The 57,671-nt window shown below is 71.0% G+C and carries 46 protein-coding genes (1 of these 46 running past the window's edge); 22 read left to right on the top strand and 24 right to left on the bottom strand.

Features of this window, described 5'->3' with window-relative positions; all coding sequences use genetic code 11:
• On the top strand, nucleotides 1-1,732 hold the 3' portion of the coding sequence (locus tag P5G46_RS06935) for a choice-of-anchor Q domain-containing protein (RefSeq protein WP_239276434.1). 110 nt of this gene lie to the left of the window's left edge; 1,732 of the gene's 1,842 nt are visible here — the last part of the coding sequence; the start codon falls outside the window, past its left edge; it ends in the stop codon at nucleotides 1,730-1,732.
• A gap of 92 nt (nucleotides 1,733-1,824) precedes the next feature.
• On the opposite strand, the gene P5G46_RS06930 is transcribed toward P5G46_RS06935, so the two are convergent.
• The 4 genes from P5G46_RS06930 to P5G46_RS06915 form a co-directional block, all read right to left on the bottom strand.
• Nucleotides 1,825-2,085: a DUF6510 family protein gene (locus P5G46_RS06930; protein ID WP_239276435.1), complete on the bottom strand. Its 261-nt coding sequence runs from the start codon at nucleotides 2,083-2,085 to the stop codon at nucleotides 1,825-1,827.
• Nucleotides 2,085-2,822, bottom strand: coding sequence for a ferredoxin reductase (locus P5G46_RS06925; RefSeq protein WP_239276448.1), 738 nt, complete (start codon nucleotides 2,820-2,822; stop codon nucleotides 2,085-2,087). The genes P5G46_RS06930 and P5G46_RS06925 overlap by 1 nt, the downstream gene beginning before the upstream one ends.
• On the bottom strand, nucleotides 2,822-3,412 hold the full coding sequence (locus P5G46_RS06920; RefSeq protein ID WP_408905312.1) for a molybdopterin-dependent oxidoreductase: 591 nt from the start codon (nucleotides 3,410-3,412) through the stop codon (nucleotides 2,822-2,824). The genes P5G46_RS06925 and P5G46_RS06920 overlap by 1 nt, the downstream gene beginning before the upstream one ends.
• A gap of 98 nt (nucleotides 3,413-3,510) precedes the next feature.
• Nucleotides 3,511-4,488 (bottom strand): MauE/DoxX family redox-associated membrane protein, encoded by a 978-nt coding sequence (locus P5G46_RS06915; RefSeq protein WP_239276437.1) that lies wholly within the window; start codon nucleotides 4,486-4,488, stop codon nucleotides 3,511-3,513.
• A 170-nt stretch (nucleotides 4,489-4,658) separates the two neighbouring features.
• Between P5G46_RS06915 and P5G46_RS06910 the strand changes: the two genes are divergently transcribed.
• A complete protein-coding gene (locus tag P5G46_RS06910; RefSeq protein WP_239276438.1) occupies nucleotides 4,659-5,552 on the top strand; it encodes a DUF808 domain-containing protein in 894 nt (297 codons plus the stop codon).
• Nucleotides 5,553-5,643: 91 nt separating this feature from the next.
• Here P5G46_RS06910 and P5G46_RS06905 read toward each other — a convergent pair whose 3' ends face one another.
• Nucleotides 5,644-6,204 (bottom strand): flavin reductase family protein, encoded by a 561-nt coding sequence (locus tag P5G46_RS06905; RefSeq protein ID WP_408905311.1) that lies wholly within the window; start codon nucleotides 6,202-6,204, stop codon nucleotides 5,644-5,646.
• 238 nt (nucleotides 6,205-6,442) lie between these two features.
• Between P5G46_RS06905 and P5G46_RS06900 the strand changes: the two genes are divergently transcribed.
• The 7 genes from P5G46_RS06900 to P5G46_RS06870 all read left to right on the top strand — a co-directional run bounded on the left by P5G46_RS06900 (nucleotide 6,443) and on the right by P5G46_RS06870 (nucleotide 18,680).
• Nucleotides 6,443-7,420 carry an ABC transporter substrate-binding protein gene (locus tag P5G46_RS06900; protein WP_239276440.1) on the top strand — a complete coding sequence of 326 codons (978 nt, stop codon included), beginning with the start codon at nucleotides 6,443-6,445 and terminating at the stop codon, nucleotides 7,418-7,420.
• 99 nt (nucleotides 7,421-7,519) lie between these two features.
• Nucleotides 7,520-9,070, top strand: a complete 1,551-nt coding sequence (locus P5G46_RS06895) for a sugar ABC transporter ATP-binding protein (protein WP_408905310.1) — start codon at nucleotides 7,520-7,522, stop codon at nucleotides 9,068-9,070.
• Nucleotides 9,067-10,110: an ABC transporter permease gene (locus P5G46_RS06890; RefSeq protein ID WP_408905309.1), complete on the top strand. Its 1,044-nt coding sequence runs from the start codon at nucleotides 9,067-9,069 to the stop codon at nucleotides 10,108-10,110. Before P5G46_RS06895 ends, P5G46_RS06890 begins: the two co-directional genes overlap by 4 nt.
• A complete protein-coding gene (locus tag P5G46_RS06885) occupies nucleotides 10,110-11,123 on the top strand; it encodes an ABC transporter permease subunit (protein ID WP_239276444.1) in 1,014 nt (337 codons plus the stop codon). Before P5G46_RS06890 ends, P5G46_RS06885 begins: the two co-directional genes overlap by 1 nt.
• A gap of 54 nt (nucleotides 11,124-11,177) precedes the next feature.
• Entirely contained in the window at nucleotides 11,178-12,710 is a 1,533-nt protein-coding gene (locus tag P5G46_RS06880; protein WP_375095224.1) for a sugar ABC transporter ATP-binding protein, read from the top strand.
• The gene (locus tag P5G46_RS06875) at nucleotides 12,703-13,716 is read left to right on the top strand and encodes a LacI family DNA-binding transcriptional regulator (protein ID WP_239276446.1); all 1,014 of its coding nucleotides are present in this window, start codon (nucleotides 12,703-12,705) and stop codon (nucleotides 13,714-13,716) included. Before P5G46_RS06880 ends, P5G46_RS06875 begins: the two co-directional genes overlap by 8 nt.
• A gap of 302 nt (nucleotides 13,717-14,018) precedes the next feature.
• Nucleotides 14,019-18,680: a family 43 glycosylhydrolase gene (locus tag P5G46_RS06870; protein ID WP_408905308.1), complete on the top strand. Its 4,662-nt coding sequence runs from the start codon at nucleotides 14,019-14,021 to the stop codon at nucleotides 18,678-18,680.
• Nucleotides 18,681-18,786: 106 nt separating this feature from the next.
• On the opposite strand, the gene P5G46_RS06865 is transcribed toward P5G46_RS06870, so the two are convergent.
• Both P5G46_RS06865 and P5G46_RS06860 read right to left on the bottom strand, forming a co-directional pair.
• Nucleotides 18,787-20,076, bottom strand: a complete 1,290-nt coding sequence (locus tag P5G46_RS06865; RefSeq protein WP_408905307.1) for an alpha-amylase family glycosyl hydrolase — start codon at nucleotides 20,074-20,076, stop codon at nucleotides 18,787-18,789.
• A gap of 229 nt (nucleotides 20,077-20,305) precedes the next feature.
• Nucleotides 20,306-21,541 carry an ROK family protein gene (locus P5G46_RS06860; protein ID WP_239277579.1) on the bottom strand — a complete coding sequence of 412 codons (1,236 nt, stop codon included), beginning with the start codon at nucleotides 21,539-21,541 and terminating at the stop codon, nucleotides 20,306-20,308.
• A gap of 106 nt (nucleotides 21,542-21,647) precedes the next feature.
• Here P5G46_RS06860 and P5G46_RS06855 point away from each other — a divergent pair, with 106 nt between their 5' ends.
• Genes P5G46_RS06855 through P5G46_RS06840 form a run of 4 tightly spaced genes read left to right on the top strand, consistent with a single transcriptional unit; the run spans nucleotide 21,648 to nucleotide 26,498 of the window.
• On the top strand, nucleotides 21,648-22,961 hold the full coding sequence (locus P5G46_RS06855) for an ABC transporter substrate-binding protein (RefSeq protein WP_408905306.1): 1,314 nt from the start codon (nucleotides 21,648-21,650) through the stop codon (nucleotides 22,959-22,961).
• Entirely contained in the window at nucleotides 22,958-23,872 is a 915-nt protein-coding gene (locus P5G46_RS06850) for a carbohydrate ABC transporter permease (RefSeq protein ID WP_375095229.1), read from the top strand. The genes P5G46_RS06855 and P5G46_RS06850 overlap by 4 nt, the downstream gene beginning before the upstream one ends.
• The gene (locus tag P5G46_RS06845) at nucleotides 23,869-24,786 is read left to right on the top strand and encodes a carbohydrate ABC transporter permease (RefSeq protein WP_408905305.1); all 918 of its coding nucleotides are present in this window, start codon (nucleotides 23,869-23,871) and stop codon (nucleotides 24,784-24,786) included. Before P5G46_RS06850 ends, P5G46_RS06845 begins: the two co-directional genes overlap by 4 nt.
• Nucleotides 24,787-24,815: 29 nt before the next feature.
• Complete coding sequence (locus P5G46_RS06840; RefSeq protein ID WP_408905304.1) at nucleotides 24,816-26,498, top strand: glycoside hydrolase family 13 protein; 1,683 nt, start codon at nucleotides 24,816-24,818, stop codon at nucleotides 26,496-26,498.
• Nucleotides 26,499-26,573: 75 nt separating this feature from the next.
• Here P5G46_RS06840 and P5G46_RS06835 read toward each other — a convergent pair whose 3' ends face one another.
• From P5G46_RS06835 to P5G46_RS06820, 4 genes are read right to left on the bottom strand one after another with little or no spacing between them, the layout of a single operon-like run.
• Entirely contained in the window at nucleotides 26,574-27,389 is an 816-nt protein-coding gene (locus P5G46_RS06835) for a glycosyltransferase family 2 protein (RefSeq protein ID WP_408905303.1), read from the bottom strand.
• Nucleotides 27,386-28,387: a hypothetical protein gene (locus P5G46_RS06830; RefSeq protein WP_408905302.1), complete on the bottom strand. Its 1,002-nt coding sequence runs from the start codon at nucleotides 28,385-28,387 to the stop codon at nucleotides 27,386-27,388. Before P5G46_RS06830 ends, P5G46_RS06835 begins: the two co-directional genes overlap by 4 nt.
• A complete protein-coding gene (locus P5G46_RS06825; protein WP_375095233.1) occupies nucleotides 28,381-29,517 on the bottom strand; it encodes a glycosyltransferase in 1,137 nt (378 codons plus the stop codon). The genes P5G46_RS06830 and P5G46_RS06825 overlap by 7 nt, the downstream gene beginning before the upstream one ends.
• Complete coding sequence (locus P5G46_RS06820; protein ID WP_375095234.1) at nucleotides 29,514-30,566, bottom strand: glycosyltransferase; 1,053 nt, start codon at nucleotides 30,564-30,566, stop codon at nucleotides 29,514-29,516. The genes P5G46_RS06825 and P5G46_RS06820 overlap by 4 nt, the downstream gene beginning before the upstream one ends.
• Before the next feature lie 145 nt (nucleotides 30,567-30,711).
• Here P5G46_RS06820 and P5G46_RS06815 point away from each other — a divergent pair, with 145 nt between their 5' ends.
• The 4 genes from P5G46_RS06815 to P5G46_RS06800 all read left to right on the top strand — a co-directional run bounded on the left by P5G46_RS06815 (nucleotide 30,712) and on the right by P5G46_RS06800 (nucleotide 36,731).
• Nucleotides 30,712-31,650, top strand: a complete 939-nt coding sequence (locus tag P5G46_RS06815) for a WcbI family polysaccharide biosynthesis putative acetyltransferase (RefSeq protein WP_408905301.1) — start codon at nucleotides 30,712-30,714, stop codon at nucleotides 31,648-31,650.
• Nucleotides 31,647-33,914, top strand: coding sequence for a glycosyltransferase family 2 protein (locus P5G46_RS06810; protein ID WP_408905300.1), 2,268 nt, complete (start codon nucleotides 31,647-31,649; stop codon nucleotides 33,912-33,914). The genes P5G46_RS06815 and P5G46_RS06810 overlap by 4 nt, the downstream gene beginning before the upstream one ends.
• Before the next feature lie 93 nt (nucleotides 33,915-34,007).
• Complete coding sequence (locus P5G46_RS06805; RefSeq protein WP_408905299.1) at nucleotides 34,008-35,045, top strand: hypothetical protein; 1,038 nt, start codon at nucleotides 34,008-34,010, stop codon at nucleotides 35,043-35,045.
• A 45-nt stretch (nucleotides 35,046-35,090) separates the two neighbouring features.
• Nucleotides 35,091-36,731, top strand: coding sequence for an ABC-F family ATP-binding cassette domain-containing protein (locus P5G46_RS06800; RefSeq protein ID WP_408905298.1), 1,641 nt, complete (start codon nucleotides 35,091-35,093; stop codon nucleotides 36,729-36,731).
• 168 nt (nucleotides 36,732-36,899) lie between these two features.
• On the opposite strand, the gene P5G46_RS06795 is transcribed toward P5G46_RS06800, so the two are convergent.
• The 8 genes from P5G46_RS06795 to P5G46_RS06760 all read right to left on the bottom strand — a co-directional run bounded on the left by P5G46_RS06795 (nucleotide 36,900) and on the right by P5G46_RS06760 (nucleotide 46,034).
• Nucleotides 36,900-37,244, bottom strand: a complete 345-nt coding sequence (locus P5G46_RS06795) for a LysR family transcriptional regulator (protein ID WP_408905297.1) — start codon at nucleotides 37,242-37,244, stop codon at nucleotides 36,900-36,902.
• An 89-nt stretch (nucleotides 37,245-37,333) separates the two neighbouring features.
• Nucleotides 37,334-38,878 carry a GMC family oxidoreductase gene (locus P5G46_RS06790; protein ID WP_408905296.1) on the bottom strand — a complete coding sequence of 515 codons (1,545 nt, stop codon included), beginning with the start codon at nucleotides 38,876-38,878 and terminating at the stop codon, nucleotides 37,334-37,336.
• Nucleotides 38,875-40,254 (bottom strand): alpha/beta fold hydrolase, encoded by a 1,380-nt coding sequence (locus tag P5G46_RS06785; protein WP_408905295.1) that lies wholly within the window; start codon nucleotides 40,252-40,254, stop codon nucleotides 38,875-38,877. Before P5G46_RS06785 ends, P5G46_RS06790 begins: the two co-directional genes overlap by 4 nt.
• A gap of 167 nt (nucleotides 40,255-40,421) precedes the next feature.
• Nucleotides 40,422-41,324, bottom strand: a complete 903-nt coding sequence (locus P5G46_RS06780; RefSeq protein WP_239276880.1) for an SDR family oxidoreductase — start codon at nucleotides 41,322-41,324, stop codon at nucleotides 40,422-40,424.
• A gap of 84 nt (nucleotides 41,325-41,408) precedes the next feature.
• Nucleotides 41,409-42,503 carry a glycosyltransferase family 4 protein gene (locus P5G46_RS06775; protein WP_375095243.1) on the bottom strand — a complete coding sequence of 365 codons (1,095 nt, stop codon included), beginning with the start codon at nucleotides 42,501-42,503 and terminating at the stop codon, nucleotides 41,409-41,411.
• Complete coding sequence (locus P5G46_RS06770; protein WP_375095244.1) at nucleotides 42,500-43,603, bottom strand: glycosyltransferase; 1,104 nt, start codon at nucleotides 43,601-43,603, stop codon at nucleotides 42,500-42,502. Before P5G46_RS06770 ends, P5G46_RS06775 begins: the two co-directional genes overlap by 4 nt.
• Nucleotides 43,600-44,520, bottom strand: coding sequence for an NAD-dependent epimerase/dehydratase family protein (locus tag P5G46_RS06765; RefSeq protein ID WP_239276877.1), 921 nt, complete (start codon nucleotides 44,518-44,520; stop codon nucleotides 43,600-43,602). Before P5G46_RS06765 ends, P5G46_RS06770 begins: the two co-directional genes overlap by 4 nt.
• A 74-nt stretch (nucleotides 44,521-44,594) precedes the next feature.
• Nucleotides 44,595-46,034, bottom strand: a complete 1,440-nt coding sequence (locus P5G46_RS06760) for an oligosaccharide flippase family protein (protein ID WP_408905294.1) — start codon at nucleotides 46,032-46,034, stop codon at nucleotides 44,595-44,597.
• Between the two features lie 31 nt (nucleotides 46,035-46,065).
• On the opposite strand from P5G46_RS06760, the gene P5G46_RS06755 reads away from it, so the two are divergent.
• Complete coding sequence (locus P5G46_RS06755) at nucleotides 46,066-47,388, top strand: O-antigen ligase family protein (RefSeq protein ID WP_239276875.1); 1,323 nt, start codon at nucleotides 46,066-46,068, stop codon at nucleotides 47,386-47,388.
• 12 nt (nucleotides 47,389-47,400) lie between these two features.
• On the opposite strand, the gene P5G46_RS06750 is transcribed toward P5G46_RS06755, so the two are convergent.
• The 3 genes from P5G46_RS06750 to P5G46_RS06740 form a co-directional block, all read right to left on the bottom strand.
• Entirely contained in the window at nucleotides 47,401-48,549 is a 1,149-nt protein-coding gene (locus P5G46_RS06750) for a nucleotidyltransferase family protein (protein WP_408905293.1), read from the bottom strand.
• A 193-nt stretch (nucleotides 48,550-48,742) separates the two neighbouring features.
• Nucleotides 48,743-49,996 (bottom strand): D-arabinono-1,4-lactone oxidase, encoded by a 1,254-nt coding sequence (locus tag P5G46_RS06745; RefSeq protein WP_408905292.1) that lies wholly within the window; start codon nucleotides 49,994-49,996, stop codon nucleotides 48,743-48,745.
• Between the two features lie 57 nt (nucleotides 49,997-50,053).
• A complete protein-coding gene (locus P5G46_RS06740) occupies nucleotides 50,054-51,211 on the bottom strand; it encodes an ROK family transcriptional regulator (protein ID WP_408905291.1) in 1,158 nt (385 codons plus the stop codon).
• A 184-nt stretch (nucleotides 51,212-51,395) separates the two neighbouring features.
• On the opposite strand from P5G46_RS06740, the gene P5G46_RS06735 reads away from it, so the two are divergent.
• From P5G46_RS06735 to xylB, 4 genes are all read left to right on the top strand, one after another.
• Complete coding sequence (locus tag P5G46_RS06735) at nucleotides 51,396-51,881, top strand: glutathione peroxidase (RefSeq protein WP_408905290.1); 486 nt, start codon at nucleotides 51,396-51,398, stop codon at nucleotides 51,879-51,881.
• A gap of 445 nt (nucleotides 51,882-52,326) precedes the next feature.
• Entirely contained in the window at nucleotides 52,327-53,223 is an 897-nt protein-coding gene (locus P5G46_RS06730) for an esterase/lipase family protein (protein ID WP_408905289.1), read from the top strand.
• Between the two features lie 101 nt (nucleotides 53,224-53,324).
• On the top strand, nucleotides 53,325-54,512 hold the full coding sequence (gene xylA / locus P5G46_RS06725) for a xylose isomerase (RefSeq protein ID WP_239276869.1): 1,188 nt from the start codon (nucleotides 53,325-53,327) through the stop codon (nucleotides 54,510-54,512).
• Between the two features lie 205 nt (nucleotides 54,513-54,717).
• Nucleotides 54,718-56,109, top strand: a complete 1,392-nt coding sequence (gene xylB / locus P5G46_RS06720) for a xylulokinase (RefSeq protein WP_408905288.1) — start codon at nucleotides 54,718-54,720, stop codon at nucleotides 56,107-56,109.
• Here the strand turns inward: xylB and P5G46_RS06715 are convergent.
• Both P5G46_RS06715 and P5G46_RS06710 read right to left on the bottom strand, forming a co-directional pair.
• Nucleotides 56,073-56,852, bottom strand: a complete 780-nt coding sequence (locus P5G46_RS06715) for a hypothetical protein (protein ID WP_408905287.1) — start codon at nucleotides 56,850-56,852, stop codon at nucleotides 56,073-56,075. The two genes, xylB and P5G46_RS06715, sit on opposite strands and share 37 nt — an antisense overlap.
• A 52-nt stretch (nucleotides 56,853-56,904) precedes the next feature.
• The coding region (locus P5G46_RS06710) for an FAD-dependent oxidoreductase (RefSeq protein ID WP_408905286.1) at nucleotides 56,905-57,671 on the bottom strand (767 nt) is incomplete at its 5' end.

The raw sequence follows: 57,671 nt of genomic DNA, 5'->3' as shown, positions 1-57,671 counted from the left end.
GGCCCGGCCGTCGACGTCCGGAAACCCCACGGCCGGGCCCGGGGGAGTGGTCTACTTCGTCGATGCGACGGGCGGGAACGATTCCAACGCGGGAACCTCGCCCGCAGCCGCGTGGCGGACCCTCGCCAAGGTGAGCAGTCAGACCCTCGCCCCCGGAGATGTCGTGGCCTTCGAGAGAGGCGACACCTTCACCGGCTCGGCGACGATCTCGGGTGGCGGTACGAGCACCAACCCGGTCACCGTGACGGCGTACGGCTCCGGTGCACAGCCTCTTCTGACCAACCCGGGGGGCTGGAACATGCTGCTCGTCGACGCTCCCTACGTCGCCGTCGAAGACCTGTCCTTCACCAACGGGGCAGTGTTCGACAATGCCGACGGCGTCGGAATCCGGGGCCCGAAATACGAGCGGAGCGGTGCCGTCGCCATCACGGGCAACGGGACCGGCGTCCTGGTGCAGGACAGCACCTTCACCGACGTCGGCGTCGGGGTGAAGACCTACGGGGCCGAATCGAAAGTGCTGCACAACACCTTCCAGAACCTCCGCATCGCGTACCGCGGACCGGACTCCGGCATCCAGACCTCGTACGGAGCGATCGGCGTCTCGGTCAACAACAGCGGCGTGGAACTCGCCTACAACGACTTCCTCGGTTGCCGATCGACGAACAGCCCCTACGGCGCTGACGGCGGGGCGGTGGAGATCGAGGGGTTCCTCTACTCCAAGGACGACATCACCATCCACCACAACTATTCGCGCGGGTCGCAGGGGTTCCTGGAGGTCACCGAGACCACGACGTCCGACGTGACCGTGAGCGAGAACGTCAGCGACGACTATCAGCAGTTCATCGCGTGGAACACCACGACGACGCCGAGCGGGTACGTGGTGCAGAACAACACGGTGATCCGTTCGCTCGACTCGGCGACCCTGTTCGACTGGTACTACTACCGCGAGGCCGGGCCGTCGCCGAGCGCGAGTTGGGCCACGATTCAGAACAACGTCTTCCAGACATCGGGCAGGTTCGGCGTCTTCAACTTCCCCCACGACCACAACTTGTTCGCCCCGTCGGTGAGGCTGAACTACGCGCTCGGGTCGGGCGACATCATCGCGCCGCCCGCCTTCGTGGACCCCGCAGCCCGCGACTACCGACCGGTGCAGACCAGCCCTGCGGTCGACAACGGAACGACCACGCCCTCGGCGACGGATCTGGCCGGCAATCCACGGGGTGTCGGCCTGGGAACGGACATGGGGGCGCACGAGCTGCAGGCTTCCCCCTCGACGCTCGGCATCGACCTGGTCACCGACGGAGGATTCGAGACGCAGACGGCGATCTCCGCCGGTACGACACCGTGGTGGAGTCAAGGCGGCCTCACCTATGGGGTCGACGTGAATGCCGGTAAGGCGCACTCCGGGCTCGACAACGGGTGGATCGCGACGTCCGGCACGGGGTGGGGAGCACTGCGTCAGACCGTCGCCGTCAGCCCGAACACCACCTACCGGCTGATCGTCTGGGTGCGCAGCTCGGGCAACGTGAACAATGCCTGGGTCGGGGCCAAGACGACGACGGAGACCGTCATCGGCGAACTCCGACATGGCCAGGCCGCCGTGGGGTACACCCGGTACGTCGTCTCCTTCAACAGTGGCGCGAACACGACGATCCGACTGCACGCGGGCCTGTATGGCGCGGGCGGCGGGACGTGGGAGCAGATCGACGACGTCTGGCTGCAGCAACTCTGAGGCGTGAACCCAAGGTCGGGGCCGCCGCCGCATACCCCGGTCGGCGGGCCCGACCCGGGTCCCCGGCCGGGGCATTCCCCGGCACGCTCGCCCTACCCCCGCTGCACCTCGAGCGCGTCGATCCCCGGCATCCCGAACCACGAGCGCCCGGCGACGGCATCCACGATCGTCATCAGCACGGCGTCGCACGATCGGCAGCGGGCGACGGCCCCCATGGCGCTGGCGTACACGACGACCTCGGCGACGGCGCCCCCGTCCCCGCACGCTCGGCAGCGGACGCGCGAGTCGGTGGCGTCCCACCCGAGGAGGTCGGCCAGCCGGCCGGCGAGCGCATTGCCGTCGAGAACGTCCATCACGAGCCTCCGAATCGCTCGGTGCGGATATCGCCGGGCTTGTGTCCGGCGTCCAGGAGCCAGCGCGAGACCGCTTCGACGAACGGGGTCGGGCCGCATACGTACACGCGCGGGGAGTGCTCGGCCGGCACGACCGCGTCGCGCAGCCGCTCGGCCGTGAGCCGGGCGGGGGGAACGGATGCCTCCGGGGGAGCGGCGCGCGTGTAGACGATGTCGAGATGGAGCGACCCCGTGGAGGCGAGGGCCGTGAGTTCCTCGGCGAAGAACACGTCGCCCGGGGTCCGAACGGAGTAGAGAAGCCGGAACTCGCTCGCGTCGTCGCTCGCCGCGTGCGCCTGGGCCATCGCGTACAGCGGCACGACCCCCGAGCCGCCGGCGATGAGCTGCACCGGTCGCGGCGCGGCCTCGGTCGACGGTGTCCACACGAAGAACGCTCCGAGGGGGCCGTGCACCTCGATCTGGTCGCCGGCCCGGAGGTCGTGCACCAGGAACGGCGACACCTCGCCGTCGGGGACTTCGTCGATGGCGAGGACCACCCGCGTACCGTCGCCCGACGACGCGATCGAATACGACCGCGAGGCCTGGTAGCCGTCGGGAGCCGTGAGTCGCAGGTCGAGGTGCGCGCCGGCGTCGTTGCCCGGCCAGGTCGGTACGTCGAGTGCGAGGCGTTTCGCGGTCGGGGTCTCGGCCCGCACGTCGGCGACCGTCGCGGTGTGCCAGGCGGTCCGGCGCCGCATCACCAGTACCGCTCCTCCTGCCACGGGTCGCCGTGCAGGTGGTACCCGTTCTGCTCCCAGAACCCGGGGTCGTCGTCGGGCATCGTCACCAGACCCCGCACCCACTTGGCGCTCTTCCAGAAGTACAGGTGCGGCACGAGCAGACGCGCGGGCCCGCCGTGCTCGGGCGTCAGCGGCTCGCCGTCGGCCTCGAACGCGATCCAGCTCTTTCCGTCGAGCAAGTCGTCGAGGGGGACGTTCGTGGTGTACCCGCCGTAGGAGTGCGCCATGACGAAGTCGTGCGCCGTCTCGACCTCGTCGAAGATGCGGTCGAGCGAGACGCCGCGCCACGGCATGTCGAGCTTGGTCCAGTGCGTGACGCAGTGGATGTCGACGGTGATGTCCTCCATCCCGAGCGCCTGCAGCTGGGCGGTGTTCCATCGGTGCTCGCCGTTCTCGGTGCGGACGACGAACTCCCAGTCGTCCGGGTCGATCTCGGGCGTGGGTCCGGCCGAGAGAACCGGCCAATCGCCCACCAGGGTCTGACCGGGGGGAAGAGGCGGATCGCGCTCGGCCCGGCGTCCGGAGAACCCGCGAGTGATGAATGACATGGATGCCTCTTTCCTCCCGGAGCGGGACGAATTTCACCCTAGCCAGGTCGTTGGAGGCGCGGTAGGGACGAATGTCGAAACGCCGGGACCGTCGTTTCTCAGTGTGTCGAACGATCCTCGTCGGAACGCGGGGTTCGGGCCTCGGCCGCCGCCGCGAGCATCGTGTCGATGAAGGCGGCGGTCGCGTCTCCGCCCACGGCGAGGGGGTGCAGCAGCTCGCCGGACGTGGTGAGCAGCACCGCGGCCGGCCGTTCGTTCGGGATGCCGAGCGCTGCCGCGAACTCTCCCGACGGGTCGGCGTGCATTCCTTCCTCGGCGGCGGCCAGGGGGGAACCGTCGCCCACCGGCACGATGAGGCGCACGTCGACGAGCGTTTCGAGAAGCTCCCCGTCCCAGGTCATCCGGGCGATGATGTTCTCGCACGAGGCGCACCCCCGGCGCACGAAGAGCAGCAGCTGCGCGCGGCCTCGCAGCGCGCGCTGCCGCGGGACGACCACGTCCCCGTCGGGGGTGATGAGCGCGGCATCCGGTACGCCGTCGGCGGGGGGATCGGCCGGGGAGATACGCAGCGACGAGGCGATCATCGCGACGGCGACGGTGCCGAGCACGACCCCGGCCGTCGCGAGCGGCGACGAGATCAGGCGCACGGCGAGCGAGGGGAGCGTGGGCTCCACCACCGCGCCGGCGAGCGTGAGGCCGGCGAGCGCGCAGAGGCTCGCGTTGCGCGCGGTCATGGCGGGGCCGACACGCGTGGATGCCACCGGCCCGAAGCACCCGCACTCGTCGGTCGAGGCCATCGTCTGTGCGCGCATCCCCGTCGCGAGGAACAGCAGCGTGAGCGCCAGCGCGACGCACGATGCCGTGACGGCCGTCGGCCCCGTGCCCAGCAGCAGACCCGCGGAAGTGAGGAGTTCGAGGGTGGCGACCGCGGCCACGGTGGGCCGCGCCGGGAGCTGCGTGATCCGCAGTGCGCGCAGCGTCGACGGCGCGGCGCCGAGATCGAGGAGCTTGCCCGCGCCGCTGACGGCGAACACGGCGGCGAGGACGAGAGCGGGAAGCGTGGCCAGCGCGAGCATCGTTCCAGGATGCGCCCGTCGCGTGCCCGCGGGGTCTGGGCGAGGTGCGCACAGACGGCGGGTGAAACCGCTCTTCACCCGGGATCCGCGAGAGAGGGTTAGGGTCGCTCTGACGACTCCGTCACTGCACGCGGCTCCCGCGGCAGCCCTTCATCCAGGGAGAATCGCGTATGTCCGTGGGTCTGCTCGCCGTCGTCGACGACATCCTCAGCGCCGCCCTCAAGGCGAGCGCGAAGACGGCGGGCGTCGTCATCGACGACGCCGCCGTGACGCCGCAGTACGTGCAGGGCATCACCCCCGCGCGAGAGCTTCCGGTGGTGTGGAAGATCGCCCTCGGCAGCATCATCAACAAGTACGTCGTGATCATCCCGATCGCGCTGCTGCTGACCGCGTTCGCGCCCGCCGTGCTGCCGTTCCTGCTCATCGTGGGCGGCGGGTTCCTGTGCTTCGAGGGCGCCGAGAAGGTGCTCGAGTGGTTCGGGGTGTCTCACGAGCACGCCGACGACGGTCCCCGCGATGAACGCAAGCTCGTCCTCGGCGCCGTGCGCACCGACCTGATCCTGAGCACCGAGATCATGCTCATCGCGCTGTCGAGCCTCGACCCGGACTTCAGCATCTGGATGACACTCGGCGCCCTGGTGGTCATCGGCCTCGGGATGACGGTGCTGGTCTACGGCGCCGTCGCACTGCTGGTGAAGATCGACGACATCGGACTGCGCCTGATGAAGAGCCCGGCACGCGGGGTGCGCCGCTTCGGCGCGCGGGTCGTGGCATCCATGCCCGCCGTCTTCCGCGTCATCAGCGTGATCGGCACCGTCGCGATGCTGTGGGTGGGCGGACACCTGGTGGTCGCCAATCTCGCCGAGACCCTGTGGCACGGGCCCCTCGACCTCGTGCACGCCGTGACCCACCTCGTCGAGGCGGCGGGCCCCGTCGTCGTGTGGATCGTCGACACCGCGATCTCGGCGGTCTTCGGTCTCGTCCTGGGCCTCGTCATCGTCGGCGTGGTCACCGGCATCCGCCGCGTGTTCTCGCGGGGCGAGAAGGCGGATGCCGCGCACTGAGCGCGGCGATCGTACCGGTCCGATGTGGTCGAGATCAGGCGGCGGCCCGCGGTGACCGCGCACGGCCCTCGTCACCGACCGCCCGCGGGCGTCAGTCCAGCCGAGAGTGCTCGCCGAGGCGGTGCCAGGTGCGGTTGTGGTAGACGAGGGCGGCGCCGGGCTCGCCGGGCTCCAGGTCGCGCTCGACGTTGACCTGCAGGGCCTGTGCGGCGATGACCGTCGAGCCGCCGGCATCCATCCGGCTCACCACGGCGCACCGCAGCCAGGCGCGCACGCCGTGATACACGGGCTCGCCCGTGGACAGGCGCGTCCAGGTCGAGGTGTCGGCGAATCGGTCGAGGCCGCTGGTGGCACCCGCGCGGGCGAGCGAGATGTCCTCGGCGTCGAGCAGGTGCACGACGATCGTCGACGCGGCGACGATCGTGGGCGTAGCCGACGACAGGCTCGAGACCGAGAAGATCAGCAGCGGCGGGTCGGCCGAGACCGACGACACCGAGGACGCGGTGAGGGCCACGGGCCCGTGCTCCCCATACGCCGTGATGACGGCGATGCCGCCGGGATGCCCGCGGAAGGCGCGCTTGAAATCGTCGGCGGTGACCGTCGTGCCGATCGCCGGCGTGCTCTCGGGTCGCCCCTGCGGCAGTGAAGTCATACCTCGACGGTATCCCGCGTCCGCGAGGGAAGGGGTCGGGCGCGAAACGCGACGACACACGCCGTACGCGAGCGGCGCAGGAATGTGAGGCTTCACATGGCTCGCGCCGTGACATTCCCGTTGCAAATTGTTCTTGACACGGCGCGCAGTGTGAGCGCTAACATTCAGGGGTCAGCCCGCCCGAGGGGCTGCATCACATGAACCGGCGACGCAGCCGGCGAAACGAGGAGGTTTCAACATGAAGGCGAAGAAGACCCTCGCCGGACTCGCGCTCGTTGGCGCGATCGCACTGACCGCGACCGGCTGTGCGGGTGGCGGTTCGACCGCAGGTGGCGGCGGCGACGACGTCATCACCGTCGGCTTCGCGCAGACCGGCTCGGAGAGCGGGTGGCGCAGCGCGAACACCGAGTCGATGAAGGAGGCGTTCTCGGAAGAGAACGGCTTCAACCTCATCTTCAACGCGGCCGACAACAAGCCGGAGGCGCAGATCGCCGCCGTCCGCAGCTTCATCAACCAGGGCGTCGACGCCATCGTGCTCGCCCCGATCGTCACCGACGGCTGGGACGACGTGCTGCAGGAGGCCAAGGACGCCAACATCCCGGTGATCCTCGAAGACCGCACGGTCTCGGCATCCGAAGACCTCTACGCCAGCTGGATCGGCCTCGACTTCGAGAAGGAGGGCGAGACGGCCGGGACGTGGGTCGCCGAGAACTTCGGTTCCACGCCGACCAACCTCGTGATCCTCGAGGGCACGACGGGCTCGTCCGCCGCGACCGACCGTGCGACCGGCTTCGCCAAGGCCATCGAGGGCACCGACATCACCGTGCTCGACTCGCAGACGGGCAACTTCACCCGCGCCGAGGGCAAGACGGTCATGGAGGGCTTCCTGCAGAAGTACGGCTCGCAGATCAACCTGCTGTTCGCCCACAACGACGACATGGGTCTCGGCGCGCTCGACGCCATCAAGGCCGCGGGCCTGAAGCCCGGTACGGACATCAAGATCGTCACCATCGACGCGGTCAAGGACGGCATGACCGCCCTGGCCGAGGGCGAGTTCAACTACATCGTCGAGTGCAACCCGCTGCTCGGTGAGAAGACCGCCGAGGTCGTGAAGAAGGTCGTCGCCGGCGAGTCGGTCGACAAGCAGTACATCGTCGAAGACCAGGCGTTCGACCAGGAGCAGGCCAAGGCCGCTCTGCCCGACCGCAAGTACTGATCCCTCGCGGACGCACCCCGCGTCCGTCCCATCCCGGGTGTGCGGGGCCGGCTCCGGCCCCGCACACCCTCCGCTCACCCCCTGAGAAAGCGATCGAGCATGACATCCGAACGCGCTGCCGTCGTCGCGATGCGCGGTATCAGCATCTCCTTCCCCGGAGTGAAGGCGCTCGACGGCGTGGACTTCACCCTCTACCCCGGTGAGGTGCACTCCCTCATGGGAGAGAACGGCGCCGGCAAATCCACCCTCATCAAGGCGCTGACCGGCGTCTACGGGATCGACTCCGGCACGATCCGGGTCCAGGGCGAGGAACGTCTGTTCCGCTCGACCGCCGACGCCCAGTCCGCGGGCATCGCCACCGTCTATCAAGAGGTCAACCTCTGCCAGAACCTATCCGTCGGTGAGAACGTGATGCTCGGCAACGAGATCCGTCGCGCCGGGATGGTCGACTGGCGCGCGACCCACGCCGCGGCAGCGAAAGCGCTCGCCGAGCTCGGCCTGCACATCGACACCCGCTCGATCCTCGCCAGTCACTCCATCGCCGTGCAGCAGCTGGTCGCCATCAGCCGCGCGATGGTCGTGGACACCACGGTGCTCGTCCTCGACGAACCGACCTCGAGCCTCGACCGGGGCGAGGTGGAGCAGCTCTTCGCCGTCATCCGGAGCCTCCGCGACCGCGGCGTCGCGATCCTGTTCGTCTCGCACTTCCTCGACCAGATCTACGAGATCTCCGACCGCCTGACCGTCCTGCGCAACGGCACTCTCGTCGGCGAGTACCCGATTGCGGAGCTCGGCCGGGAGCAGCTGGTGGCGAAGATGATCGGCCGCGAGCTCGGAGAGCTGGATGCCATCTCCGCCAGCGCCGAGCGCGCCATCGACCGGTCCGGCACGCCCGTGCTCAAAGCCGTCTCCCTCGCGCGCAAGAACGCCCTCGAACCGATCGACCTCGAGGTGTACCCCGGTGAGGTGGTCGGCCTCGCGGGGCTGCTGGGGTCGGGACGCACCGAGCTCGCCCGCCTCATCGCGGGCGCCGATCGCGCCGACCAGGGGCAGGTCGAGGTCGACGGGAAACCGTCGCGTCTGGGGTCGCCCCGGCATGCGCTGGATCGCGGCATCGCGTTCTCGTCAGAGGACCGCCGCGCCGAGGGGATCGTCGGAGACCTCACGGTCGCCGAGAACATCATCCTCGGCGTGCAGGCCCGCCGCGGTGCGCTCCGCAAGCTCGGCTCCGCCGAGGTGCAGGCCATCGTCGACGAGTACATCACCGCGCTCGGCGTCCGCCCGGCCAATCCCAACGCTCTGATCCGCAACCTCTCCGGCGGCAACCAGCAGAAGGTGCTGCTGGCCCGGTGGCTCGCCACCGCGCCGGAGCTGCTCATCCTCGACGAGCCCACGCGCGGCATCGACGTCGGCGCGAAGGCCGACATCCAGCGCAAGGTCGCCGAACTGGCTGAGAAGGGCCTGTCGGTGGTGTTCATCTCCTCGGAGCTCGAAGAGGTGCTGCGCATCGCGCAGCGCGTGGCGGTGCTGCGCGACCGTCGTAAGATCGGCGAGCTGGCCACCCATGACGTCGACCTCGACGGCCTCGTGGCCTACATCGCCGAGGGGCAGCCCGAGACAACGTCGTCCGATCGGGAGAAGATCGCATGAAGAAGTTCCTTTCGCACCGCCTCGTGTGGCCGATCGCGGCGCTCGTGGCGCTCATCGCCGTCAACACGATCTCGCGGCCGTCGTTCCTCAGCATCACGGTGCAGAACGGCCAGCTCTACGGCTCGCTGATCGACATCCTGCGCAACAGTGCGCCGCTCATGCTCGTCGCCCTCGGCATGACCCTCGTCATCGCCACCCGCGGCATCGACCTGTCGGTCGGGGCGATCATGGCGGTCTCGGGTGCGGTGGCGCTGACGATCATCGAGGCCTCGCCCGACCCGGGCAACCTCGGAGTCGTCATGGTCGCCATTGCCGCCGCCGTGGGAAGCGCTCTTCTCCTCGGCGTCTGGAACGGCTTCCTCGTCTCGGTGCTCGGCATCCAGCCCATCATCGCCACCCTCGTGCTCATGCTCGCGGGCCGCGGCGTCGCGCTGCTGATCACCAAGGGCTTCATCACCACGATCAACAGCGACCCGTACCAGTTCATGGCGCAGGGGTACGTGCTCGGTCTGCCGTTCGCCTTCTACGTCTCGATCGTCGCGGTCATCGTCGTCGGCGTGCTCGAGCGGCGCACCGCGCTCGGCATGCTGACCGAGGCCGTCGGCATCAATCCCGAGGCCAGCCGTCTCGCCGGTGTGCGCTCGCGCGGCATCATCTGGGGCGCCTACATCGCCAGCGGAACGCTCGCCGGCATGGCCGGTGTCCTGTACAGCTCGAACATCATGGCCGCGGACGCCAACGCCGCGGGCCTGTACATCGAACTGGATGCCATCCTGGCCGTGGTCCTCGGCGGTACCTCGCTCGCGGGCGGCAAGTTCAGCCTCGCCGGCACCGTGGTGGGCGTCTTCACGATCCAGACGCTGAAGAGCACCATCACGTTCCTCGGTGTGCCGCCCGCCGTCAGCCCCGTCTTCATGGCCGCGGCCGTGCTGATCGTCGTGCTGCTGCAGTCGCGCCGGTTCCGCGCGTTCTTCCAGACCGCGGGCCGTGCGGCCCTGCGCCCCCTCACCCGACGACCCGACGCAAAGGTGCTGTCCTGATGGTCACTCTCACCGCCGAGCGCGGCCCCGCCGCCACGACCTCGTACCGCCGGTTCCTGAACCGTCACGTCTCCTGGATCCCGGTGTTCGCCGCGATCGCGATCCTGGTGATCATGATCGCCGGATCCATGGCGTACTTCCCCAACTTCCAGCTGCCGCGGATCCTCTCCTCGATCCTGCTCGACAACGCCTACCTGCTCGTCCTCGCCGTCGGCATGACCTTCGTCATCCTCACCGGGGGCATCGACCTCTCCGTGGGAGCGGTCATGGCCTTCACCGGCATCCTGTGCGCCAAGATGCTCTCCGACGGAGTTCCGGTCGCGGTGGCGGTGCCCGCCATGATCCTGATCGGCGCGGCGATCGGCCTGCTCATCGGCGTGCTCGTGCAGTTCTTCGACGTGCAGCCGTTCATCGCCTCGCTGATCGGGATGTTCCTCGCGCGCGGTCTCGCGTTCGTGGTGAGCCTGGAGTCCATCAAGGTCGACAACGAAGGGCTGCTGTGGCTGCAGTCCACACGGTTCGCTTTCGCCGGCTGGTACATCACGCCGACGGGGATCATCGCGCTCCTGACCGTTGCGCTCGCCGCCTTCGTGCTGCGCTTCACCCGGTTCGGCCGGACGGTGTACGCGGTCGGAGGGAACGAGCAGTCCGCGCGTCTCATGGGCCTGCCCGTCGTACGCGCAAAGCTCTCGGTCTACGTCATCAGCGGCGTGTGCGCGGGCCTCGCCGGCATCGTCCTGACGGCGTACTCCGGCGCCGGATACCCGCTCAACGGCGTGGGGACCGAGCTCGACACGATCGCGGCTGTCGTCATCGGCGGGACGTTGCTCACCGGCGGGAGCGGGTTCGTCCTCGGCTCCATGATCGGCGTATTCGTGTACGGCCTGATCCGCACGATCATCTCGTTCTCGGGTGCCGAGCAGTCCTGGACGCGCATCACGGTCGGGGCGCTGCTGCTGCTGTTCGTCGTGGTCCAGCGCATCATCGTGGCGCGCTCGGCGCTGAGCAAGTGACGCGCCCGCGAGGGATGTTCGCTCCACCGTCGACACGAGGGCATGATTGACCCCATGTCGACCGTCGCCCCGCCCCTCCTCGAGGTGCGCGGGGCGACGGTGCGTTTCGGCGTCGAGTCGGCGCTCGCCGACGTCGACTTCCGGCTGCGCCCCGGCGAGGTGCATTCGCTCATGGGCGAGAACGGCGCCGGCAAGTCGACCCTCATCAAGGCGATCACCGGGGCCCTGCGACTGGATCAGGGCGAGATCCTGCTCCAGGGTCGCCCCGTGCAGTTCACCGGCCCCGCCGACGCGCAGGCGGTCGGCATCTCGACCGTCTACCAGGAGATCGACCTCCTGCCGAACCTCACCGTCGCCGAGAACATCTCGCTCGGACGCGAGCCTCGCCGCTTCGGCGTGATCGACCACCGCGCGATGCGCGAGCGCGCCGCCGCGGCCCTGACGTCCCTGGGCGTCGACATCGACCCGTCGTCGGTCCTGTCGACCCATCCGCTCGCCGTCCAGCAGCTGGTCGCCATCGCCCGTGCAGTCTCGGTCGAGGTCAAGGTGCTGGTCCTGGACGAACCGACATCGAGCCTGGATGCCGACGAGGTCGCCGAACTGTTCCGCGTCATCCGCGATCTCAAGACGCAGGGGATCGCGATCCTGTTCGTCTCGCATTTCCTCGACCAGGTGTACGAGATCTGCGACCGTGTGACGGTGCTGCGCGGGGGACGCCTCGTGGGGGAGTACGGCACGCGGGAGCTGTTGCGCATCGACCTGGTCGAGAAGATGCTCGGCGCGGCCGCCGACGCGCTGGCGCCGCTCGGGCAGCGCTCGCCCGAGCCCGCGGACGGTCCCTCGATCATCAGCGCCCGGGGCTTGGCATCCGGATCCCGTTTGCGCGACGCCGACGTCGACATCGCCGAGGGCGAAGTGATCGGGGTCGCGGGGCTCCTCGGCTCGGGGCGCAGCGAATTGGCGCGCGCCCTCACCGGTGTCGACCACCCCGACGGCGGCGAACTACGTATCGACGGGGATCCGGTGCGACTGACGTCGCCGCGCGAAGCCATCCGTCGACGTGTGGCGTACTCATCCGAGAACCGGCGGACCGAAGGGATCATCGGCGACCTCAGCGTGCTGGACAACATCACCCTCGCCCTGCAGGCTCAGCGCGGGATCTTCCACCGCCTGAGCACGGCGCGCCGCCGCGAGCTCGCGGCCAGCTGGGTAGAGGCGCTGCACATCCGCCCCGCCGACATCGATCGCCCCGTCGCGACTCTCTCCGGAGGCAATCAGCAGAAGGTGCTGCTGGCGCGGTTGCTGGCGTTGTCGCCGCGCGTCATCGTGCTCGACGAGCCCACGCGGGGGATCGACGTGGGCGCGAAGGCCGAGATCCAGCGGCTCGTCGGCGAACTGTCCGACAACGGCCTGTCGATCGTCTACATCTCGGCCGAGCTCGACGAAGTGCTGCGCGTGGCGCATCTCGTCGCGGTGATGCGCGACGGTGTGCTCGCGCAGATCCTTCCCGCGTCCGAACTCACCTCCGACGCCCTCCTCGCGCTCGTGGCCAAGCCGGCCGCGGAGGAGGGGGCGTCCGATGGCTGACGACAAGGCATCCCGCACCGCGAACATCTTCGACGTCGCCCGGCTCGCCGGCGTTTCGCACCAGACCGTCTCGCGTGTCCTCAACAACATGCCCAACGTCCGTCCGGCCACGCGCGCGCGGGTCGAGCAGGCCATCGCCCAACTGCGCTACAGCCCGTCACCCGCCGCCCGGGCCCTGGTGACCCGCCGCACGCGCACGATCGGTCTGGTCACGCCCGGCACCGTCGATTACGGCCCCTCCTCGATCGCGACGAACTTCAACTTCGCCGCCCGCGCCGCCCGCTACAACGTCGACGCAATCAGCTCGCCGCAGAGCGACGTGGCCGCGGTGCGCGCGGCGATCGACGGGCTCTTGAAGCAGCGCGTGGATGCCATCGTGCTCATCGTCGTCGACGTCGAGGTGCTCGCGGCCGTGCAGGCGATCGAGATCGATGTGCCCATCGTGGCCGCGGCCACGACCAGCCGCCCGCACCCGCGCCTCGTCGCCATCGACCAGTATCGCGGTGCCCGGGCGGCCGTACGGCACCTGCTCGAGTCGGGGTACAGCACCGTCCGTCACATCGCCGGGCCCGCGCGCAACCCCGACGCGGTCGAGCGCCTCCGCGGCTGGCGCGAAGAGATCGCGTCGGCCCGCGCGCAGTCGACCCCGCCCGTGCACGGCGACTGGTCCGCCGCGAGCGGTTACCGGATCGCGACCGAGACCGACCTGGCTCCCGGCGAGGGCATCTTCGTCGCCAACGACCACATGGCCATCGGCGTTCTGTCGGCGCTGCGCGAACGGGGGCTGCGGGTTCCGGAAGACATCGGGGTGGTGGGATTCGACGACGTGCCCGAGGCCCCGTTCGTGTTCCCCTCCCTCACCACAGTGCGTCAGGACTTCGCGGCCCTGGGCGAGATCCTGATGCAGAAGGTGCTCCTCATGGTCGAGGAGCCCGACACCGTGAGCGAGAGCACCCCGCTGCCGACGCGACTCATCGTGCGTGACTCGGCGCCGTTGCGTCCCTGACGCGCACGTGCGGCCGCGGTCGGTGCCTGCAGCGGTTGAGTGTCCACGACACGCGGATTCCGCCTCGGCGTATCCGCGTGTTGTGGACACCGAAGCGAGATCGGGGCCTCGTACGGGCGGGATGGTCGCGGGGTGGGATGGTCGCGGGGCCGGATGCCGCTATGCAGGGGCCGTGGGATCGCTCACACGCGGGGATTATTGACAGATACTGGCGTGAGTCGACTGTGAGCGCTAACATCGCGAGCGTCGTCGCTGTGGACGACAGCATGCAATGCCGCATTCACGAGAGGACCCGCACCCCCGTGCCTACACTCCACCGAACGGCGCTCCCGCGCCGTCTCCCCTCCTGGGCGCTCGCCGTCCCGGTGGTCGCCGCGCTCGTCGCGGCGCCGATCGCCGCCCCCGCAACCGCAGATGCAGCCACCCCCACGACCGGACTGGTCGTCTCGTACCCGCTCGACGAGACCTCGGGCACCGTCGCGCGGGACGCGTCCGGCAACGGGCGGGATGCCACCTACGTCGGCGGGCCCGCCTTGACGGGCTCCAACGGCGCACGTCTCGACGGCACCGACGACTATGTGAGCGTTCCCAATGACATCCTCGCTGGCTTGACCTCGATCACCGTCAGTACCGATGTCCTGGTGCGCCCCGAACAGTCGGGCAACTACTTCGTCTGGGGGCTCGGCAACACGACGGACTGGTACGGGAACGGGTATCTGTTCGCCACCGGCAACCCGGCTCGCGCCGGCATCGCCAGTGGTAACTGGACGACGGAGCAGGAGACCCGCGGCTCGGCGAACCTCGAGCGCGGGGTGTGGAAGACGCTGACCTACAGCCTGGATGCCGGCTCGAAGACGGCGCGGCTGTACCTCGACGGCGTCCAGGTGGCCGAGAACACCAACACCACCACGACCCCCGGTGCCATCGGCGGCGGCAAGACCTCGGCGAACTACCTCGGCCGCTCGAACTACACACCGGACCGGCGTCTCGCCGGAAGCCTGCGCGACTTCCGCGTCTACGACCACGCCCTGACGGCGGACGAGGTGCAGAGCCTGGTTCCCACCGACCCGCAGCGGATCGCGCGCGACAAGGCCGCCCTCGACCTCGGTGACCTGAGCGCGGTGACCGGGAATGTGACCCTGCCCACCGCGGGGACGAACGGCTCGAGCATCTCGTGGTCGTCCTCGAACACGGCCGTCGTGTCCCCCACGGGCGTCGTCACACGACCCGCCCCCGGACAGCAGGATGCCACCGTCACTCTAACCGCCACCCTGACCCGGGGCTCCGCGACCGAGACGGACACCTTCACGGCGATCGTGCTCGCCCATCCGGACGACGCCGGCACCGCGGAGAAGGCGCTCGCCGGCATCAGCGTCGTCAACGCCGACGACGCGCGGGGGAATCTCACGCTGCCGACGACGGCGGACGGCCTCCCCGTGACCTGGACGAGCTCGAACCCCGGCGTGGTGTCGACCACCGGCGTGGTGTCGCGCCAAGACGCCGACACGACGGTGACCCTCACGGCATCCGTGACAAAGGGGGCGGAGACCCGCACGCGCGACATCGTCGTGACAGTCCGCAAGGCGGCGAAGCTGGCGGCCTTCGAGGGGTACGCGTTCGCGTACTTCACGGGGAACACCATCGAGGGCGAGAACATCTACTTCGCCGCGAGCAACGGCAACAACGCCCTGTCGTGGACCGAGTTGAACGGCGGCAAGCCGGTCCTCACCTCGAAGTACGGCGAGAAGGGTCTGCGTGATCCGTTCATCATCCGCTCGCCCGAGGGAGACACGTTCTACCTGATCGCCACCGACCTCTCGATCGGCGGCGGCACGTCCTGGGGCGACTCGCAGACGATCGGCTCCAAGTACATCGAGGTCTGGGAATCCCACGACCTCGTGAACTGGAGCGACCAGCGTCACGTGCGGGTGTCGCCCGACACGGCCGGCAACACGTGGGCGCCGGAGGCGTACTACGACGAGACGCTCGGTCAGTACGTCGTGTTCTGGGCTTCCAAGATCTACCCGGAGGACGACCCGAATCACACCGCGAACGTGCCGAACAGCATGATGTACGCCACCACGCGCGACTTCGTGACGTTCAGCGAGCCCCAGGTCTGGCAGGGCGGGATCTCCCGCATCGACTCGACCGTCATCAAGGCGGACGGCGTCTACCAGCGCTTCACGAAGGACGAGGGCGCCGGCACCACCGGCTGCAGCGACATCATCCAGGAGAGCTCGACGGTGCTGACCGCCCCACTCAAGGACTGGACGCAGGTCACGTCGTGCATCGGCAAGAACGCCGGCACGCAGGCGGTCGAAGGCCCGAGCATCTTCACGTCCAACCCGGGCGACGTCAACGGCGACAAGTACTACCTGTTCGTCGACGAGTACGGCGGGCGCGGGTACATTCCGCTCGCCACCACCGACATCGCCAACCCGAACTGGCAGGTTCCCGCGAACTACAAGCTCCCCAGTAGCCCGCGTCACGGCACCGTCATCCCCGTGACCGCGGCCGAGCTTGCTGCGCTCCGCCAGAACATCCCGGAGGAGCCGACGGCGACCCCGGTCACGGCCAACGAGAAGGGCGAGGTGCTCCGCTACGACTTCACCGATGCTCAGGGAACGATCCTGCACGACCGCTCCGGCGCCGGACGCGACGGACAGATCCAGGGCGGTGCGACGTTCTCGGACGGCGCGCTCACCTTCGACGGAACCAACGACTACGTCGACCTGCCCGACAACGTGCTGGCCGGGGTGAACGACTTCACCGTCGACGCCGAGCTGCGTATCGACCCGGCCCAGAAGACGCCGTACTTCCTTTACGCCTTCGGAAACACCGGGAGCGACGGCAAGGGTAACGGCTACCTCTTCTCGACCGGCGACAGCCAGTATCGTGGCGCGATCAGCAAGGGCAACTGGACCGGCGAGCAGAACGCCGGCTCGGGTACCCCCCTGCCGCGCGACCGCTGGGTGCACCTGACCTACACGTTGAGCGGCACCACCGCGCGTCTGTACCTCGACGGGCAGAAGGTCGCCGAGAACACCAACGTGACGGTGCGCCCCGGCGACATCGGCAAAGGCTTCACCCTGGCGAACTACATCGGCAAGTCGGTCTACAACGACGACAGCCTCTTCCGCGGGCAGATGCGCGAGTTCGCGCTCTACAACCGCGCATTGAGTCCCGATGAGGTGGCCGCCCAGAACCCGGGCGTGCTCACGAACGTCAGCCTGCAGGATGCCTCCGACCTCAAGGTCGCTCCGATCGTCGACGGGGCCAACCGCACCGTGCTGTTCCCCGTCGTTCCGGGCACCGACCTGACGACGCTGCGCCCGACGTTCACCACCGCGCCCGGCACGACGGCGCGCCCGGCATCCGGAACCGTCCGAAACCTCAGCACCCCGGTGACGGTGACGCTGAAGACCGAGGGCCAGGCCGATGTGGTCTGGACGCTCAAGGCCGTGGAGATGAAGAGCCCGGTGCTGCCGGGGCTGTACGCCGACCCGAACATCGCGGTGTTCGGCGACACGTACTACATCTACGCCACGAGCGACGGAGTTCCCGGATGGGGCGGCAACACGTTCTACGTGTGGAAGTCGAAGAACCTCGTCGACTGGACGCGTTCGGACACGCCGATCCTCACGTTGGACGGGGCCGAGGGCAACGTGCCCTGGGCGACCGGTAACGCGTGGGCCCCGACGATCATCGAAAAGGGCGGGAAGTACTACTTCTACTTCAGCGGTCACAACCCGCAGGACAACCGCAAGGAGATCGGCGTCGCCGTGGCGGACAGCCCCGAGGGACCGTTCACCGCCGAGGCGAAGCCGATGATCACCAACGCCGAGTCCGTGACGAGCGGGCAAGCCATCGATCCCGCGGCCTTCCAGGACCCGAAGACGGGGAAGCACTACCTGTTCTGGGGTAACGGAAGCCCGCTCTACGCCGAACTGTCCGACGACATGAAGAGCATCAAGGAGGGGACCATCACGCGGATCTCCGGCCTGACCGACTTCCGCGAAGGACTCTTCGTCAACTACCGCGACGGGATGTACCACCTGACCTACGCGATCGACGACACCGGGTCGGCGAACTATCGCGTCGGATACGCCACGTCGGCGAGCATCGACGGGCCGTGGACCTACCGTGGCATCCTGCTGCAGAAGGACGCCTCGCAGGGCATCCTCGGAACGGGGCACAGCTCGATCATCAACGTCCCCGGCACGGACGAGTGGTACATCGCGTACCACCGGTTCGCGATCCCGGGCGGCAACGGCACCAATCGCGAGACGACGATCGACCGTCTCGAGGTCGGGGAGGACGGGCTGTTCCAGACCGTGAAGCCGACGCTCTCGAGCGTCGCCCCGCGGGAGGTGCCTGACACGACGGAGCCGACGCCGACGCCGACCGCGACACCGACGGCCACGCCGACGCCGACGGCCACGCCGACGGCTTCGCCGACGCCGACGGCTACTCCCGTCCCGACGGCCACGCCGACGGCTTCGCCGACGCCGACGGCTACTCCCGTCCCGACGGCCGAGCCCACGGCCAGCCCGCAGCCGACCTCCCCGGGCGCCGCCCCGTCGGTGTCCGTCTCGACCACCACGGTCGAGCGCGGGGGGATCGTGCGCGTCACGGTCACCGGTCTGGATGCCGGTGAGCAGGTCACGGCCGAGCTGCGGAGCGACCCCATCCGGATCGCGGGCATCCCGGTCGCCGACGCGAGCGGACGTGTGACGTTCGATGTGCAGATCCCCGGCGACCTCGCCGCGGGTTCCCACTCGATCGTCGTCTACGGTGCCGATGGGCGGATGATCCAAAGCGTGGCGATCACCGTGGTGGCATCCGGCCAGCTGGCGGCGACCGGCGCGCAGGGGCCCCTCGGCGGGGCTCTGCTGGCGGCCTTCCTGCTCGTCGCGGGAGGGGTTGTGTGGACGATGCGTCGTCCGCGCCGCACCGACGCCTGAACCGAGAAGAACCCCGGATGCCACGGCATCCGGGGTTCTTCTCGTCACGCGTGAGTCGCCAAGATTTGTCGCCTCCTGCCTCCGGCAGGCGACAAATTTTGGCGACTCACGCCTCGAAGACCGCCCAGCCGCGGGGCCCGAGATCGACGCGGGAGTCGCTCAGCGTCGCGTGCCCGGCGACCACCGTCGCGGCGTCCGCGGCGGGGAGTGACGCGGGCGAATCGCCGATGTTCAGCGCGACGATCACCGCCTCGTCGTCGACCGCGGTGCGCAGCACGAGGGTCGTGTTCGTCACCTCGACGACGTCGGTGCGGGCTCGCCAGAGCCACGGATGCCGCCGGCGCAGGGCGATGAGCGCCCGATGCGCGTCGAGGATGCTCTCGTCGACGTCGGTCACGTCGCTCGGGGTCGCCGGGAACTCCGGTCGCACCGCGTCATCGCCGCCCTCGCGCTCTTCCTTCACCGCGGTCCACCCGAACTCGTCGCCCGCGTACACCGATGGCGTGCCGCCCACCGTGAACAGCACCGCGATGGCGTGCGGCACGAGGTCCGATCCCACCGCCGAAGCGATCCGGGTGACGTCGTGGTTGCCGAGGAACGTCTGCGGAACGAAGGTCGCGAGCAGGTCGTCGTGGCGCTCGATCGCGTGGCTCAGCTCGAAGAAGTTCCCATCGGCGATGCCGTGCCAGATCCCCTGCCACAGCTCGTACTGCGTGAGGGAGTCCATCGTCGAGGCGTTCACGATCGCGGGACCGTCGCCGTGGATCACCTCGCCGACGAACCACGCCTCGGGGAAGCGTTCGCGCACACGGGGGAGGACGCGCGCCCAGAACTCCGACGGCACCGCGTAGGCGGCATCCAATCTCCACCCGTCGATGCCGCGCTCGAGCCACCGGGTCATGACGTCGACGACGAGGTCGACGGTGGCGTCGGCGGAATGATCGAGGGCGACGAGGGCGCCGTGCCCCTCGAAGACCTCGGGCTCGAATCGACCGTCGACGCGCGAGCCCCGGAAGAGCTCCGCGTCACCGCCGGCGAGCACCGCTTGGAACGCCGGATGCCCTCGACCCACGTGGTTGAACACGCCGTCGAAGAGAATCCGGATGCCACGTTCCCGCGCTGCGGCGAGGAGGCGGTCCAGGTCGGCGTCGTCGCCCAGACGCGCGTCGACGCGGAAGTGGTCGACGGTGTCGTAGCCGTGGGTCTCGGACGCGAAGACCGGGCCGAGGAGGAGGCCGTTCAACCCGAGCTCGATGACGTGATCGAGCCACCCCTCGATGCGGTCGAGGCGGTGCGCCGGTGCCGCGTCGGGGTCCACGCCGTCGCGGATCGGGGCACCCACGAATCCGAGGGGATAGAGGTGCCACCAGAGGACGTGTTCGGGCCATTCGGGCATGCGCCGAGGCTATCCGGCCGTGTCCCGCGGCGGCCACGGGTTGCGCTCGCCGCCCGACGCCCGCTCGCGCACCGCCGTCCGCGCGATACCGTTTGCGCGATACCGCTTGCGCGAGGCGCCAGGATTTGTCGCCTCCGGGGGCTCGCGGGCGACAAATCTTGGCACCTCGCACCTCGCACCTCGCACCTCGCACCTCGCACCTCGCGCCTCAGGCCTCAGGCCTCACGCCTCACGCCTCACGCCTCGAGCGCTCGGCGGGGAGGGCGAAGGGGGCGAGGTCGATCGCGCGCGTGCGCGTCGCCTCGATCGCGGCGGCGACGGCGCCGGTCGACACGATGTCGGCGCCGAGGGAGGAGGCGACGATCTCGGGCGGGGGGAGGTGCAGGGCCGTCGGGAGTGCGGCCGCGGCGGCGGCGATGATCGGGGCGGCGCCGGCGGCGATCGCTCCCGAGACGACGACGCGGCGAACGTCGAAGAGGCTCCCGAGCATGCCCGTCACCACGGCGAGTGCCTGGCCGACCTCGGCGGCGACCGCGAGAGCGCCGGGATCGCCCGCGGCGGCGAGGTCGAGCACGGTCTTGGCATCCAGTTCGGCGGGCGGCACGTCGGCCAGGGCGCTGCCGGCGGGGAGTTCTCCCGAGTCGATCAGTGCACGCGCCGCCTCGACGCACCGCGGGGCGAGGCCGAAGGCGCTCCCGACCCCCTCGACACGGTCGAAGGCCATCGTCTCTCCCGCGCCGCCGTGCGCGCCCCGCAGCGGCCGCCCGTCGACCCAGATTCCCGCGCCGAAGCGCTCGCCGGCCAGGAGGGCGACGAAGTCGTCGTACCCCACGGCGGCGCCGTCGGTGCGCTCGGCGATCGCCGCGAGCAGAGCGTCGTTCTCGACCCGGACCACCGGCGCCCACGACGCGAAGGTGTCGACGAAGTCGGGGTTCATCCGCTGCCAGAAACCGTCGTGGTGAGCGGGAGATCGTCCCGAACGATTCACCGGCGCCGGAACCCCGACGCACAGGGCGACCACATCGTCGCGCGTGGCGTGGGCTCGCGTCAGCGTGGCCTCGACGATCTTCTCCGCCGCGCGTCGGCGACGCTCGGGGGAGTCGCGTTCGGGGTCTATCGACAACCGGGACGTGGCGACGGGAACACCGCGCAGGTCGGCGACCGTGGCGGTCACGTGTCCGCGCCCCGCGTCGACGCCGACCACGAGGCCGGCATCGGCTCGTAACGCGAAGCGCCGCGCGGGGCGGCCCTTCGAGTACTCGCCGACCGCGCGCGCGTTCGGCATCTCGACGAGCAGCCCGCGAGCGACGAGTTCGTCCAGGACGTCGATCGTCGTCGAACGCGTCAGCGCGACCGCAGCCATCACGTCGCTCGCGGTGAACGCCTCGGCGTCCCACGCGTACGCGAGCACGGCATCGAGGCTGTGGCGACGGAGCGAGGGCACCGAGGCAGTGGCATCCGTCATCGGATCTTGACCCCCTCTGTGTCTCCTGCAATACTGCCGTGAACGGTTTGATTTGACGAGTAGATTTAATCTCCGATTCAAGATCGCAAGGATGCGAGGAGGACACGTGTCGACGAAGACGGCAACGGTGCGGCGGTGTGCCGCGGCGCTGGCAGTCACGGCGCTGGGAGCGGCGATGCTCGTCGGGTGCTCGGCGGACGGTCGCGAGACCATTCGCTTCACCTTCAGCAAGCGCGAAGCCCTGACGTTCATGAACGAGGTGGTCGCGGACTACAACGCATCGCAGGACCGGGTCCGCGTCGAGATGGACACCTCGGGCGTGGACGTCGTGTCGGCGAGCTTCGTCCGCGGTAATCCGCCCGACATCATGCTCGCCAACTACAACTACGAGGTCGCCCGGTTCGTGCAGCGCTGCGCGCTGACCGACCTGTCGGGCACCACGGCGGCGACGACCGTCCGCGAAGACCTGCAGCCCCTCATGGACCAGTACGGCGTCTGCGCGGGCCGCACGAGCGCACTGCCCTACTCGGTGATGGCCTCCTCCGTCATCTACAACACCCAGATCTTCGAGGATCTCGGGCTCGAGGTCCCCACCACGTGGGGTGAGCTGCGGCAGACCGCCGAGACCCTGAAGGCCAACGGCATCACGCCCTTCTACGGCACGTTCAAGGACGACTGGACCGTCGGACAGGGGTGGTACGACTACGCCGTCGGGGGATCCCTGGACGTCATCGACTTCTTCGACGCGCTCGCCGCCGAGGGCGACGCGGTCGGCCCCGACTCGGCCGTGTCCTTCGAGAAGGACTTCTCCGCGGCGATGGACCGTATGACCGAGCTCGCCTCGACCTACACGAATCCGGATGCCGACAGCCGGGCGTACGGCGACGGCAACCTCGCCTTCGCTCAGGGCCAGGCTGCGATGTACCTGCAGGGACCGTGGGCCCTCGGCGAGATCGCGAAGACCTCGCCCGATCTGCCGGTGGGGACGTTCCCGCTGCCCATGACCGACGACCCCGACGACCTCGCCGTGCGCGTGAACATGGACCTCGCCGCCATCATCCCCGAGGGGTCGCGGCACCAGGAGGCCGCCCGCGACTTCCTCGAGTACCTCTACCAGCCCGAGATCATCGAGGCGTACAACGAGTCGCAGCTCGGATTCGCGCCGACGAAGGACGCCCCGGCCCCGAGCGATCCGCGGGTGGCGGGGATGATCCCCTATTACGAGGAGGGGCGGATCTACCAGGGTGCATCGGTGCTGGTGCCCAAGACCATCCCCGTCTTCAACTACGCGCAGGCCATGATCCTCGGCGCGTCGCCGGAGCGGACGCTGCGCACGATGGATCAGGACTGGGCGCGTCTGGCCTTCCGGCAGCCTGCCGCGTCGACGACCGATGCCGCCGCCGAAGGAGACGCGCGATGACCACCACCACGACGATCGTCACGGGCGGGAAGGCGGCCGCACGCCGCAGCACCCGCCGTGTCGAGCCGATCTACTACTTCTTCCTCATCCCCACGCTCGTGCTGTTCACACTGGCCATCACGGTGCCGGGCATCATCGGCATCTTCTTCAGCTTCACCGACTCCATCGGCATCGGCGAATGGAACTTCGTCGGGCTGACCAACTACATCGCGATCTTCAGCGACCCCGCGATCCTGCAGGCGTACCTGTTCACGTTCGGGTTCTCGGTGGCGACGGTGATCGTCGTCAACGTCGCGGCGTTCCTGCTCGCCGTCGGGCTCACCGCGCAGATCCGCCTCAAGCGGACGTTGCGCACGATCTTCGTCATCCCGATGGTGATCTCGGGCATCATCATCGCCTACGTCTTCAACTTCCTCTTCAGCAATTCGCTGCCGCAGGCCGGGGCCGCCGTCGGCATCCCGTGGCTGGAGTCGAGCCTGCTGGCCAACCCCGACCTCGCCTGGGTCGCGATCGTGATCGTCACCGCGTGGCAGGCGATCCCTGGAACGCTCCTGATCTACATCGCGGGGCTGCTGTCGGTCCCCGGGGACGTCTATGAAGCCGCGGGCCTGGACGGAGCGAGCAAGACGCAGCAGCTGCTGCGCATCACGCTGCCGTTGGTCGCCGGGTACGTCGTCATCAACGTCATCCTCGGCTTCAAGGGCTTCCTCAACGCCTACGACATCATCGTCGGCCTCACCGCCGGGGGCCCCGGCACCGCGACGCGCAGCGTCGCGATGTCGATCATCCTCGGCTTCAACGGCGGCGACTACGCCTACCAGATGGCCAACGCGGCCCTGTTCTTCATCGTCGCCGTCGTCATCTCGCTGCTCCAGCTCTCGCTGACCCGGGGAAGGAACACCCTCGCATGACCGCCCTCAATCAGCCGGCCCTCGCCTTCGAGCAGGCCGATCTCGCCCTCCCCGCGCGGCGGCGCACCGGCGGCCGCTTCCGCCGCGTCGGCATGGAACGTGTGAACTGGTCGGCCACGACCATCCTCGTCCTGTGCTCGGTGACGGTTCTGCTCCCGCTGTACGTCACCATCACGATGGCGCTCAAGAGCGGGGCGCAGGTCGTCGACGGCAACGCCTTCTCATTCCCCGCACCGATCAGCTTCGACGGATTCGTCCAGGCCTGGACGCTCACACGGTTCCCCGTCGGCCTCGTCATCTCGCTGCTCGTCACGGCCGGCACGGTCGCGGCGACCATCGTGCTCGCGGCGTTCGCGTCGTACGCGATCGCCCGCAACTGGGACCGCAAGCTCTTCCGGTACTCGTTCTTCTACCTGCTCGCGGCGATGTTCATCCCGTTCCCGGTGGTCGCGCTGCCCCAGATCCAGCTCACCGGTCGGGTCGGTCTCGACAACCCGGCCGGCGTGATCATCCTCGCCACGATGTTCCAGCTGAGCTTCAGCGTGCTGCTGTTCACCGCGTTTCTGCGCTCCATCCCGCTCGAGCTCGAAGAGAGCGCTCGCATCGACGGCGCGACGACGTGGCAGACGTTCTGGCGACTCATCTTCCCGCTCCTCGCGCCCATGAGCGCCACCGTCGGCATCTTCGCCTTCCTGTACGCGTGGAACGACTTCATGATGCCCTCGCTCATCATCAGCGATCCGTCCCTGCAGACGCTGCCCGTGCGGCAGAACCTGTTCCAGACGCAGTTCAGCAACAACTACAACGTCGCCTTCGCGTCGTACCTCATGGCCATGGCCCCCGCGATCGTCGCCTACCTCTTCACCCAGCGCTGGGTGATGGCCGGCGTCACGCAGGGCGCCGTCAAGGGCTGACCCGCCACCCACCCCGAAAGGACTCCTCTGTGACCACCGCCGCACCCTCCGTGCACGCCCGCGAGCTCTCCGACGCCCCCGACTGGTGGCGCCAGGCCGTGGTGTACCAGGTGTATCCCCGCAGCTTCGCCGACAGCAACGGCGACGGCCTCGGCGACATCCCCGGCATCACCGCGCGGGTGCCGTACCTCGCCGAACTGGGGGTGGATGCCATCTGGCTCAGCCCCTTCTACCCGTCGGCGCTCGCCGACGGCGGCTACGACGTCGCCGACTACCGCGACGTCGACCCGCGTCTGGGGACCCTCGCCGACATGGACGAGCTCATCGCGCAGCTGCACGCCCATGGCATCCGGGTCGTCGTCGACATCGTGCCCAACCACACCTCGAACGACCACGCCTGGTTCCAGGAGGCGCTCGCCGCCGGTCGCGGTTCCGCAGCGCGCGACCGGTACATCTTCCGCGAGGGCACCGGCCCCGACGGCTCCGAGCCGCCGACGGACTGGCAGTCCGTGTTCGGCGGGTCGGCGTGGGAGCGCGTCGCGGACGGCCAGTGGTACTTCCACAACTTCGACGTCTCGCAGCCCGACCTGAACTGGGCGAACCCCGAGGTGCGCGCCGACTTCGTCAAGACCCTGCGGTTCTGGAGCGACCGCGGTGTCGACGGGTTCCGCATCGACGTCGCGCACATGCTGACGAAGGACCTCAGCGAGCCGCTGCCCTCCGCCGCCGAGCTCGCCGCGATGCCGCAGGACGGCAACCACCCGCTCCTCGATCGCGACGACGTGCACGAGGTGTACGCCGAGTGGCGCGCGGTGTTCAACTCCTACGACCCGCCGCGCACCGCGGTCGCCGAGGCCTGGGTGCACCCCGCGCGCGTGCCGCTGTACGCGAGCATCGAGAGCCTGGGACAGTCGTTCAACTTCGACCTGCTCGAGGCCGACTTCGACGCGCGGCAGTTCCGTCGCATCGTCACCGACAACCTCTCGCTCGCCGCACAGTCGGGCTCGTCGACGACGTGGGTGCTGTCGAACCACGACGTCGTCCGCCACGCCACCCGGTACGGTCTGCCCGACGCGGAGCGGGATGCCGACGGGCGTCCGACCCGCAAGCACGGCAACGAGTGGCTGCTGTCCGGCGGCACCGAACCGGCGCTGGACGCGGAGCGGGGCGCGCGCCGCGCGCGTGCCGCGGCTCTCTTCGTGCTGGGGCTCCCGGGCTCGGCGTACCTGTACCAGGGCGAGGAGCTGGGTCTCCACGAGGTCGCCGACATCCCCGACGCGGCCCGTCAGGACCCGACGTTCTTCCGCAGCCCCGGTGCCGACATCGGACGGGATGGATGCCGCGTGCCGCTGCCGTGGACGGCATCCGATGCCGCGTTCGGGTTCGGCGCGGGGGGAGCGCACCTGCCGCAGCCGGAGTGGTTCGCCGACTACGCCGTCGACGGGCAGGACGGCGACCCGGCCTCGACGCTGTCGCTCTACCGTCGCGCCCTCGACCTGCGGCACGAGCTGCAGACCGCCGAGGACCTGGAGTGGGTCGACCTCGGCCGGGACGACGTCGTCGCCTTCACCCGCCCTGCCGGCTGGACGGTCGTGACGAACTTCGGCACCGAGCCTGTTGCGCTCCCGGCCGGCGAGGTGCTCCTGTCGAGCGCTCCCGTCGAGTCGGGTGCGCTCCCCGGCGAGGCGTCTGCCTGGCTGCGCACCGCTTAGGGCTCCCGCCGAGTCGCGCGTGAGGTGCCAGGATTTGTCGCTTCGGGCTCGCCCGAAGCGACAAATCTTGGCACCTCACGCGTTGGGAACGCGCACCCAGGCGGCGCCGCGGCGCTCGATCGCGCCGGCGGCGGCGAAGGCGTCGAGCCATCCGCCCATCGGCCAGACGCCCCAGCGCCGGTGGAACTCGGCGCCGTTGCGCAGGATGTCGTCGAGATGCTGCCACGGCGGTGAAGAGACCGGATGCCACTGGTGGTAGGCATCCGCCCCGCCCGTCCACACCAGCGGGACACCGGCGGTGCGCGCCGTCCAGGCGAGGTCGGTGTCCTCCGCACCGTAGCCCTCGTACCCGTCGTGGAAGCCGCCGAGACGCTGCCACGTCGCGGGGGTCACGGCGAAGGACAGCGACCAGAACAGGTCGTACTCGCCCGGGTCGGCGGTCCGGGTCTCTCCCGGCGGAAGCGCCGGGCGGGCTCGGTGAGGACGCGTCACGAACGGCAGATCGGCGACCGCGGGGCGCTGCACGCTCGCGAGATAGGTGACGGGTCCCGCCAGCAGCGCGGCGGGATGCGTGCGGGCGGCGTCCGCGTACCGCGCGAACAGGTCGGGCCCGGGCAGGCAGTCCACATCGAGGAACACCAGCAGCTCCGCACCGTCCGCGATCGCCGCGGCCGCGGCGGCATTCCGACCAGCGCCCACGCACAGCCCGTGCGGACCGGGCGGCACGTGCAGCGTCCGGGCCTCGGGATCCCGGATGCCGGGCGCCACCTCGTCGTCGAGGAACACCTCCACGCGCGCGGTGTCGGGTGCCACCGCGGCGAGCACCTCGCGTTGACGTTCGAGGTGTGCGCGGCGCGCGGCAGAGGCGACGGTGAGGACCGCGAGCCTCACGGCAGCATCGCCTCGATGGCGGCGGCGGCGCGCTCGGCCGCCCCGGAGACCTGCCACCGCGACCAATCCGGATCGTCGTCGGCGGCCGACGCGACGAGGTCGGCGATCCCCGCGGCGTCGACCCCCTCGGGGGCGACACGGGCGAGGTTCCACCGGTGCAGCGCGCACGCCGTGTGACGTTGCTCGTCGAACGGACGGTCCTGGGCGACGACGACCGCCCGCGCCCCGGCCGCGGCGAGGTCGGCGACGCTGTTCTGCCCCGCCGCGCTGACGACGACGGTATGCGAGGTCATCAGGGGCCACGGGTCGTCGACGTGCGAGGCAAGGTCATGGCCGATCGCGCTCGTGCGCCATCCGGCGGCGGTGAGGAGGTCTTCCGCCGCGCGCCGCACGTCTTCGTCGAGCACGCGACCGAGGAAGAGCACCGACCGTTCACCGTGCGGGTCGGCGGTGGGGCGACCGTCGTGACGCGAGATGCCCCCGGTCCACACGACCCGGTCGGTTCGGGCGGTCAGCGACGAGGCGGTGACCGCGCCGTGCGCCCACGGCGCGAGGATGCGGTCGGCGAGGTCGTACGCGAGCGCGTGGGCGGCGTCGGTCCGTTCACCCGGCTGCGTCACCGCGAGCGTGCGCAGACCGAGGAGCCGCGCGAAGGCCACGACCTCGGCGCTGACGTCGACGACGAACAGGTGCAGGTCGGCGGCGTTCGCGGCGATGGTGGCCAGTCGTGCACGGTGACCGGGATGGTCGTGGGGAGCCCAGTGCAGTGCGCCGCGAACCGTGGGGTCGCCCTCGCGCGGGTCGTAGAGCGACCCGTCCTCCCGCTCCACGGGGTCGGCGTCGTGCGGCAGCTCGAACCACTCGACGTCGCCCTCGAGTCCCTCGGGGCGGGGGAGGGAGGAGAACACGCGCACCGGCACGCGCAGGTGCGGGTGCACGGCGCGGAACCGGGCGACGTGCCCGTACCCGTGGTGGTGGATGTACCAGCCGATCACCACGACACCGCCGGCATCCGCTGTTCCCTCGATCGCAATGCGGTGTGCGTCAAGACGCGTTCCACGTCGCGGTAGCGTCGGCTCAGCGCGTGCTCGCGGACGGCGGCGCGGCGCGTCCAGACCCGCGTGAGCGGCTCGCGCTCTCCCTGGCGGGCGAGCTCCAGCGCCGCGTGGGCGAGCGCGGTGACGTCACCGACGGTGACGGCGGCCGTGCCCGGCATGCCGGCGAGCACTTCGGCCACCCCGCCGATGTCGAAGGCCGCAACGGGGGTGCCCGTCGCGAGCGCCTCGGCGATGACGAGACCGAACGGCTCCTCCCACATCGGTGTCACGAGGGCGACGGCGGACGACCCGACCAAGCGGCACAGGTCGCCCTGGTGCAGCGCGCCGACGTAACGCGCGGGGCCGCCCAGGCGCGGCGCCACCTCCTGCTGGAAGTAGTCGACGTCGCCGATGCGCCCGGCCACGACGATCTCCGCCCCGGCCGTCCGTGCGGCCTCGATCGCCAGGTGCGGCGCCTTCTCGGGCACGATGCGTCCCGACCACACCCACCGGGAACCGCCGGGACCGCGCGTCCACCGATCGGTGTCGATGCCGTTGGGGAAGACGAACGCGTCCACGCCCTCCACCGACCACGCGCGCGCGGTCGCCTGACTGACGGCGACGAAACGGTGCGCGCTGCCGCGGGCGTACTCCGCCGCCTCGAGCATCGGCTCGAGGGGCGGGGTGTGCAACGTGGTGACGACGGGGATGTCGGCGTCCCGGCTCCATCGGATGGGCGCGGGGTGGAGGCTGTGGTTGTCGATGACATCGAAGTCGTGCCGCCCGCTGCGCAGTCGGTCGAGGAGGACCTCGTGCGCGGCATCCGTGGCCCGGGCGTAGCCCTCGGGATAGAACGTGTCCGAGGCGTCCTCGACGCGAGTCCACGCGGGCGCGGGGAGCGCGAACGCGGGAGAGTCGTCGAGGAAGTCCGACCCCTCTGCGGCGCACAGCGTGACCTCGTGCCCGCGGTCGCGCAGCCACCGGACGCGGTCCCACACCGTCGCCTCGAGACCTCCCGCGTGGGGCTGCCGCAGCGGGTAGCGGGAGGGGGCGACCACGAGCACCCGCATGCGCTGCACGGCCCGGGTCACGCGGCGTGCTCCGTCCGCAGCGAGCGGCGGTACAGCGCGACGTGCGTCTCGCGCACCCTCTCCCGTTCGTCGAGACGGTCCGCTCGGCGGCGGGCGACCTCGGCCGTCCGCGCGTCGGAACCGGGCACGGACCACGCCGGGGCCGTGGCATCCACGATCGCCCGCTCCAAAGAGACCGGGTCGCCGATGCGGAAGGAGTGGAAATCGGTGGCGTGCTGCGCGGCGATGTGGCCCACGCGGGTCCCGGCGACGGGGACGGCCAGGTCGTAGCACAGCTCGGCCCACCCCGAATGGGTCCCGTGGGTGTAGGGCAGCACGCACGCGTCGAGGTCGGCGAGCCACGCGACGAGGGCGTCGTCGTCGAGCCGCGCGGACCGTTCGAGCCTCACCCCGTCGGCGTTGCGAGCGAGAGCGTCGATGGATGCCGCGGCGTCGGCGTCGCGTACCCGCTCGTTCACGCGCACGACCGCCTCGATGTTCGCTCCGCGTGCGCGCAGGTCGGCGATCGCCCGCACGAGGGTGGCCGTCGTGCCGACACCGTCGATGTTCGGGCGGAGATCGCGCAGGTGGACGCCGACCCGGGTCACGGGGGAGGGGGTTCCCGAGGGAAGCGTCTCGTCGTTCACGAGGGTCGGGTGCGGGATGACGGTGCTCGTCCGCCCGAAGCGGCGCTCCACGTCGGCGGCCGTCGCCGCCGTGAGGGTCGTCAGGGCGTCGGCGCCCCCGATGAGCACGCGCAGCGCGGCGTCATGCGCAGCCTGGTCGCGCAGTTGGGGATTCTCGAGATCGTGCACGGTGTAGACGAGGGGAAGCCGCAAGCGGTTCAGGGTGCGCACGGTCTCGGCGAGCTCCTCGGCGGCGTAGGACTCGCTGCCGAAGTGCACGTGCACGAGGTCGAGGTCGGCGGCGTGCTCCTCGAGCCACGCCGGGAGCAGGACCTGCGGTGGCCACCACTGCCCCGGTGCCGCGCCCGGCGGCGGGGGATCCGCGCACACCTCCACGAAGCGCTCGTCGGTGACGGCCCGGACGTACGGGTGCGCGGCGGGCACGGCGGCGACCCGGATACGGCGGGGGGCTGCGGCGTCGATCGGTGGTCCTCCTGGGTTCGCGTGTGGCGCGTATCGCATCGGCAGACCCGTCGCAAGTCAACGCAACCGTTCCCAGGCGACGGCGGCGACGGCGTACGTTCACATCATGAGCGGCGGGGATGACGGGTCGGGGACGCTTGCGGACGAGACGGCGGCGGTGATAGCGCGCCGTGCCCATTACGCGGCGTTCTTCGGCGACGAGCCCGCGCCCGGGGGGTACGGCGTCGTCGTCGGCAACTGCCAGGCCGAATCGATCCGCCTCGTGGTCTCGAACGAGGATCACCCCGGTGTGCGGGTGCCCGCCGTGCACGAGATGGATGCCGCCGACGCCGACCGCCTGCACCGTCTCTTGGCCGGGGCGGCGTTCCTCGTCGTCCAGCCCATCCGCGACGACTACCGTGCCCTGCCGCTGGGGACCTCGCAACTGCGCGCCGCCCTTCCCCCGGGGGCGCGGACGGTCGTGGTGCCCTCCCTCCGGTACGGCGGGCTCCATCCCTTCCAGGCCGCGATCCGTGTCCCCGGTGTGGACGAGGACCCTCCGCTCGTCGCGTACCACGACGTCCGCACGCTCGCCGAGGCCGCGGGGCTGCCCGTGGCCGCCGAGCTTCCGCGCGCCGTCGTCCGGGCCGTGGCCGACGACTCCCTCGCCGAGCTGCGGCGGCGGGAGGAGATCGGCGTCGACGTGGTGGCATCCGATCTGTACGACGAGGTCGTGCCCGACCTCGCGCGCACCGTCAACCACCCGGGCAACGCGGTGTTCCTTCCGCTGGGGGAACGCATCGTCGCCGCACTGGGGGCACCGGGTACCGCCGTCGATCCGGGCCGGCCGATCCTCGCGGGGGTGCAGGCGCCCCTCGAGCCGTGGGTGGTCGACGCGTGGGGCCTTAATGCCGAGCCCCGGCGCGACTGGATCGTCGCCGGGGAGCGCCTCGACCCGGACGCCGTCGTCGACGCGCACCGCCGGTGGTACGCGCAGCACCCGGAGTTCGTCGCGGCGGCGGTGGAGCGCCTCGCGCCGCTGCTGCGCCGGTGGCGCGCCGCATGAGCGCGCTCCCCGTCCTCGTCGCGCCGCCCGGACCGCACGGCGTCGCGGCCTACGCCCGCGCGGTCGCGGCCGATGTCCGCGTCCTCGACCCCGCGGTGCGTGTCGTCACCCCCGACGACCTCACCGACCTGCCGGCGGGGACGCCGCTGCACGTGCACGTGACCGACCGGATGTGGGGGACGTCGCCCGAGGAGGCCACCGATCGGTTCACGTCCCTCGCCCGGCGGCATCCGGTCACCGTGACGCTGCACGACGTCCCGCAGGAGTCCGACGGAGAGCGCAACCGCCCGCGTCGCCGCGCGTTCTATGCGGCCGTCGCGCGGGAGGCGCGCGCGGTGGCGGTCAACAGCGTGCACGAGCGCGATCTCCTCGCCGAGGAGGGCGTGTGGGACGGACCCGTCGAGGTCGTCCCGCTGCCCGTGCCCTCGGTCACCGGCGGGGAGGCTCCGCGCCCGGACGGCACCATCGGGGTGCTCGGTTACTTCTACCCCGGCAAGGGGCACGACGAAGCGCTCGCCGCCGCGATCGGCGCCGGGATCACGCGGATGACGGTGCTCGGGCGCGCGTCCGACGGGCACGCCGCCGACCTGGACTCCTTCGTTCGCCGGGCGGCCGACGCCGGCGTCGAGGTCGAGGTCACCGGGTGGCTCGACGATGACGAGATGGCCGTCCGCGCCCGCGCCGTGGCGGTGCCCGTGATCGCGCACCGCCACGTCTCGGCATCGGGGTCGCTGGCGTCGTGGATCGGCTGGGGACGGCGGCCCATCGCGGTGCGCAACCGGTACGTCGACGAGATGGACGCGCTCCGACCCGGCACGCTCCACGCCGTCGAGCCCGAGGACCTCGCCGCGGCGGTGCGCGCGGCGGCGGATGATCCGGATGCCACCTGGCACGGCATCCACCCTGTCCCCGTCGGTCCCGCCGACGTCGCCCGGGCCTACGTGTCGTGGTGGCGGACGCTGGACGCGCCCGCGCGCGGGGTCGTCGGGAACCGGTGGGACGACGTGGCCGGCCTCGAGCCCGAGCCGCCGCGGGTGAGCGTCATCGTCACGCACTACGCCCAGCCCGAGGAACTGGCGCGCACGCTGGCGGCGCTCGCGGCGCAGGATCACCCCGCGGACCGGCTCGAGATCGTCGTCGCCGACGACGGCTCGCCCGAGGCCCCCGTCGTCCCGGACGGTGTGCGGCTCGTCCGCCAGGACGACCGCGGATTCCGGGCCGCAGCCGCCCGCAACCTCGGCGTCACCGCCAGCACCGGGGACGTGCTGTGCTTCCTCGACGCCGACACCACGCCCGAGCCGGGCTACGTCCGGGCGCTGTCGCGGCTGCCCGCCCTGCTGCCGGAGGCCGTGACCGTCGGCCGACGGCGGCATGCCGATCTCTCCGGGGTGCCCCCGACCGTGCCCGTCTCCGAGGCCGGCCCGACGCGCGAGCTGAGCGAACCGGCCTGGCTCCGCGACGAGTACGCCCGGAGCGGGAACCTCCTGCGCGCCGACGACCGTTCGTACCGTTACGTCATCGGGGCCGTGTCGGCGTGCACGCGGGCGTTCTTCGACGAGGTGGGCGGATTCGACGAGACGTACACGACGTACGGCGGCGAGGACTGGGAGTGGGTGCATCGGGCCTGGCAGGCGGGCGCGGTCCTGGCCCACGTGCCCGAGGCGGTCGCGTGGCACGACGGGCCGGACTGGTCGGGCCGAGACCTCGATCGCGCGCGCGAGGGCAACCGGCAGACGCTGCGCCTGGCGACCGACATCCCCGTCGCCGGCTCCGCGGGCCGCGGACTCCTCCCCGCCGTCCCCGACCTTGTGGTGCACCTGACGGGGGAGCACTCCGACGCCGCCGTGTTCCTGTGCGTCGACGCGCTCCTGGCCGCGTTCCCGCGCGCGACCGTGGTGCTCGACGCGCCGCCGTCGACCGCCGCGCTCGCGTCGGATCCGCGCGTGCGTTCCGGCGCCGTCCCGGACGGGCGCGTGATCTGGCGGCTCGATCGTCCCGTGCTCGTGGACGATGCCGGCGCGCTCGCCGCGCGGCTGAGTGCTCTCGGTCAGGGCGAGGAGGGGTGGGTGGAGGTCCGCGCCGCCGACGGCACCCCGCTCGGGACCGCGAGTGCGCGTCGGGCCCGCCGCCGCGCGCAGCGCTGGGGCGCACGGGTCGGATTCACGGCGGGCGAGCTCGTGGCATCCGGAGTCCACGTGGTGCGCGACGAGCCGCACCTGGAGGCATGGGTGGGCGGCTGGGGCGGTCTCGAACGCTTCACATGACGACGGAACGCGGTGGCCCGTCCGCGCCGATGGTGTAGATGTGGAAACGGCCGGCATCGACGCCGCGTCACCCCCCACTCGATCGGAGCCCCGGTGAGACCCGTCCTCCTGCCGCCGAATCCCGTGCAGCACTTCTACCTCGGCGGCGACCGTATCGCGGCGCTGCGCGGCATCGAGCCCGAGACCGATCGTCAGCCCGAGGAGTGGCTCGCCTCGACCGTGTCCCGCTTCGGCTCCGACCGGGTGGGTCTCGCCGTGACCGAAGACGGTGACGATCTGCGCGACCTCGTGCGCGCGGACCGCGCCGCGTGGGTGGGCGCGCGAGGAGGACGGGATGCCGCCGACCTCGGCATCCTCGTCAAGCTCCTCGACGCGCGCCAGCGCCTGCCCGTCCACGTGCACCCCGACCGTGGTTTCGCCGCCAGCCACCTCGACTGCCCATACGGCAAGACCGAGGCCTGGTACGTCCTCGAGACCGAGGACGACTGCGCGGTGCACGTCGGCTGGAAGCGCCCCGTCGACCGCGACGAACTCGACCGCCGTCGTGACGCGCAGGACGGCGAGTGGATGCTCGCGCACATGAACCGCGTCGTGGTGCGTCCCGGGATGGGGGTGCTCGTGCCGGCCGAGACCGTGCACGCCATCGATGGCGGAATTTTCCTCGCGGAGGTGCAGGAGCCGACCGACTTCTCCATCCTGTTGGAGTGGTCGGTGACGACGTCCACGCGCGAGGAGTCGCACCTCGATCTCGGCTTCGACACCGTCATGCCGTCGGTCTCGACCGACGCGCTGGATGCCGACGCGCTCGACGCCCTCATCAGCACGGCGGGCGAGACCCCGGCGGGCACCAGGTTCCGCTCGCTCCTCCCGGCCGCGGCGGACCCCTACTTCCGTCTGTTCGACGCGGCGGGGGAGACCGAGCGACGCGAGGCGGGCTTCGCGGTGGTGCTCGTGTCCGGGGGCGCGGGGGCCATGGTCTCGGACGCGGGGAGCGTCGAGGTCGAGGGCGGCCAGGTGTACGCGGTGCCTCACGCGTTCGGTGAGTGGCGGCTCACCGGCGACGCCGAGGTGCTCGTCGCGGCGCCGGGCGCCGGGTGGCCGATCACGCTGCGAGACGGAAGCGTGCGCTGAGTCGTGACGGGGATCCGTGCGCGAGACGCCTGAAAGAATCGACGGATGACCGCCACGCTCGTCACGCACGGCCTCGCCGGAGGATACGGGCACCGCACCCTCTTCGACGGCCTCGACCTCACCGTGGCGCCCGGCGATGTGATCGGCGTCGTGGGCGCCAACGGAGCGGGCAAGACGACGCTGCTGCGACTCTTGGCCGGCGCCGACGACCCGCAGTCCGGCACGATCTCCCTGGCGCCGGCGGACGCGTTCGTCGGCTGGCTGCCGCAGGAGCACGAGCGAGTGCCCGGTGAGACGGTGGCGGCGTACATCGCGCGACGCACGGGATGCGCCGAGGCGACACGCGAGATGGATGCCACGGCCGCGGCTCTCGGCGACCCCGGCGCCGTCGGAGCCGACGACGCCTATGCGACCGCTCTGGAGCGCTGGCTCGCGAGCGGGGCGGCCGACCTCGACGAGCGGATGCCGGTCGTGCTGGCCGACCTCGGCCTGGACGTGGGCCCCGACGCGCACATGACAGGGCTGTCCGGAGGCCAGGCCGCGCGCGTGGGACTGGCGGCGCTGCTGCTCTCGCGCTTCGACATCGCGCTGCTCGACGAACCCACGAACGACCTCGACCTCGACGGGCTGGAGCGCCTGGAGTCCTTCGTGAAGGGCCTGCGCGGCGGTGTCGTGCTCGTGAGCCACGACCGCGAGTTCCTGTCCCGCTCGGTGACGCGGGTGCTCGAACTCGACCTCGCGCAGAACACGCACCGCGTGTACGGCGGCGGCTACGACGCGTATCTCGAGGAGCGGGCGACGCTGCGCCGCCAGGCCCGCGAGAAGTACGAGGAATTCGCCGAGACCAAGGCCGATCTCGTCGCGCGCGCCCGGACGCAGCGCGAATGGTCGAGCCAGGGTGTGCGCAACGCGATGAAGAAGGCGCCCGACAACGACAAGATCCGCCGCAAGGCGTCCATGGAGTCGAGCGAGAAGCAGGCGCAGAAGGTGCGGCAGATGGAGAGCCGCATCGCGCGGCTCGACGAGGTCGAAGAGCCGCGCAAGGAGTGGAAGCTCGAGTTCACCATCGGTGCCGCGCCGCGGTCGAGCTCGGTCGTCTCGACGCTGTCGGGCGCGGTGTTCCGGCAGGGGGCGTTCACGCTCGGGCCGGTGTCGCTCCAGGTGAACGCGGGGGAGCGCATCGGCATCACCGGGCCGAACGGTGCCGGGAAGACGACGCTGCTGCGTGGCATCCTGGGCCGTCAGACCCCGGACGAAGGGTCGGCTTCGCTCGGGAGCAGCGTCGCGATCGGCGAGATCGACCAGGCGCGGTCGTTGCTCGTGGGGGAGCGGCCGCTCGCCGAGACGTTCGAGGCGCTCGTGCCCGAGATGACGTCGGCCGACGTGCGGACTCTGCTGGCGAAGTTCGGTCTGAAGGCCGACCATGTCTCGCGGCCCGTCGATGGTCTCTCGCCCGGCGAGCGCACGCGCGCGGGGCTGGCCCTGCTGCAGGCGCGCGGCGTCAACGTGCTCGTGCTCGACGAGCCGACGAACCACCTCGACCTGCCCGCGATCGAGCAACTCGAGCAGGCGCTGGAGTCGTACACCGGAACGCTGCTGCTGGTCACGCACGACCGCCGCATGCTCGCCGCCGTCGAGACCGACCGCCACTGGCGCGTGGAGTCGGGTCGCGTCACCGAGCGGTGATCAGCGGCGCCCGCGAACCGTGCGCGGCTGCGCCGGGGGGTGCTGGGGTGGGGGCGCCGCGGCGGGACTGCTTCGCATAAACGCGATCCGCGTGCATAAACGCGTGGAGAGAGCGTTTATGCACGCGGAAAGCGTTTATGCGTGTCGGGGGAGCGGCGTCGGAAGCGGTCAGCGCCCCTGACGCTTCTTGTACGGCTTCGGCTGGCCCTTCACGATTGGGGCGCGGCCCTTGCCCTTGGATGCCTTGGCCTTTCCGCCCTGTGCCTTGGGCGCCGCGGACGCTTGCGGAGGGGCATCGGCGATGCGGGCCCGCGCCTCGTCGAGCAGCAGCGCGCCGGCGGGAGTGAGACGCGTGGGAGGGGTGCGCGACACCAGCGGCTGCCCCACCTCCTCTTCGAGCTTGTCGACCGTGGTGTACAGCGACGCGAGCGGGATGCCGAGGCGCTCGGCCGCGCGCGGGAAGTGCAGCTCCTCGGCGAGGGCGGCGAACCGGACGAGGTACGCGAGCTTCATGGCATCCATTCTCCCCCGCCCGCCCCGCCCCGCCCGCCCTCCCGCGGGCCCAGCGAACGTGTGCTCTCGGCGACGGTGGATGCCAGGCCTCAGGCGGCCAGGAAGCGGTCGGCGGTCCGCAGCGACAGGGCCATGATCGTCAACGCGGGGTTGGCGGCCAACGCCGAGGGGAAGACGCTGTTGTCGCAGATCCACAGGTTCGGGACCTCGTGCGAGCGACCGTCGGGGTCGACGACGCCGTCGCCGGGGTCGGCCGACATGCGGCACGTCCCGATGGTGTGCGCCGACCGGGCGAGCACCAGGGTCTCGCGCGCGCCGGCGGCCTCCATCACCCGCTGCAGGAACGCGGTCGCGTGCCGCGTCATCGCCTGCTCGTTAGCCCCCGCCGTGAAGGTCACGTGGGCGCGGGGGATGCCGAACTCGTCGGTCTCGTCGGAGAGCACGAGGCGGTTCTGATCCGACGGGAGGCAGTCGCCGTTGATGCCGATGCCCGCCATGTGCTGCGCCTGCTCGAGGCGCTGCATGAGGTCGCGTCCCCACAGGCCGCCGCCGCGCGCGAGCGTCGTGGCGAAGGTCAGCGGCATCACGCCGAGGCTCTGCACGAGGTACCCGCCGGCGAAGTCCGCATCGGCGGGGCGCAGCATGTCCTCGGTGATGAGCGCCGACGGGTAGCCGCGGTGCCCGCGCACGGGCTCGTCGAACCGGCCCCACACCTGCGTCGCGCCGTGCGCGAGGAAGTTGCGGCCCACGTGTCCACTGCCGTTCGCGATGCCCGTGTGCAGCAGGAGCCGCGGTGTCTCGACGCCGCCGGCGGCGAGGACGAGGGACCGGCATCGCTGGCGTACGTCCACGCCGTCCTGGCGGTACACGACCGCCGTCACGTGCCCGCGGGCGTCGAGCTCGATGTCGTGGACCATCGCCTCGGCCCGGATCTCGGCACCGTGCGCCACCGCGGCCGGCAGGTAGGTGTTGGCCGTGGTGGCTTTGGCATCCACCCGGCACCCCTGGTGGCACGCGCCGCAGTTGATGCACGAACGGCGTTCGCCGTGATGGTCCTGCAGGCGAGCGCGGGTCAGCACCGCGGCCGGCGCGTCCGCCCACCGGATGCCGAGGGCCTCGCACCCGCGACCGACGAGGTTCGCCGGGGCGTTGCGGGCCGGTGGGGCGTAGGCGTACGAGCGGTCGGCGTCCCACGGGTACGGCGTCGGACCGGACACGCCGATGTCGCCCTCGACGCGGGCGACGTACGACAGCAGCTCGCCGGGATCGAGCGGCCAGTCGCGGCCCTCGCCGGTCTCGCTGCGCAGGCGGAGGTCGCGGGCGTCGGGGCGCGGGCTGAACGCCCCCCAGTGCAGCGTCGACCCGCCCACGCCGCGACCGCTGTTGTTGGGGCCGAACGCGGTGGCGTCGACACCGCCGCTGAGCCGCTCGGACATCCAGTTGATCTCGACCGCCTCGGTCTCATCCGGGGTGAAGTCGTCGAGGTCGAAGTTCCGTCCCGCTTCGAGGGCGACGACCGACAGTCCGCGTCGCGCGAGCTCGGCTGTCAACGGGGCGCCGCCGGCACCCGTCCCGACCACGACGACGTCGACGATGTCATCGGTGCCGTGGGTGCGCATGTCGGTGAGGTTCATGCGGCGTCTCCCGTCGCGATCGTGCCGCCGACGTCGGCGGGCTCCCAGTCCTCGCGTCGTCCGAGCTCGAGGTGGACGTAGCCCCGCAGAGGCTCGCGACCGCCGGTGGCGAAACCGTCGAAGCCGGTGCGCGCCATGCTCGCGGGGTGGGCCAGCCACTGGCGCACGAGGTCGACGCGCGCATCCTCGAGCCACGCCGCGAGGAGGTCGGCATCCAGCTCCCCCTCGGCGGGGCCGTCGCCGTCGATCGCTGCACGCAGCACGGTCTCGCGCTCGATCGGGTCCGTCGGCCACACCGCCGCGAGGGTGTTCAGCCCGCGCCGATACGCCTCGGGGTCGGGCGGCAGTCCTTCCGGTCGCCACCCGTCTCCCTCGCCGCGGGCCAGCTGCGCGTCCACGCGCGCGGCGATATCGATGGCGGGGCCATCCTGCGGCACGACCAGATCCGCGATCTCCCGCAGAAGCGTCAGCTGCGCCAGGTCGAGCGCGCGCGGAGCGTACCCGCGATCGTCGGGCATCGCCCGGCGGTTCAGGATGCCACGGGTCCGGGCGTCCACGCGGTCTCCGGCGATCAGCCGAGCCCAGGCATCGGGCACCACGGGGCCGGCGAGCACCTCGTCGGCGACGAAAGCGGCGATGGCCGCGGCCGCTTCGGGTGCGCGTTCGAAGGGGATCATGTGCCCGGTGTCCGCGAGGGGGTGGAAGCGCGCACGGGGGTACACGTCGGCGAGGAGCCCGGGTTGCGCGGCGGCGCCGAGGTCGGTGTCGTCCTCACCCGCGAGCACGAGGACGGGCAGATCGAGGCGACCCACGTCGGCGCGGGCGTCGACACGGCTCCCCGTCTCGAGCCACGCACGCCACGCCGTCGGCGATGTGCGGCGCAGGTCGGTGAGAGCGACGCTGTGCGCACCGGGGTCGAGCGGCCGCGCGGTGTTCTGCGCGATGAAGGTCTCGGCATCCTGTTCCGAGATCGCCCCGTCGTCGACCCACGACAGCATCGCGGCGCGGCGCTCCTCGTCCATCGGCTCGGGCCGGGGCGGCGACGGAGCCAGCAGCACCATCCCGGCGAGGCCCGTCAGAGGCGCGGTTCCGTCGAGGACGCGCGCGGCTACCAGCGCCGCGATCTTTCCGCCCATGCTGTGGCCGCCGAGCATCCACCGTCCTCGCGCCCGCGCGGACAGGACGCGCACGACATGCTCGACCGTGGCTTCCAGCGAGGTGTCGGATACCGCGGCAGCCGAGCCGAACCCGGGAAGGTCGATGCCCTGCACGTCCACGTGTCCGGTCAGCGCGTCGCCGATCCGCTGGAACGACCCGCTGCTCGCCCCAAGAGCGTGCAGCAGATACAGGGTGGGGGAGGCGTTCGGGCTCGGCATGCCTTCACGCTTTCGCACCCCCGGGGCGGGCATGGGCCGGTTGCGCTTCCAGCCGTTTTACGCAAGGAGCGCATCTCCGGCAGATTCCGCGCGCGCGAGGGTCGAGGGGCGCCGGCCCGCGGCATCCGCCGGACGTGTGCGGGCCGGTGGATGCCGCGAGCTCGCGGTTACGGCGTGACCATGCCGCCGTTGACGTTGAGCGTCTCGCCGGAGACGTAGCTGGATTCCGCGGACGCGAGGAACACGAAGGCCGGCGCGATCTCGGCGGGCTGTCCGGCGCGCTGATAGGTGCTCTCGTCGTCGAAGTGCTCCATCTGCTCGTCGGAGACGCCCTGGCTCACCTGCAGGGCGGACCAGGTCGGTCCGGGGGCCACGACGTTGACCCGGATGCCGCGCGACGCCAGTTGCTGCGCGAGCCCCTTCGACAGGTTGTTGATGGCGGCCTTGGTGGCGGCGTAATCGAGCCGGTCGGGGGCGGGGACGTAGGCCTCGAGCGAGGCGGTGTTGATGATCGTGGCGCCCTCGGGGAGGTGCGGCAGCGCGGCTTTGGTGATCCAGAACGGGGCGAACACGTTCGTGCGGAACGTCTGCTCGAACTGCTCGTCGGAGAGGTCGTCGACCTTCTCGACCATCACCTGCTTCCCGGCGTTGTTGACCACGATGTCCAGGCCGCCGAGCGCCTCCACGGCGTCGGCGACCAGGGCGCGGCACGCGGCGGGATCGGTGATGTCGGTCGCGATCGAGACGCCGGTGCGGCCGGCATCCCGAATCTGGGTGAGGACGTGGTCGGCGTCGCGCTGCTCATCGGGCAGATGCACGATCGCGACGTCCGCCCCCTCGCGCGCGAAGGCGATCGCGACGGCGCCGCCGATTCCGGAGTCGCCACCCGTGATGAGCGCCTTGCGGCCGACGAGTCGTCCGAGACCGCGGTAGGTGTTCTCGCCCAGGTCGGGGACCGGCGTCATGTCGGCCTGCACGCCCGGCTCCGGCTGGTGCTGGAGGGGAGGCTCGACGCGCGAATAGCGGGTGACGGGGTTGTCGAAGGTGTACTGGTCGCGTTCGGTACTCATGTCCGCGACAGTACGGCGGGTCCTTTCCGATCCGGGCTCCCTTGACGTCGATCGAGGGAGCTCCCCACGTCATCCGCAGACGAGTCAGAGCGGGGCCCGCGGGGACGTTGCGTCAGCGAGGCCCTCGCGGGCGAGAACGTCGTCGAGCACACGCGAGACGCGCGCGGCCGAAGCCCGCCACGAGTACTGCGCGACGTTGCGGTGGCCTTTCGCCACGAGCCGGTCGCGCACCCAGGGGTCGTCGATGACGGTGGCCATGGCGCGCGCGATGTCGTCGACGTCGTACGGGTCGATGTAGAGCGCGGAATCGCCGAGCACCTCCGGCATCGAGGCGGCGCGCGCGGCGATCACGGGACACCCGCACCGTTGCGCCTCCAGCGGAGGGATACCGAACCCCTCGTACAGCGAGGGGAACACGAACGCCAGCGCGCCCCGATACAGACGCGCGAGTTCGTCGTCATCGACGCGGCCGACGAAGCGCACCCGATCGAGGTCGTCGCCGTAGTCCTGGCGGGAGAAGCTGCGCGCCTGCCCTCCCACCACGCGCAGTTCGACATCGGCGTGAGTGAGGGAGAGCCGGCGGAATCCCTCGATCATCCGCGCGAAGTTCTTGTGCGCGTTGGGCGAGGACACCGCGAGGAGGTAGCGGCCGTCTTCGGCTTCTTCGTCGGGGCCCTGGGGGCGGAACCGCTCATCGGCGGCGTTGGCGATGACCGTGAACGCCTCGGGCGCGACACCGAAGTGCTGCGCGATCTCGTCGCGAGAGAAATCGCTCACGGTGAGCAGGTGCGCGCTGTGCGCGATGAGGCGCGGCACGACCACGCCGTACAGCGCGCGGAAGCGGCGCCCGAAGCTCTCGGGATGCCGGACGTAGGTGATGTCGTGATGAGTCGAGATCTGCGGGCGGTACCAGACCGGACCCGTGCTCGCGAGACCGAGCAGCAGAGCGCGTCGGCGGCGAGCGAACAGCGGCAGATCGATCTGTTCCCACGGGTGGCCGGTGAGCCTTCCGACCCGGTGCACCGCGGCCGGGTCGAGTCCGGCGAGATCGGTGGCGTCTCTCGGAGCCGCGAGCAGAATGTCGGACCGCAGCGTCAGCAGCTCTCGAGTGATCTCGGTGGCGAAACGCTGGATGCCGGTCGTCTTCTGGGTCAGGAACCGGGCGTTGACGACGATCACACCGCACCCGATCGGTCGCGCGCGACGGACCGCCGATACAGCTCCAGCGAGTCGCGCCCGAGCGCGTCGTCGATGAGACCGCGACGTGCCCACTGCAGGGCCGCGTCGGACATGCGCCCACGGAGCGCGGGGTCATCGAGCAGACGGCGCGTGGCCCGGACAAGTTCTTCGTCGTCGGCGCAGACGAAGCCGGTGATTCCGGGCTCGACACTGTCACGGTTGCCGATGGCATCCGACACCACGGCCGGGATGCCGTGCGCCTGGGCCTGAATGAGCGAGAGGGACATCCCCTCCCACAGTGTCGGGAACAGCAGGACGTCGATGGTGTCGATGAGCTCGGCCAACCGCGCGGGCGAGACCCACCCGGTGACGCGGACGGGCGAATCGCCGAACCATCGCCGCTCGTCGCGGTCGCTTCCCCCACCGATCCAGAGGAAGTCGGCCCGGTCCGTCAGGGCGCGTGCCACCGAGGCGAAACGCCACGGCGCCTTCTGCGCGGTGACGCGGCCGATCATGCCGACGACCGGGCGCCGATCCGGATCGACAGCCCGCGCCTGGCCGCGGACGGAGGTGGAGGGGATGCCGGTGCGCAGCACGTGCGCGCGCGGGGGCCGCAGGGCGGTTTCCGCGAGGGTGTACTCGGAGGGTGAGGTCAGCGCGAGGGTCGAGTGCCGCGCCAAGACGCGCTCGAGACTCCGGATCCCGTGCCGCACCGGCGCCGGCACGTCCAGGCGCAGGAAGGCGAATCCGTGGGGCGAGTAGAAGACGCGGTCGGCGGGGAGCATCCGCCGGAGTGCGAGGCGGCCAACGGCGCCGGCGTAGCTGGAATGGAGGTGGACGACGTCGACCTCGGCGGCACGGCGCGTGACCGCGGTGGACAGGGCGTGCAGATCGCGAAGGCGGCTCCCCGTCGAGACGCGTTCGAGTCCCACGCGGGGATCGAACCGCCCGCGCAGCGCCGCGTCGGACGGGGTGTCCGGGCGCGGGGCGAACAGCACATCGACCGCGGCGCCCTCCTCGGCCTGACGCCGGGAGATGCTGTCGACGAGGCTCAGGACCCCGCTGCTCATCGCCTCGGTCACGTGCAGCACGCGGGTCATCGCGTCGCCATCTCGGTCCACGTGTGGGCGATCCCCTCGGTGAGTGTCCTGTCGTCGTCGGCGCCGTACTCTCGGCGGAACCGCGACACGTCGAGGACGACGTGATCGACGAACGTCGCGGGTTTCGGGACGACGGCCACGTCGAAGTCGCGGCCGACCACGGAGCGGATCGCCGCGAAGACCTCGGCGACCGAGTGCCCGTGGCCGCTGCCGAGGTTGTACGCCCGGTAGCGGGGACGGGTGTCGACCATGCGGAGGATCCGGGCGACCAGGTCATCGACGTGGATGTAGTCGCGGACCATCGAGCCGTCACCGACTTGAATCACCGACTCGCCGCGCCGGATGCGGTCGAGCGTCAGCGGGATGATTCCCTGGCGCTTGGCGGGGCTGGCGTGCGGCCCGTACGGGTTCGAGATGCGCAGGGCCACGGCATCCAGTCCGGCGGTCGTGGCGTAGTAGTCGAGGTAGCGCTCGACCGTGAGCTTGCCGATGCCGTACGGCGATACCGGAGCGGGGGCCGTGTTCTCGTCGAAGACGCGGCGCCGCTGCGGGCCGTAGATCGCGCCGCCGCTGGAGGCGTAGAAGACGCGCTGCACACCGGCCGTCACGCACAGCGACAGCAACTCGATGCTCTGGCTGACGTTGGTCCGCACATCGACGGTGGGCTCGCTGTCGGCCGTCGCGGGCGTCGTCGTCGAGAGGAAGTGGAAGACGTACTGCTGGCCCTCCACGGCGGCGGCCAGGTCGGCCGTGTTGAGGAAATCGCCGGCGGCGATTCGAATGTCGGGCGACGAGAAGGCGCGACTGCCGCGACTGTAGCGATCGAAGCCCGTCACGTCGTGGCCCGCCTCGGCGAGGGCGTCGGAGAGCCGCGCACCCAAGAACCCGTTGGCGCCGATCACTAGGCATCGGGCCATCAGCGCCGATCCTCGGTGGCGGGGGTGCGCGGCATGGGGGTCTTCCGTCGGTTCGGTGTCTCGGGCGGCGCGGGTCAGCGGCGCCGTGCGAGGTCTCGCAGAAAGCGGAGGTCCCGACGGGCGACGAGGACGATCAGCGCACCGACGACGATGGCCCACGTCGCGCCGATCGCGAGCAGGCGTGTCCACGCGTCGAGCGGGGTGAAGAAGCCCGCGTCGACGAGGGATGCCACGACGCACGCGGTCACGAAGACCGCGACGGGGCGCGCACCCGCGCGCGCCAGCGTGGCCGATGCGATGCCGGCGCGGGGCAGGAGAAGGAAGGCGGCGAGCCACAGCACGACCTGACCCGAGGTCATCCCGATCGCGACGCCGACGGGCCCGATCGCCGACAGCGCGAGGACGAGTCCGATCATGAGCGACCGACCGATCGCCTCGCTCGTCAGCAGCAATCCCGACCGTCCGGTGGCGACGAACGCCCAGTACTGCGGGTATCCGAGGGTCTGGAAGAGCGCGCCGACGGCGAGGATGGGGACGAAGACCGCGGCACCGGCCCATTCGCGGCCGAGAACGACGGTGATGGCCGATTCCGCCGTGGCCGTGAACAGACTCAGATACGCCAGGGCGGGGTAGCTCAACAGCGTCTGATAGCGCGCCAGCCGGGCGACAAGCGGGGTGGGGTCGGTGGTATCGGCAAGGCCCGGGATCACGACGCGGGTCAGTGGAGTGATGAGCTGGTCGATCGGAAGATTCACCAACTGGATCGCCCGGCTGAAGAGTCCGACCGCCCGGTCGGTGGTGGTCCCGCCCAGCATGATGATTCCGACGTTGGTCGAGGCGTAGTTCAGCGCGTGCACCACGAACGTGTGGCCTCCGAAGGTCAGCAGGCCGCGCATGTCGGCTCCGCGGCGGGGGAGACCCGGATGCCACGGGGTGAGCCCGATGACCAGCGCGAGGGTCACGAGAGCTGCGACCGTTCCTTGCGAGGCGATGGCGAGATAGCCCCCGCCCAGCAGGGCGAGAACGATCGCCGTGCCGAGTCCGACGAGATCCCCGCTCAGCTCCGCCGCGGCCAGGCGGCCGAGTCGACCCGACCGGTTCAGCTCGACGCGGAACTGCGCACTCGCCGACCGCAGCACGAACGCCGGTGCGAGCAGCGCGAGGACGATGACGAGACGGTCGTCGCCCACGGCCGCGCTCACCGGTACCGCCGCGGCGAGGACGATGCCGGTGGCGAGCACCCCGATCGAGGTGTTCGTCCAGAACAGGTTCGTTCGCTGCTGTGCATCGAGCGTGGGGGCGCGCAACGCAGCCATGCTCAGGCCGAAGTCGCCGAGGACGGCGGCAAGGCCCGCCACCGCGGCCCCGATGGCGACGATGCCGAACTCCGCCGGACCCACCAGTCGGGCCAGCACCACGATCCCGGCGATCTGCGAAAGGTACCGACCCCACTGCGCGCCGAGGAGGAAGGCCGCGCCGCGGCGACGCGGCGAGACGACGGAGCTCGAGGTCATGGTGCTCCTCTCGGGTTGTACGGTGTCGGCCGTGAGCACGCTAGCCAGTCGAGGACCCGCGACCGTTCCGCCGTCCGCGGCGCCGAACGGGTTAGTCGACTCGCTCGGGGCGCGGCGCATCATGGTCGTGCTCCTGTGCGCCTACTCGCTGGTGGGTCCGCTCATCGAGACGCTCGTGACGGACCGGTCGGCGTACATCGAGGGCAAGACCGCCACGGCGCCCGCCGCCGCGGCGATCGCCGAGGTCGGGAGCATGCTCGTGCCCGCCGTCGCGGCCTCCGCCGCGCTGCTGTTCCTGCTGTTCTCGCAGGTCTCGGGGCCGGGGCTGCTCGTGGTCGTGCTCCCCGGTCTGCTGCTCGCGGCGAACGAGTTCCTGCACGGCAGACCCCCGAGCCTGGGGTTGCTGTTGACGGCAGCCGGAGGCGTTCTCCTGGTGACTGTGCGGGTGAAACCGCCCGATCTCGTCGTCCTCGGCTATGTCGGAACCGCGGTCGCCGCGGGATCGATCGTCGCGATGTACGTGGACCCGTCCTCCGTGCTCATCTCGGGCGGTGTCGGACTGTTCGAGAAGTCGATCACCGGGGCGCCGCTTCTGGCGGGGATCTTCTCGCATTCGAACATCCTCGGGATGTTTCTGGCGTTCACCTTGCCGTTCGTGTTCCTCATGCGCGCGTGGCCGCTGCGATGGCTGTCGTTCGGGGTCATCGTGTGGGCGCTGATCCTGACGTCGTCGCGCACGGCCCTCGTGGGAGCTGCCGTCATGGTCGCCGTCCTCCTGCTGTCTCGTCTGCTTTCCCGCGTAGCGTTCGTCGTGGTCAGCGGAGCGGGAGCCGTCGTTGCTCTCATCGCGGTGATCCTGCTCCCGTTCCGCGAGACCGACCCCCAGGCGTTCACCTACCGCGGGGCCATTTGGATTCACAGTCGCCAGGCGCTCGGCGACAACGGCGTGTTCGGCCTCGGGGCCCACTGGTACGCCGACAACTACCTCGCGCTGCGCGACACCCTCTCCAGCGCGGCCAGCCACGGGCACAACCTCGTCCTCACCACGCTCATCCTCGGCGGCGCCTTCGTGCTGGCCGGGTGGCTCGTCGTCATCTTCCTCGCCTTCCGCGGAGCCGCCAGCGATCCGGTGAGATCCACGTCGGTCGTCGGTGTCGCGTTCGTTCTCGGACTGCTGGCGATCGGCGCGACCGAGACCCCCTACGCCCTCGTGGGGTGGGGGCCGCTGTCGGCATCCGTTCTCGTGCCCCTGTTCGTCCTCGCGACGCGCCCGTGGATCGAGCGTGACGAGCTCGCCGCGCAGGCCCCTCCGACGACGCGCGCTGAGGCGCGCCGTCGACAGAGGAACCGCTGACTCGGCGGTCCGTCACCGACGGTGCGGAAGCAGGCCGCGCGCGCCCCGCAGCAGACGCCGCCACCGCACGATGTTCGGGTTCGTCGAGGCATCCGCCGCCTGACGAGCCGAGGCGAGCGCGATGTCGTCGGGGGGCCACACGAAGCGCCACAGCACTCTGAGTCGGACCCGCCACGGCTCCTCGCCGAGCGCCCGCCAGTAGGCCACCGCCCTGTTGCGGGCACCGCGCCATTGCCAGTCGCGGGGCCGCCCGCCCGCGTGTGCGTCGAGGATCTCGTCGGGAAGCAGCCCTGCGAGCTCCGCTCGCAGAACGGGCACCGCGCCGAGCTCGCAGGCCCGTTCCGCGCTCCCTTCCGCGGCGGCGAGCATGGCCGACGCACTGTGCGACGCGGCCGCGGATCGGGCCCCGGCCCCGATCTCCGGACGCACCGCATGCACGGCGGCGAGCACCGCGTGGGTGTCGCGCCGGGGGATGGCGACATCGACACCGGCGTAGGTGACGACGGTGCGCCACCGCGAGGCGATCGCGAAGGCGTCCTCGTCGTCGAGAGCGAGACCGGGGATGCGCCGGTGCACGTCGATCTCGCACCCCCACGACGGCGGTGTCATCGTCGCCGTATGGTGCACCGAGGTGCCCCGCCACGGGTCGGGTTCGCGATGCCACCCCCACGCGCTGAGCGCCTCGGCCAGCGCATCCCAGTGCCGCGGGTGGCACCAGACATCGACGTCGCCGGAGTGCTCGCGTTCGCGCAGGCCCTGGTGGTGCAGCGCGGGTCCCTTGATGAACAGGCACGGGATGCCATGGGCCGCGGCGACGCGCGCGGTCACGGCATACACGAGTTCATGCACCGGTGAGGACAGCACCGGTTCGGGGAGCCGGGTGACCCGGTCGGGGTGCGCGGCATCCGGCGAGGCGATGCCGAGCGTCTCCATGTCGTGGAGCATCGACCGCTCCTCGTCGTCGCGAGTGTTCAGCGGGCCACCGTGGACGAGCCGCCGCCACAGTCGCGCCCCGGCGCCCGCCACCCACATCGCGTCGCCGGGGATCGCGGGTGCGACGAGGATCTCGATGTCCGAGCTGAACGGGGTCGACGCTCGGACGTCGAGAGCGCCGGAAGCGATGGCGACCCAGCCCGTCGGGGACGACGGCTGCGTAGGCATGGGGCCTTTCGGGCGGTGGGCGGGTGCGTCCACTCTGGACCGCCGCGGGGCGATCCCGCTGGCGAGCTCCGTGCCCGCCCCGCCGAGGAGCCCCCTCCTTCACCACTCGAGTCGCCCGATCGCGGCCTGCTTTTCACGTCACGTGCCGAGGATGTGCGCCGCTCCGAGAATCCGCGACCGGACGCGGGAGCCCTCAGAGACCGAGCGTCCGCTCCAAGAAGGCGTTGCGGAAGACGCCGTCCGGATCGGCCGCGCGGACGACCGCCGAGAAGTCGTCGGCTCGCGGGAGCGTGGCCCTCACATCGGACCCCGACAGGGTGAACGCCTTCCCCCAGTGCGGTCGCACGTCGAACGGGGCGAGAGCCGCTTCGACGCGGGGGAGCGCCTCCCGCACCCCCGGGGTGTCGTTGCGCCACGTGAAATGCACGGCGAGCACGTCTCGCTCGAAGGCGGGGCTGAGCCACAGGTCGTCGGATGCCACGGTGCGCAGCTCGCTCACGAGCAGCTGGTCCGTGAACGACGGCGCGATCGCGCGCACAGCCGTCAGCGCCTCGCGGGCCGAGGCGAGCGGGACGAAGTACTCCGACTGGATCTCGTCGCCGTCGCTCGGCAGGGCATCCGCGCGGAAGTGCGGCAGGCGCGTGTGCCACGGACCGGCGGTGCCGAGGGCGGTGGTGTTGTTCACTGTGCGGATCCGGCCGAGGTGCAAGGGCCCGCGCAGGGGCTCGCCCCCGAGGCCGCGCAGGACCGCGTCGGATTCGTCGCCATCGCTCGCCTTCACCCACACGAGGTCGTCGTCGGGATCGCCCCACGTGGTGAAGACACTCACGGAGCGGGCGCACGAGAGCACGCGATCCGGGTCGCCGGCGATCGCCTCCCAAGAGATGCCCGTGTACACCTGCGCGGTGACGAGGTACGTCGGCTCCGTGCGGAGCTCGACCGCCGTGACGACGCCCAGCGCCCCGAGCGAGAGGGCGGCGGCCGGGAACCACGCGTGCGCCCGGTCGAACCGCTCGATGGCGCCCGTGGCATCCATGATCTCCACCGCCGTCACGGCGCTGGACAGGTTGCCGTTGAGCACACCCGATCCGTGGGTCCCGGTCGCTGTCGCGCCGGCGACCGAGATGTGGGGGAGCGAGCCGAGGTTGTGCAGGGCGCGGCCCTCGGCCTCCAGCACCGGCGCGAGCTGCGCGAAGGTCACCAGACCCTCGACGCGGACGTGCTCCGCCGCGACGTCGATCGCGACCGGCATCCGTTCGAGCGAAACCAGCGCACCGTCGGTGTCGCCGACGTCGTTGAAGGTGTGCCGGGTCGCCTGCACGCGCACGGAACCGGCGTCCGAGATCGCCGTCGCCAGCTCATCGAGGTCGGCCGGGAGCAGGGTCTCCGCCGCACGGTAGCGGTGGTTCCCCGACCAATTCGCGCCGGCCGGTCGTGTCTGGATCATGGGTTCCTCCGTCGGTCCGGTTCCATCCTCCCCCCTCGCGGGGTGGGTGGCGGCCGTTCAGGGCGACGGGAAGAGCTCGGCCTCGAACACCGCCTCGGCCGCCCCGACGAGCAGCCGGTTCTCACCCAGCCCGGCCACGCGCAGGCGCAGATCCTCCGCGCACGCGGGCATCGTCTGGGCGCGGACGGCCGCGTCGAGCGCATCCATGTCGAGCGCGGCCACCGTGGCGAGGAAGCCGCCGAGAACGACGACCGCGGGATTGAGGACGTTCGCGGCGTTCGCGAGGGCAGTGGCGAGGATGCGCCGCTGACGCTCGGTCTCGTCCCGCACCGAGGGGGCGGATGAGGTGCGCAGCGCCTCGTCGAGGATGGCGTCGTCGGCCTCGTCGAGTCCGAGGACCGCGAGAAGACGCGCGCGGCTCACCTCGTCCTCCAGCACACCGTCCGTGGAGCGGCGGTCGGCCGGAGCGAGGATGCCGGGACGATTGCGGCCGAACTCGCCCGCGTATCCCCCCGCCCCGCCCAGCAAGACGCCCCCGACGATGACGGCGCCACCGATGCCGCTCGCGCCGCCATTGAGGTACACCAGGTCGTGCGCGCCGCGAGCCGCGCCGAACAGGTGCTCGGCGAGGGCGCCGAGGGCGGCGTCGTTGCCCACCCGGGTGGGAAGGCCCGTCGTGCTCGCGATCAGGTCGCCGATGGCGGCATCCGTCCATTCGAGGTGCGGGGCGGTGCGCACGAGACCGTCCGTACCGCGGACAGGACCGGGCACCGCCACGCCGACACCCACGAGCCGCCGGCCGCGCAGGGTCCCGCGGCGCCACGCCGCGACGCGCTCGCCGACGAGTTCGGCTGTGCGCTCGGGCGTGAGCAGCCGGGTCTGCGGAACCCGATCGCGCGCGACGAGCGTGCCGTCGAGGGCGAGGGCTCCGATATCGAGCGCGTCGACCTCGGGGTTGACGGCAATGGCGACGACGCGCGGGTCGGGGGCGACGGTCGGGGACGGGCGCCCCACCCGTCCCACGGGATCGGGGGCGCGCTCGAGGACGAGCCCGTCGCCGACCAGCTCGGCGACGAGATCGGCGATCGTGGAGCGGTTCAGCCCCGTCGCCTCCGTGAGCGCGGCGCGCGAGCGCGGGCCTTCGCGGTGCACCGTGCGCAGCACGAGCGCGAGGTTGGCGCGACGCATGCCGTCGCCCCTGCTCGCCGTGACCATCCGACCACTGTGCCACGCCCGCGCGTCCGGTGCGGGGCACCGCCGCGCCGTCGACGTCTCCCGCCCGGCACGAACGGCCGGAGAACGCGCCGCTGCCGAAGTCGTCGGTTATCGCGAACGGTTTGTCGCGAACGGTTTGTCGCGAACGGGCCCCGGCGCGGGCACCCGGTGCCAAAATCGGGGCATGGACCTCTCCGGCATCCCGATCACCACCATCCGTGGCGAGCAGACCACCTTCGGCGCCCTCACCGAGGGCAAGGCAGCGCTCGTGGTCAATGTCGCCTCCCGCTGCGGTCTCGCGCCGCAGTACGAAGCGCTCGAGGCGCTGCACAAGAAGTACGCGGACCGCGGCTTCACGGTCGTCGGTTTCCCGAGCAATCAATTCCTGCAGGAGCTCGGCGACGAGGAGAAGATCGCGGAGTACTGCTCGGCCACGTGGGGCGTGACCTTCCCGATGTCGGAGAAGGTCAAGGTCAACGGACGCCACGCCCACCCGCTCTACCGGGAACTCACGCAGACCCCGGATGCCGAGGGGAAGACGGGCCGCATCTCGTGGAACTTCGAGAAGTTCGTCGTCGCCCCCGACGGGCGCGTCGTGCGCTTCAGCCCGCGCACGCACCCCGACGCCCCCGATGTCGTCGCCGCCATCGAAGACGCGCTTCCGCGCTGACCTGCGTCGCGCGCCGCGCGTCGGGCGTTGCGCGCCGCCGCGTGTTCGGGCGTTGAGTGTCCAGGACGCGCGGATCGTGCGTCGTGGCATCCGCGTGTTGTGGACACTGAGCGGGGTGATTCGCAGGGGAGGGCGAGACGATCGACGGGGCGACGCGAGCGACGAGGGCGACGCCGGGCCGGCGTTGAGTGTCCAGGACGCGCGGATCGTGCGTCGTGGCATCCGCGTGTTGTGGACACTGAGCGGGGTGGGTTGCGCGGGGTGCGGCGCGGCGGGCGTTGAGTGTCCAAGACACGCGGGTCGTGCGTCGTGGCGTCCGCGTGTTGTGGACACTGAGTAGGGGCGGCTCGCGCGGGCGCGGCGGGGCCCCGGGATGGATGCCGAGCCGCCCGCGCCACCCGAAGGTGCCCGCGCAGCCCGAAGGCGCGTCGGTAATCTGGGCGCCATGACCGATGCCGTCGTCCTCGTCTCCGGTGGAGCCGCTGTCACTCCGTACACCGATCCGGAGCGCGCGGCCGCGTCCGGCCTCGCGGCGGGCAACACGATGACCGCCCTTCGCACGCACTTCCTCGACCGCGGCATCCGGGTCTTCACCGCCCCGGCCCGCATCGGGGCGGGAGAGGTGCGGGAGGATGCCGGCTGGCAAGGCTTCTCGGAGGTGCCGGTGGTGCTCCCGGCCGAGGTCACGATCAACGCCGTCGGCCGCGTCGATGACGCCGGTGTCGCGCTCGCCGGTTTCCTGCGGTGGATGGAGGCGGAGCACGAGCTGGGGAGCGTCTCGCTCGTCGGGCACTCGATGGGCGGGCTCTTCTCGCGTGCGGCGATCCGCGAGATGAGCGGGGATGGCCCGCGCGTCGACCGGCTGGTGACACTCGGAACGCCGTGGGACGGGTCGGTGCTGGGAGACTTCCTCGACGGCGAGATCTCCGAGGCCGACGCGAGGGGCGACCCGGCGACGCTGCAGATCTTCGCCGAGGTCCGCCCCTACGCCGACGCGAACTCGCAGGGCGCGGCGGCCGAGGTGTCGCGCCGCTTCCTGCGCGGATGGAACGACGCGCAAGCGGGGGTGCTGGACGGCATCCCGGTCACTGCCATCGGGGCGGGGTACTTCGCGGCGGCGACCGAGCCGCGGCAACTGTGGCCGCACGACGGGCTCGTCTCGCTGGCCAGCGGCCGCGCCGACGAGGTGCCCTCCGCGGTGCTGCCGCGGGTGGAGCGGCATTCGTTCCCCGACCACGTGCACAGCATCTTCTTCGCCGACGCGTTCGGCCTGCCGTGGGAGCGTGCCCTGACGTGGGATCCCGCGGTGTTCGCGGTGGTCGACGGAGCCCTCGAACTCTGACGCGGGGCTTTACGTCGTGGCATCCGGGGTATATGTTGTGAACACCAACAAAACCCCGTGCGTCGGCGAACCACCGTGCGCATCCATGCGAAGGAGCAGGAATGCCCACCCCCACCCGTGACGACAAGTTCTCCTTCGGTCTGTGGACCGTCGGATACAACGGCACCGACCCGTTCGGCGGACCGACCCGCAAGCCGCTCGACGTCGTGCACGTCGTCGAGAAGCTCGCCGAGCTCGGCGCCTACGGTCTGACCTTCCACGACGACGACCTGTTCGCGTTCGGCTCGACCGACGCGGAGCGCCAGACGCAGATCGACCGTCTGAAGGGCGCGATGGATGCCACGGGCATCGTCACCCCGATGGTCACGACCAACCTCTTCTCGGCCCCCGTCTTCAAGGACGGCGGCTTCACGTCCAACGACCGCCAGGTGCGCCGCTTCGCGCTGCGGAAGGTCCTGCGCAACATCGACCTCGCCGCCGAGCTCGGCGCGAAGACGTTCGTCATGTGGGGTGGCCGTGAGGGCGCCGAGTACGACTCCGCGAAGGACATCCGTCAGGCGCTCGAGCGCTACCGCGAGGCCGTGAACCTCCTCGGCGACTACGTCACCGACAAGGGCTACGACATCCGCTTCGCGATCGAGCCCAAGCCCAACGAGCCCCGCGGCGACATCCTGCTGCCGACCCTCGGTCACGCGATCGCCTTCATCGACTCGCTCGAGCGCCCCGAACTCGTCGGCCTCAACCCCGAGGTCGGCCACGAGCAGATGGCGGGGCTGAACTTCGCCGCCGGCATCGCGCAGGCGCTGTACCACGGCAAGCTCTTCCACATCGACCTCAACGGTCAGCGCGGCATCAAGTACGACCAGGACCTCGTGTTCGGCCACGGCGACCTGCACAACGCCTTCGCGCTCGTCGACCTGCTCGAAAACGGTGGCCCCGGTGGCGTCCCGGCGTACGACGGCCCGCGTCACTTCGACTACAAGCCCTCGCGCACCGAGGACGAGTCGGGCGTGTGGGACTCGGTCTCGGCCAACATGAATACGTACCTGCTGCTGAAGGAGCGCGCCGCGGCCTTCCGCGCCGACCCCGAGGTGCAGGAAGCCCTCGAGGCCGCGAAGGTGCTCGAGCTCGCGCAGCCGACGCTGAACGAGGGCGAGTCCTACGACGACCTCCTCGCCGACCGTTCGGCGTACGAGGACTTCGACGCCGACGCGTACCTCGGCGGCAAGGGCTTCGGCTTCGTCCGTCTGCAGCAGCTCGCGACCGAGCACCTGCTCGGCGCTCGCTGAGTGGTCCGGGGTCGGGAGCGCGTGGGGCGTTCCCGACCCCGTTCCCGTCGAGTGTCCAAGACACGCGGGTGCGCGCCGACGCGGACCGCGTGTCTTGGACACTGAACGGTAGGGGGCGCCGAACCAACAGGGCGGCGCCGCCCGAGGACACCAAACGGAATGAGGCGCCGACGCACAGGCGGGCCGGCGCAGAGGGAGGGTGAGCATGGCGCTCGTCATGGGGGTCGACTCGTCGACGCAGTCGTGCAAGGTCATCGTCGCGGATGCCGAGACCGGCCGCGTGATCCGCGAGGGGCGGGCGTCGCACCCCGCCGGCACGTCGGTCGATCCCGAGGCGTGGTGGATCGCGCTGCAGGATGCCATCGCCCAGGCGGGCGGACTGGATGACGTCGCGGCGGTTTCGATCGCGGGACAGCAGCACGGCATGGTCGTTCTCGACGCGGAGGGGCGCGTCATCCGCGATGCGCTGCTGTGGAACGACACGCGCTCCGCGCAGGCGGCGCGCGACCTCATCGCCGAGGTCGGCGCCGACGCGTACGCCGATCGCACGGGCGTCGTCCCGGTGGCCTCGTTCACTGCGACGAAGCTGCGGTGGCTCAGGGATGCCGAGCCCGACAACGCCGCGCGAGTCGCCGCCGTCGCCCTGCCGCACGACTGGCTCACGTGGCGCCTGCGCGGCTTCGGCCCGGGCAACGCCGACCTTTCCGAACTGACCACCGACCGCTCCGACGCCTCGGGTACCGCCTACTGGGGCGCCGACGGCTACGACCGCGAGCTGCTCGAGCGCGCGCTCGGCCACGACGCCGTCCTGCCCCGGGTGCTGGGGCCGTGGGAGAGTGCCGGAACGCTTCCCTCCGGCGCCCACGTCGGCCCCGGCGCGGGAGACAACGCCGGTGCCGCGCTCGGCCTCGGAGCAGGGGTCGGCGACGTCGTGGTCTCGCTGGGCACGTCGGGCACCGTGTTCGCCGTGACCGACCACGTCGTGCGCGACACCTCGGGCGCGGTCGCCGGATTCGCGGATGCCACCGGCCGATTCCTGCCGCTCGTGGCGACGCTCAACGCGGCCCGCGTCCTGGACGCCTTCGCGGGGCTCCTCGGGGTCTCGCACGACGAGCTCGGCGACCTCGCGCTGCAGGCCGAACCCGGCGCGGGCGGGGTCGTTCTCGTGCCGTGGTTCGAGGGGGAGCGCACACCGAACCTGCCGCACGCGCAGGCGTCTCTGACCGGCCTGACGCTGGCATCCACCACTCGACCGAACTTCGCCCGCGCGGCGATCGAGGGCATGCTGAGCGGTCTCGCCGTCGGACTCGAGGCCATTCAGGCGCAGGGTGTCGGGGTGCGGCGCGTGCTGCTCATCGGTGGCGCGGCAGCCAACGAGGCCGTCGCACGCATCGCGGCGCAGGTGTTCGATGCCGAGATCGTCGTCCCGGCCGCGGGGGAGTACGTGGCGCTGGGTGCCGCGCGCCAGGCCGCCGGCGTCCTCGCGGGCGGTCCGGTGGACTGGACCGTCGCGACGGCCCGCGCCGTCGACCCCGACCACCGCCCCGTGATCCGTCGCCGTTACGACGAGGTCGCCGCCCTGCGCTCCCGCGAGTAAGTCTCGCGATCGAGGGGACCCGGCGGGACGGCGGGCTGCACGCGCACGTACGAGGGCTGCCGCGCGGCGCGCACCCACGCGTACGCGCGCGCGCCGGGCAGCGGTCGCCGCACGGCGTCGAAGCGCAGGTCGTCGTCGTCGCGTCCCGGGGCGAGCCTCACCTCGAGCAGGGCGAACGGATGCCACGGGCCGCGCGGCCGCGCGTGGAAGAGCTCGAGCGTCCAGGTCGCCCGGACGTCGGCGCCGGTCAGCGCGCGCGGGTCCGTCGCCGGCGGACGCCCCGACACGGTGCGCGCGCCCAGGAGGACCGGGCCTCGCTCGCCGCGGTAGGGGAGCAGGATGCCGAAGCTCGCGCGCTCCGCCCGGCGGTGCGGCAGGAGTGCGAACCGTCCGGGCACGCGCCACCCGGTCGAGGCGAACTCGATGTCGGCGGGACCCCCATCGGTGTCCACACGCAGCGCCAACCCCAGGACGTCCGGCAGCGGCGCGGGCAGCCCGAGGGAACGGGACACCCGGGCCACGACCGTCCACGCACCGGGGGGCGCGTCGTCGATCCACGCGATGCCCGCGGGTGCGGCATCCGGCATCCGGCGTACCTCACCACGCAGAACCACGCCGCGGCTGTGGATCGGACGCGGGGGGCGGACGCGCTGAGCGGCGGCGAACCCGAGTTCGAGTGCCGCCCCGATCGTGCGGGCGATCGGGGCGCGTGACGGGCGCGGGATGCCGGTGGGCGGGGTCATCCGCCCATAGCACCCCGCGCGGGCGGAGGAGCCGAGGGGGTTGCGCGCCGCGTCAGGCGTTGATCATGTGACCGGTCAGCCCGTGGAAGGCCTCCTGCATCGCTTCGGACAGCGTCGGGTGGGTATGGACGTTGCGCGCGGCCTCCCACGCCGTCAGCTCCCATTTCTGGGCGAGGGTGAGTTCGGGGAGGAGTTCGGAGACGTCGGGGCCGATGAGGTGTCCGCCGATGAGTTCGAGGGTTTCGGCGTCGGCGACGAGCTTGACGAAGCCGACGGGTTCGCCCAGGCCGTTGGCTTTGCCGTTGGCGGAGAAGGGGAATTTGGCGACTTTGATGTCGTGGCCGGCGTCGCGGGCCTGCTGTTCGGTGAGGCCGAAGGAGGCGACCTGGGGGTTGCAGAAGGTGGCGCGGGGCATGTTGCGGTAATCGCCGAGGGTCTGGGTTTCGGCGTTCCCGATGGTCTCGGCCGCCACGACGCCTTGGGCTTCGGCGACGTGCGCGAGCTGGAGCTTGGCGGTGACGTCGCCGATGGCGTAGATGTGGGGGACGTTGGTGCGCATGTGGTCGTCGATGTCGATCGCGCCGCGCTCGGTGAGCTTCACGCCGGTGTTCTCCAGGCCGAACCCGTCGACCTTGGGCGCGAACCCGATCGACATCAGCACCCGGTCGGCGTCGATCGAGCCGTTCGAGCCGTCTTTGGCGGTGTAGGCGACGGTGACCTTGTCGCCGTGGTCGGTGACCGAGTCGACCTTGGTGGAGGTGAGGATGTCCACGCCGTAGCTCTTGTACTGCTTCTGGATCTCCTTGGAGACCTCGGCGT

It is taken from the genome of Microbacterium mcarthurae (genome assembly GCF_046064585.1).
Taxonomy (GTDB): Bacteria; Actinomycetota; Actinomycetes; order Actinomycetales; family Microbacteriaceae; genus Microbacterium; species Microbacterium mcarthurae.
This window is presented reverse-complemented; position numbering and strand designations above follow the sequence as displayed.

Excerpts from the sequence above, each read along its gene's own strand:
- P5G46_RS06930 (WP_239276435.1), bottom strand. The coding sequence starts at position 2,085 with ATGGACGTTCTCGACGGCAATGCGCTCGCCGGCCGGCTGGCCGACCTC.
- P5G46_RS06925 (WP_239276448.1), bottom strand. The coding sequence starts at position 2,822 with ATGCGGCGCCGGACCGCCTGGCACACCGCGACGGTCGCCGACGTGCGG.
- P5G46_RS06920 (WP_408905312.1), bottom strand. The coding sequence starts at position 3,412 with ATGTCATTCATCACTCGCGGGTTCTCCGGACGCCGGGCCGAGCGCGAT.
- P5G46_RS06915 (WP_239276437.1), bottom strand. The coding sequence starts at position 4,488 with ATGCTCGCGCTGGCCACGCTTCCCGCTCTCGTCCTCGCCGCCGTGTTC.
- P5G46_RS06910 (WP_239276438.1), top strand. The coding sequence starts at position 4,659 with ATGTCCGTGGGTCTGCTCGCCGTCGTCGACGACATCCTCAGCGCCGCC.
- P5G46_RS06905 (WP_408905311.1), bottom strand. The coding sequence starts at position 6,204 with ATGACTTCACTGCCGCAGGGGCGACCCGAGAGCACGCCGGCGATCGGC.
- P5G46_RS06900 (WP_239276440.1), top strand. The coding sequence starts at position 6,443 with ATGAAGGCGAAGAAGACCCTCGCCGGACTCGCGCTCGTTGGCGCGATC.
- P5G46_RS06895 (WP_408905310.1), top strand. The coding sequence starts at position 7,520 with ATGACATCCGAACGCGCTGCCGTCGTCGCGATGCGCGGTATCAGCATC.
- P5G46_RS06890 (WP_408905309.1), top strand. The coding sequence starts at position 9,067 with ATGAAGAAGTTCCTTTCGCACCGCCTCGTGTGGCCGATCGCGGCGCTC.
- P5G46_RS06885 (WP_239276444.1), top strand. The coding sequence starts at position 10,110 with ATGGTCACTCTCACCGCCGAGCGCGGCCCCGCCGCCACGACCTCGTAC.
- P5G46_RS06880 (WP_375095224.1), top strand. The coding sequence starts at position 11,178 with ATGTCGACCGTCGCCCCGCCCCTCCTCGAGGTGCGCGGGGCGACGGTG.
- P5G46_RS06875 (WP_239276446.1), top strand. The coding sequence starts at position 12,703 with ATGGCTGACGACAAGGCATCCCGCACCGCGAACATCTTCGACGTCGCC.
- P5G46_RS06865 (WP_408905307.1), bottom strand. The coding sequence starts at position 20,076 with ATGCCCGAATGGCCCGAACACGTCCTCTGGTGGCACCTCTATCCCCTC.
- P5G46_RS06860 (WP_239277579.1), bottom strand. The coding sequence starts at position 21,541 with ATGACGGATGCCACTGCCTCGGTGCCCTCGCTCCGTCGCCACAGCCTC.
- P5G46_RS06850 (WP_375095229.1), top strand. The coding sequence starts at position 22,958 with ATGACCACCACCACGACGATCGTCACGGGCGGGAAGGCGGCCGCACGC.
- P5G46_RS06845 (WP_408905305.1), top strand. The coding sequence starts at position 23,869 with ATGACCGCCCTCAATCAGCCGGCCCTCGCCTTCGAGCAGGCCGATCTC.
- P5G46_RS06815 (WP_408905301.1), top strand. The coding sequence starts at position 30,712 with ATGAGCGGCGGGGATGACGGGTCGGGGACGCTTGCGGACGAGACGGCG.
- P5G46_RS06810 (WP_408905300.1), top strand. The coding sequence starts at position 31,647 with ATGAGCGCGCTCCCCGTCCTCGTCGCGCCGCCCGGACCGCACGGCGTC.
- P5G46_RS06800 (WP_408905298.1), top strand. The coding sequence starts at position 35,091 with ATGACCGCCACGCTCGTCACGCACGGCCTCGCCGGAGGATACGGGCAC.
- P5G46_RS06795 (WP_408905297.1), bottom strand. The coding sequence starts at position 37,244 with ATGAAGCTCGCGTACCTCGTCCGGTTCGCCGCCCTCGCCGAGGAGCTG.
- P5G46_RS06790 (WP_408905296.1), bottom strand. The coding sequence starts at position 38,878 with ATGAACCTCACCGACATGCGCACCCACGGCACCGATGACATCGTCGAC.
- P5G46_RS06785 (WP_408905295.1), bottom strand. The coding sequence starts at position 40,254 with ATGCCGAGCCCGAACGCCTCCCCCACCCTGTATCTGCTGCACGCTCTT.
- P5G46_RS06780 (WP_239276880.1), bottom strand. The coding sequence starts at position 41,324 with ATGAGTACCGAACGCGACCAGTACACCTTCGACAACCCCGTCACCCGC.
- P5G46_RS06770 (WP_375095244.1), bottom strand. The coding sequence starts at position 43,603 with ATGACCCGCGTGCTGCACGTGACCGAGGCGATGAGCAGCGGGGTCCTG.
- P5G46_RS06765 (WP_239276877.1), bottom strand. The coding sequence starts at position 44,520 with ATGGCCCGATGCCTAGTGATCGGCGCCAACGGGTTCTTGGGTGCGCGG.
- P5G46_RS06760 (WP_408905294.1), bottom strand. The coding sequence starts at position 46,034 with ATGACCTCGAGCTCCGTCGTCTCGCCGCGTCGCCGCGGCGCGGCCTTC.
- P5G46_RS06750 (WP_408905293.1), bottom strand. The coding sequence starts at position 48,549 with ATGCCTACGCAGCCGTCGTCCCCGACGGGCTGGGTCGCCATCGCTTCC.
- P5G46_RS06745 (WP_408905292.1), bottom strand. The coding sequence starts at position 49,996 with ATGATCCAGACACGACCGGCCGGCGCGAATTGGTCGGGGAACCACCGC.
- P5G46_RS06740 (WP_408905291.1), bottom strand. The coding sequence starts at position 51,211 with ATGGTCACGGCGAGCAGGGGCGACGGCATGCGTCGCGCCAACCTCGCG.
- P5G46_RS06735 (WP_408905290.1), top strand. The coding sequence starts at position 51,396 with ATGGACCTCTCCGGCATCCCGATCACCACCATCCGTGGCGAGCAGACC.
- P5G46_RS06730 (WP_408905289.1), top strand. The coding sequence starts at position 52,327 with ATGACCGATGCCGTCGTCCTCGTCTCCGGTGGAGCCGCTGTCACTCCG.
- xylA (WP_239276869.1), top strand. The coding sequence starts at position 53,325 with ATGCCCACCCCCACCCGTGACGACAAGTTCTCCTTCGGTCTGTGGACC.
- xylB (WP_408905288.1), top strand. The coding sequence starts at position 54,718 with ATGGCGCTCGTCATGGGGGTCGACTCGTCGACGCAGTCGTGCAAGGTC.
- P5G46_RS06715 (WP_408905287.1), bottom strand. The coding sequence starts at position 56,852 with ATGACCCCGCCCACCGGCATCCCGCGCCCGTCACGCGCCCCGATCGCC.